General features: G+C 63.1%; 43 protein-coding genes (2 of these 43 only partly in view). 31 read left to right on the top strand and 12 right to left on the bottom strand.

Features of this window, described 5'->3' with window-relative positions; genetic code table 11:
* From ACOYR4_RS03155 to ACOYR4_RS03140, 4 genes are all read left to right on the top strand, one after another.
* On the top strand, positions 1–275 hold the end of the coding sequence (locus ACOYR4_RS03155) for a PhoH family protein (RefSeq protein ID WP_060985313.1). The gene continues 682 nt to the left of window position 1, outside the view; the window shows 275 of its 957 coding nt (coding positions 683–957); its start codon lies off the left edge, out of view; it ends in the stop codon at positions 273–275.
* A 62-nt stretch (positions 276–337) separates the two neighbouring features.
* Positions 338–796, top strand: coding sequence for an rRNA maturation RNase YbeY (ybeY, locus tag ACOYR4_RS03150; RefSeq protein ID WP_209816313.1), 459 nt, complete (start codon positions 338–340; stop codon positions 794–796).
* A 179-nt stretch (positions 797–975) separates the two neighbouring features.
* Positions 976–1,722, top strand: coding sequence for a sulfite exporter TauE/SafE family protein (locus ACOYR4_RS03145; RefSeq protein WP_422848604.1), 747 nt, complete (start codon positions 976–978; stop codon positions 1,720–1,722).
* 26 nt (positions 1,723–1,748) lie between these two features.
* Positions 1,749–3,038, top strand: a complete 1,290-nt coding sequence (locus ACOYR4_RS03140; RefSeq protein ID WP_422848603.1) for an MFS transporter — start codon at positions 1,749–1,751, stop codon at positions 3,036–3,038.
* A 46-nt stretch (positions 3,039–3,084) separates the two neighbouring features.
* Here the strand turns inward: ACOYR4_RS03140 and dtd are convergent, their stop codons facing one another.
* Complete coding sequence (gene dtd / locus ACOYR4_RS03135; RefSeq protein WP_422848602.1) at positions 3,085–3,543, bottom strand: D-aminoacyl-tRNA deacylase; 459 nt, start codon at positions 3,541–3,543, stop codon at positions 3,085–3,087.
* On the bottom strand, positions 3,540–4,490 hold the full coding sequence (locus tag ACOYR4_RS03130; protein ID WP_422848601.1) for a cation diffusion facilitator family transporter: 951 nt from the start codon (positions 4,488–4,490) through the stop codon (positions 3,540–3,542). Before ACOYR4_RS03130 ends, dtd begins: the two co-directional genes overlap by 4 nt.
* A 123-nt stretch (positions 4,491–4,613) precedes the next feature.
* On the opposite strand from ACOYR4_RS03130, the gene ACOYR4_RS03125 reads away from it, so the two are divergent.
* From ACOYR4_RS03125 to ACOYR4_RS03110, 4 genes are all read left to right on the top strand, one after another.
* The gene (locus ACOYR4_RS03125; protein WP_422848600.1) at positions 4,614–6,161 is read left to right on the top strand and encodes a sensor histidine kinase; all 1,548 of its coding nucleotides are present in this window, start codon (positions 4,614–4,616) and stop codon (positions 6,159–6,161) included.
* Positions 6,151–6,783 (top strand): response regulator transcription factor, encoded by a 633-nt coding sequence (locus ACOYR4_RS03120; RefSeq protein ID WP_422848599.1) that lies wholly within the window; start codon positions 6,151–6,153, stop codon positions 6,781–6,783. The genes ACOYR4_RS03125 and ACOYR4_RS03120 overlap by 11 nt, the downstream gene beginning before the upstream one ends.
* Before the next feature lie 138 nt (positions 6,784–6,921).
* Entirely contained in the window at positions 6,922–7,416 is a 495-nt protein-coding gene (locus tag ACOYR4_RS03115; RefSeq protein WP_008907144.1) for a GlcG/HbpS family heme-binding protein, read from the top strand.
* A gap of 43 nt (positions 7,417–7,459) precedes the next feature.
* Complete coding sequence (locus tag ACOYR4_RS03110; RefSeq protein ID WP_422848598.1) at positions 7,460–8,152, top strand: ankyrin repeat domain-containing protein; 693 nt, start codon at positions 7,460–7,462, stop codon at positions 8,150–8,152.
* 78 nt (positions 8,153–8,230) lie between these two features.
* On the opposite strand, the gene dbpA is transcribed toward ACOYR4_RS03110, so the two are convergent.
* The gene (gene dbpA, locus ACOYR4_RS03105; protein ID WP_422848597.1) at positions 8,231–9,649 is read right to left on the bottom strand and encodes an ATP-dependent RNA helicase DbpA; all 1,419 of its coding nucleotides are present in this window, start codon (positions 9,647–9,649) and stop codon (positions 8,231–8,233) included.
* 33 nt (positions 9,650–9,682) lie between these two features.
* Positions 9,683–10,963, bottom strand: a complete 1,281-nt coding sequence (locus tag ACOYR4_RS03100) for a DUF4010 domain-containing protein (protein ID WP_422848596.1) — start codon at positions 10,961–10,963, stop codon at positions 9,683–9,685.
* Positions 10,964–11,121: 158 nt separating this feature from the next.
* On the opposite strand from ACOYR4_RS03100, the gene ACOYR4_RS03095 reads away from it, so the two are divergent.
* Positions 11,122–13,197, top strand: a complete 2,076-nt coding sequence (locus tag ACOYR4_RS03095; RefSeq protein ID WP_422848595.1) for a putative bifunctional diguanylate cyclase/phosphodiesterase — start codon at positions 11,122–11,124, stop codon at positions 13,195–13,197.
* 119 nt (positions 13,198–13,316) lie between these two features.
* Here ACOYR4_RS03095 and ACOYR4_RS03090 read toward each other — a convergent pair whose 3' ends face one another.
* The 5 genes from ACOYR4_RS03090 to ACOYR4_RS03070 all read right to left on the bottom strand — a co-directional run bounded on the left by ACOYR4_RS03090 (position 13,317) and on the right by ACOYR4_RS03070 (position 22,259).
* Positions 13,317–13,730 carry a hypothetical protein gene (locus tag ACOYR4_RS03090; protein ID WP_422848594.1) on the bottom strand — a complete coding sequence of 138 codons (414 nt, stop codon included), beginning with the start codon at positions 13,728–13,730 and terminating at the stop codon, positions 13,317–13,319.
* A 361-nt stretch (positions 13,731–14,091) separates the two neighbouring features.
* Complete coding sequence (locus tag ACOYR4_RS03085; RefSeq protein ID WP_422848593.1) at positions 14,092–14,553, bottom strand: hypothetical protein; 462 nt, start codon at positions 14,551–14,553, stop codon at positions 14,092–14,094.
* Positions 14,550–19,220, bottom strand: coding sequence for an RHS repeat-associated core domain-containing protein (locus ACOYR4_RS03080; RefSeq protein ID WP_422848592.1), 4,671 nt, complete (start codon positions 19,218–19,220; stop codon positions 14,550–14,552). The genes ACOYR4_RS03085 and ACOYR4_RS03080 overlap by 4 nt, the downstream gene beginning before the upstream one ends.
* Positions 19,221–19,325: 105 nt before the next feature.
* The gene (tssI, locus tag ACOYR4_RS03075; RefSeq protein WP_422848591.1) at positions 19,326–21,626 is read right to left on the bottom strand and encodes a type VI secretion system tip protein TssI/VgrG; all 2,301 of its coding nucleotides are present in this window, start codon (positions 21,624–21,626) and stop codon (positions 19,326–19,328) included.
* Between the two features lie 150 nt (positions 21,627–21,776).
* Complete coding sequence (locus tag ACOYR4_RS03070; RefSeq protein ID WP_056059598.1) at positions 21,777–22,259, bottom strand: Hcp family type VI secretion system effector; 483 nt, start codon at positions 22,257–22,259, stop codon at positions 21,777–21,779.
* Between the two features lie 770 nt (positions 22,260–23,029).
* Between ACOYR4_RS03070 and ACOYR4_RS03065 the strand changes: the two genes are divergently transcribed.
* The 22 genes from ACOYR4_RS03065 (at position 23,030) to ACOYR4_RS02960 (ending at position 53,812) form a co-directional block, all read left to right on the top strand.
* The gene (locus tag ACOYR4_RS03065; protein WP_422848590.1) at positions 23,030–24,994 is read left to right on the top strand and encodes a protein kinase domain-containing protein; all 1,965 of its coding nucleotides are present in this window, start codon (positions 23,030–23,032) and stop codon (positions 24,992–24,994) included.
* Positions 24,995–25,028: 34 nt separating this feature from the next.
* Complete coding sequence (locus ACOYR4_RS03060; protein WP_422848589.1) at positions 25,029–25,853, top strand: PEGA domain-containing protein; 825 nt, start codon at positions 25,029–25,031, stop codon at positions 25,851–25,853.
* Positions 25,834–26,334 carry a TssQ family T6SS-associated lipoprotein gene (locus tag ACOYR4_RS03055; RefSeq protein WP_291442206.1) on the top strand — a complete coding sequence of 167 codons (501 nt, stop codon included), beginning with the start codon at positions 25,834–25,836 and terminating at the stop codon, positions 26,332–26,334. The genes ACOYR4_RS03060 and ACOYR4_RS03055 overlap by 20 nt, the downstream gene beginning before the upstream one ends.
* 33 nt (positions 26,335–26,367) lie before the next feature.
* The gene (gene tagH / locus ACOYR4_RS03050) at positions 26,368–28,485 is read left to right on the top strand and encodes a type VI secretion system-associated FHA domain protein TagH (protein ID WP_422848588.1); all 2,118 of its coding nucleotides are present in this window, start codon (positions 26,368–26,370) and stop codon (positions 28,483–28,485) included.
* The gene (locus ACOYR4_RS03045) at positions 28,482–29,270 is read left to right on the top strand and encodes a PP2C family protein-serine/threonine phosphatase (protein WP_422848587.1); all 789 of its coding nucleotides are present in this window, start codon (positions 28,482–28,484) and stop codon (positions 29,268–29,270) included. Before tagH ends, ACOYR4_RS03045 begins: the two co-directional genes overlap by 4 nt.
* 38 nt (positions 29,271–29,308) lie before the next feature.
* Positions 29,309–29,887 (top strand): type VI secretion system lipoprotein TssJ, encoded by a 579-nt coding sequence (gene tssJ, locus ACOYR4_RS03040; RefSeq protein WP_291442201.1) that lies wholly within the window; start codon positions 29,309–29,311, stop codon positions 29,885–29,887.
* Between the two features lie 4 nt (positions 29,888–29,891).
* Positions 29,892–31,226 (top strand): type VI secretion system baseplate subunit TssK, encoded by a 1,335-nt coding sequence (tssK, locus tag ACOYR4_RS03035; RefSeq protein WP_422848586.1) that lies wholly within the window; start codon positions 29,892–29,894, stop codon positions 31,224–31,226.
* A 96-nt stretch (positions 31,227–31,322) separates the two neighbouring features.
* Positions 31,323–32,579 (top strand): DotU family type VI secretion system protein, encoded by a 1,257-nt coding sequence (locus ACOYR4_RS03030; RefSeq protein WP_422849617.1) that lies wholly within the window; start codon positions 31,323–31,325, stop codon positions 32,577–32,579.
* Positions 32,576–36,220, top strand: coding sequence for a type VI secretion system membrane subunit TssM (gene tssM / locus ACOYR4_RS03025; protein WP_422848585.1), 3,645 nt, complete (start codon positions 32,576–32,578; stop codon positions 36,218–36,220). Before ACOYR4_RS03030 ends, tssM begins: the two co-directional genes overlap by 4 nt.
* Positions 36,202–36,942: a type VI secretion system-associated protein TagF gene (gene tagF / locus ACOYR4_RS03020; protein ID WP_422848584.1), complete on the top strand. Its 741-nt coding sequence runs from the start codon at positions 36,202–36,204 to the stop codon at positions 36,940–36,942. Before tssM ends, tagF begins: the two co-directional genes overlap by 19 nt.
* Positions 36,943–36,978: 36 nt before the next feature.
* Positions 36,979–37,977 (top strand): type VI secretion system protein TssA, encoded by a 999-nt coding sequence (gene tssA / locus ACOYR4_RS03015; protein WP_422848583.1) that lies wholly within the window; start codon positions 36,979–36,981, stop codon positions 37,975–37,977.
* 306 nt (positions 37,978–38,283) lie between these two features.
* Entirely contained in the window at positions 38,284–38,832 is a 549-nt protein-coding gene (gene tssB, locus ACOYR4_RS03010) for a type VI secretion system contractile sheath small subunit (RefSeq protein WP_209816332.1), read from the top strand.
* Positions 38,833–38,858: 26 nt separating this feature from the next.
* Complete coding sequence (gene tssC, locus ACOYR4_RS03005; RefSeq protein WP_291442187.1) at positions 38,859–40,358, top strand: type VI secretion system contractile sheath large subunit; 1,500 nt, start codon at positions 38,859–38,861, stop codon at positions 40,356–40,358.
* 275 nt (positions 40,359–40,633) lie between these two features.
* The gene (locus ACOYR4_RS03000; RefSeq protein WP_209816334.1) at positions 40,634–41,419 is read left to right on the top strand and encodes a type VI secretion system accessory protein TagJ; all 786 of its coding nucleotides are present in this window, start codon (positions 40,634–40,636) and stop codon (positions 41,417–41,419) included.
* Positions 41,420–41,431: 12 nt separating this feature from the next.
* A complete protein-coding gene (tssE, locus tag ACOYR4_RS02995; RefSeq protein WP_209816335.1) occupies positions 41,432–41,956 on the top strand; it encodes a type VI secretion system baseplate subunit TssE in 525 nt (174 codons plus the stop codon).
* Positions 41,957–41,972: 16 nt separating this feature from the next.
* On the top strand, positions 41,973–43,847 hold the full coding sequence (gene tssF / locus ACOYR4_RS02990) for a type VI secretion system baseplate subunit TssF (protein ID WP_422848582.1): 1,875 nt from the start codon (positions 41,973–41,975) through the stop codon (positions 43,845–43,847).
* Positions 43,844–44,947, top strand: coding sequence for a type VI secretion system baseplate subunit TssG (tssG, locus tag ACOYR4_RS02985; protein ID WP_310046173.1), 1,104 nt, complete (start codon positions 43,844–43,846; stop codon positions 44,945–44,947). Before tssF ends, tssG begins: the two co-directional genes overlap by 4 nt.
* Positions 44,948–45,004: 57 nt before the next feature.
* Positions 45,005–47,713: a type VI secretion system ATPase TssH gene (gene tssH, locus ACOYR4_RS02980; RefSeq protein WP_422848581.1), complete on the top strand. Its 2,709-nt coding sequence runs from the start codon at positions 45,005–45,007 to the stop codon at positions 47,711–47,713.
* 33 nt (positions 47,714–47,746) lie between these two features.
* Positions 47,747–50,041, top strand: coding sequence for a S41 family peptidase (locus ACOYR4_RS02975; protein ID WP_422848580.1), 2,295 nt, complete (start codon positions 47,747–47,749; stop codon positions 50,039–50,041).
* A 76-nt stretch (positions 50,042–50,117) separates the two neighbouring features.
* Entirely contained in the window at positions 50,118–51,599 is a 1,482-nt protein-coding gene (locus ACOYR4_RS02970) for an AMP nucleosidase (protein ID WP_422848579.1), read from the top strand.
* A 24-nt stretch (positions 51,600–51,623) separates the two neighbouring features.
* The gene (locus tag ACOYR4_RS02965) at positions 51,624–52,760 is read left to right on the top strand and encodes a GGDEF domain-containing protein (RefSeq protein ID WP_422848578.1); all 1,137 of its coding nucleotides are present in this window, start codon (positions 51,624–51,626) and stop codon (positions 52,758–52,760) included.
* Positions 52,761–52,876: 116 nt separating this feature from the next.
* Positions 52,877–53,812 carry an ATP-binding cassette domain-containing protein gene (locus tag ACOYR4_RS02960; protein ID WP_422848577.1) on the top strand — a complete coding sequence of 312 codons (936 nt, stop codon included), beginning with the start codon at positions 52,877–52,879 and terminating at the stop codon, positions 53,810–53,812.
* On the opposite strand, the gene ACOYR4_RS02955 is transcribed toward ACOYR4_RS02960, so the two are convergent.
* The 3 genes from ACOYR4_RS02955 to ACOYR4_RS02945 all read right to left on the bottom strand — a co-directional run.
* Positions 53,787–56,198, bottom strand: a complete 2,412-nt coding sequence (locus ACOYR4_RS02955; protein ID WP_422848576.1) for a putative bifunctional diguanylate cyclase/phosphodiesterase — start codon at positions 56,196–56,198, stop codon at positions 53,787–53,789. The genes ACOYR4_RS02960 and ACOYR4_RS02955 overlap by 26 nt on opposite strands.
* 59 nt (positions 56,199–56,257) lie before the next feature.
* A complete protein-coding gene (gene purT / locus ACOYR4_RS02950) occupies positions 56,258–57,460 on the bottom strand; it encodes a formate-dependent phosphoribosylglycinamide formyltransferase (protein ID WP_343733791.1) in 1,203 nt (400 codons plus the stop codon).
* 166 nt (positions 57,461–57,626) lie between these two features.
* Positions 57,627–57,671 carry the 3' portion of a TetR/AcrR family transcriptional regulator gene (locus tag ACOYR4_RS02945; protein ID WP_343733790.1) on the bottom strand. The gene runs 672 nt beyond the window's last position, so the window shows 45 of its 717 coding nt (coding positions 673–717); the start codon falls outside the window, past its right edge; the stop codon is at positions 57,627–57,629.

Raw genomic sequence — 57,671 nt, 5'->3', positions numbered from 1 at the left:
AAGCGCAGAACACCACGCCCGAGCAGATGAAGATGTTCCTCACCCGGATCGGCTTTGGTGCCAAGGCGGTGGTGACGGGCGACGTGAGCCAGATCGACCTGCCCAAGGGAACGCTGAGCGGCCTGATCGACGCCGAGCGGGTGTTGAAACGCGTGAAGGGTATCTCGGTCACCCACTTCACCAGCGCCGACGTGGTGCGGCACCCGCTGGTGGCCCGCATCGTGGACGCCTATGACGCCCCCCGCCGCGCAGCCGCTGCGCGCACACGCGACTGAACTCCTAATTTGATAGCTGCTTGCGCTCATGCATCAAGCGCTAAGTGCCAAAAACAATCCCAATGTCTTTGAACCAACTCTCCCTGTCGCTGCAGTTCGGCACCTTTGACGGCGTGGCCGCCCACCGCGCCGTACTGCCCCGCCATAAGGTCACACGCTGGATTCGCCACGCGCTGGCCACCGACGCCGAGATCACCGTGCGCATCGTGGGTGCCGAAGAAGGCCAGCAGCTCAACCGCGAATACCGCAAGAAGGACTACGCCACCAACGTGCTCACGTTCGACTACACCCAGGAGCCCGTGGTTACCGCCGACCTGGTGCTCTGCGCCCCCGTGATTGAGCGGGAGGCCAAGGAGCAGAACAAGAGCCTGGAAGAGCACTACGCCCACATGCTGGTGCATGGCACGCTGCATGCCCAGGGCTGGGACCATGAAACGAGCGAGGCCGACGCCGAGGAGATGGAGGCGTACGAGACCGACATCCTGCAAGAGCTGGGCTTTGAAGACCCCTACGCGACCTGATCGGCCGAACGGCTCCCCCGCGACTCGGCGGACAACCCACTTTTAGACGTCGCTTTAAAACGCAGCTGCAGGCAAAGCAGTCGCACCTTTTACAGTCGCAATCCGGACTCAACAGCTCCGAATCTCCACCTAACATCGGTGCAATGCCACGCGCGTTACGCCGTGGCCAAGGAGATACTTTGGATACCGCCCTTCTCGTCGCTGCCGCCTTCGTCGCTGGCGCCCTCAATGCCGTCGCCGGTGGCGGCAGCTTTCTGACGCTGCCCGCCCTCGTCTTCACCGGCGTGCCGCCCGTGGTGGCCAATGCAACGGGCACGGTAGCGCTGCTTCCAGGCTACATGGCGGGGGCCTGGGGGTTTCGGGAAGACATGCAGCCGCCGCCCGGCCTGTCCATGCGGGCGGTGGTGCTGCTGGCCCTCATCGGCGGATCGGCCGGGGCTGCGCTGCTGCTGATCACACCCGACGCCACCTTCCGCAAGGTCGTGCCCTGGCTGCTGCTGGCGGCCACGGCAATGTTTGCGCTGGCCCCCCGGCTGCGCCAGTGGGCCGGTGCATCGGCCCATGGCCCTGCCGCGCCGTGGAAGGCGGCCTTGGGCATGCTGGCCGTGGCGGGGTATGGGGGCTACTTCAACGGCGGGCTGGGCATCCTGCTGCTGGCGCTGTTCGGCCTGCTGGGGCAAACCCAGCTCAACGCCATGAACGGCATGAAGAACCTGGTCTCGGCCCTGCTCACCGCGATTGCGGTAGCCATCTACGCAGCGGGCGGCATCGTGCTGTGGCCCCAGGCGCTGATGATGATGGTGGCCGCCACCGCAGGCGGCTACGGCGGCGCGCGCTTGGCGCGCAAGCTGCCTGCCAACGTGCTGCGCTGGGGCATCGTCGCCACCGGGCTGGTGATGGCGGCGGTGTTCTTCTGGCGGCAGTGAGCAGCAGCCCCTCGGCCCCGCCGCCAATGCCCAGGTCCACACCTGCGGCGGCACCGGCGCCCGCGCCGACACCCACGGCAGATAGCGGCCGCCCGCCCAACCGCGTGCTGTGGGCCATGCTGCTCACGCTGCTCAGCGGGTTTGCGCTGAGCCAGGCGTTTCGCACCACCACAGCCATCCTGGCCCAGGGGCTGACTGCCGAGTTCGGTCTGTCGCCGGGGTCGCTGGGGGCTTTTGCCGGGCTGTTCGGCCTGTCGTTCGGCGTGGCCCAGTTGCTGATGGGTGTGGGGCTGGACCTGTGGGGCCTGCGGCGCACGGTGCTCACCGCCTTCCCGCTGGCGATTGGCGGGGCTGCCCTCTCGGCGGCAGCGCCCGGCTATGCGTGGCTGATGGTGGGCCAGTTGATGATCGGCGTAGGCTGCTCGCCCGCGTTCCTGGCCTGCACGCTCTTCATCGCAAGGCATTTCCCGGCCGACCGGTTTGCCTACCTGTCGGGCGTGGCGATGGGGGTTGGCGGGCTGGGCCTGATGTTCACCGGTACGCCCCTGGCCTGGCTGGTGCAGCACGGCGGCGGCTGGCGCACGGGCTATGCCGTGCTGGCGGTGCTCAGCGCGCTGTCGTGGCTACTGATCTGGTGGCGGGTGCACGAGCCTGCCCCGCTGGTGCCGTCCCCCGCGCAGCGCGAAACCTGGAGCCAGGCGCTTCTGGGCTTCGGCCAGCTGCTCACGGTGCCGCACACCTGGGGCATCCTGCTGCTGGGCATGTCGGGCTACGCTGCGTTTTTGTCGCTGCGGGGCCTGTGGCTGGCGCCGCTGCTGATGGACCGCTACCACCTCTCTCTGGTGGACAGCGGCAACGTGGCGCTGGGGCTGTCTCTGATTGCGCTGTTCGCCCCCGGGTTGGCAGGCCGGCTGGACCCGGGCGTCAAACGACGCCGGCGATGGATTGGCAACGCCTCGCTGCTGATGGCCGGGCTGTTCGCGCTGCTGGCCTTTTTGCGGGTGCACCCTGCCGCCTGCGTGTTGCTGATACTGCTGATGGGGCTGCTGTCGGGCTACGGGGTGCTGCAGTACGCCGACGTGCGCGCCTCGTATCCGCCCGCACTCACCGGCCGCGCCCTGTCGGCCTTCACGATGGCGATGTTCCTGGGTGTGGCGCTGATGCAGTGGTTCACTGGCATGGTGGCCACAGGCGCCCAGCGCCTGGGCTGGGATACCCACACGGCCGTCATGCTGGCCATTGCGGCCTGGCTGGCGCTGGCGTCGGCGGGTTTCAGGCTGCTGCCGGTGTCGCCGCTGGTTGCGCGGCAAGATTAGGCATAAAAACTGCCGAAGGTGCCCGTCTCCCGGTCACCTTCAGCTATCAATTTTGATTAACTGATGGTGCCATGCGCAGCGGTATCGTCACCGGCCCATCGTTGACCAGGTGCACCTGCATGTCGGCGGCAAACTGTCCGGTGGCCACCACGGGGTGGACTTTGCGCGCCTGGGCCACCAGGTAGTCGTACAGCCGCCGCCCTTCATCGGGCGCCGCCGCCTGGGTGAAGCTGGGGCGGTTGCCGCCGGTAGTGTCGGCCGCCAGCGTGAACTGGCTGACCAGCAGCAGGCCGCCACCGATGTCCTGCACGCTCTGGTTCATCTTGCCTGCGGCGTCCGAAAAAATCCGCAGCTTGAGGATCTTGGCCAAAAGCCTGTCGGCTTCGGCCTCGGTGTCGCCACGCTCCGCACACACCAGCACCAGCAGCCCTGCGCCGATGGCGCCCACTGTCTGCCCGTCCACATCCACTCGCGCTTCACGCACACGTTGCAATACGCTGATCACTTCACGGCATCCTTCTCATCATCACGGGGGTCGTCGAAATGCGCCTCCACATCGGTAGGCAGCAGCTCGATGGTGGCACGCAGGCCGGGCACGGCGGTCATCAGTGCGCGCTCGACCTGGCCGCGCAGCTCGGCGGCGTGGCGCAGGGTCCAGTCAGCGGGCATGTGCAGGTGCATGTCCACAAACTGGCGCTGGCCTGCGCGGCGGGTGGAGACATGGTCAAACCGCACCGCACCCGGCGCCTGGGCCGCCACAAACTGCTGCAGCGTGGCGTCGATGGTGGACTGCACCTCGGGCTCCACTGCCGAATCCATGAGGCCCTGGGACGACCGCCACACCAGTTCCACGCCCTCTTTCAGAATGTTCAAAGCCACGGCAATGGCCGCCACCGCATCCAGCCACAACCACCCGGTGAGGGCAGCGCCCGCAATGCCCACCAGCACACCGGCCGAGGTCCACACGTCGGTGACCAGGTGGCGTGCATCGGCCTCCAGCGCGATGGAGCGGTGCTCGCGCGCCGAGCGGAACATCACCCAGGCCAGCAGCCCGTTCAGGGCCGAGCTGAGCACCGACAGCCCCAGGCCCCAGCCCACCTGCTCGATGGGTTGGGGGTCGAACAAGCGGTGCCCGGCCGCCCACAGAATGCCCGCCGACACGCCCATGATGAGGATGCCCTCGAAGCCCGACGAAAAGTATTCGGCCTTGTGGTGGCCGTAGGGGTGGTCGTCATCGGCTGGCCGTGCCGCCACCGTCACCATGGCCAGCGCAAACATGGCGCTGGCCAGGTTCACAAATGACTCCATGGCGTCAGACAACAGACCCACCGAACCCGTGACCACCCAGGCCAGCGTCTTGAGCGCAATGGTGACCACCGCCACGGCCACCGAAGCCCACAGCAGGTTGCGGGGTGAAAGCCAGGGGTGGGATGCGAGAGAAGCAGCGGACATGGTGGGTAGGCGAAGGAGCCGAAAAGCTGAAAAGCTGAAGCAGCGGCCAACAGGCGAATTGGAAATTACACCAGAGCCACCTTAAGCGGCGTTTAACGGAAGGCCCCATGCCAGAATCCGCGCATGCTCCCAGCCTGGCGACGCCTTCTGCCCCGACACACCCTGCACCTGCCCAGCCTGCTGCTGTGGGTGGTGGTGGCCTGCATCGGGTGCGGCTGGCTGGTGGTGGACCGCCTGCAGCAACTGCATGCAGCCTTCGAGACCGACGCACGCATCGTGCATCGGCTGCTGAGCCAGCGCGTGGTGCAGCACGACGCCATCTTGGCCACGCTGGCGCTGCTGCAGCCTGCTACCGCTGCGGCGGATGGCCCGCACAACGCGGCATCGCCCCTGCCCCGCCTCCCGTCGGTGTACCCGCAAATCCTGGCCGTGCTGCAGCGCTCGGCCCACAGCGACTGGCCGCCCGCGCTGCAGGCCGAGCTGGCAGCGGCCGAGACCACATCGCGGCGCACGGGCCACGCCGCGATGGCGGGGCTGGACCTGCCCGCAGGCCGCTTCTACCTGGTGCTGGCCGGTACGCCCGCCAGCTACGCACTGCACATCGACCTGCGCGCCACCATCCCCACCGACGAGTGGCCCATGGACCTGGCCACCAGCCCGGTGCGCGTGACGCTGGAGCATGGCGGCACGGCCTTTGTGGTGCAACCCGGCCCGGCCGACCGGGGCAACGGCATCCGCACCTACGACTTTCACAAACTGCTGGCCGCACCCAGCCAGCCGCTGGACGTGGTGGCCCGCCGCAGCGTGGGCCTGCACGAGCTGCCCTGGTGGCGCATGCTGGGCTGGTGCCTGCTGACCGCCGCGCTGTGGGCCACAGGCCGCGCCCTGTGGCGCCAGCGCGTGGCACGCCAGCGGGCCGAAGAGCTGCTGCGCCTGGGCCAGGTGGCGCGGCTGAACACGCTGGGCGAACTGGCCGCGGGCATGGCGCACGAGCTGAACCAGCCGCTCACGGCACTGCTCTCCAGCACGCAGGCCGCCCAGCGCCTGCTGGCCGATGACCCGCCTGACCTCGACACCGCACAGACCGCCATGGCCCGCGCCGTGGAGCAGGCGCGCCGCGCATCCACCGTGGTGGGCCGCCTGCGCCGTCTGGTGGAGCGGCCCGACCTGGCGGGCCAGGCCCAGCCCCTGGCACTGCCCACTGCGGTGCAGGACGTGCTGCACCTGCTGGAGCCCGAGCTGGCGCAGCGCGGCGTGGTGCCCGAGGTGTTGGCCGCCGCAGACCAGCCCCCGGTGCTGGCCGAACCCGTGGCCCTGCAGCAGATCGTCCACAACCTGCTGATGAACGCCCTGCAGGCGCTGGAGCAGGTGCCGCCCGCAGAACGCCAGCTGCGCCTGAGCATGGCGCGCGCGGAAAGCGGGCGGGTGACCCTGTCGGTGCGCGACCACGGCCCCGGCATACCGCCCGAAGCGCGCCAGCACCTGTTCGAGCCCTTCTACACCACACGCACCGGCGGGCTGGGCCTGGGCCTCACGCTGTGCGAGAGCCTGGCGCAGGCCATGGGAGCGCAGCTCGCCCTGGCGCCCGAGGCCACGCCCCCGTCCGCCGCCCAGCGGGGCGCCGAGTTTGTGCTGACCCTGCAAGCCGCACCACCCACCAATGACCGATAGCGCCCCCTCCCTCTCGCCCCTGATCCAGCTGGTGGACGACGATGCCGCCGTGCGCGAGGGCCTCTCGCTGCTCATCAGCACCGTGGGCCTGCGCGTGCAGACCTGGGCCGATCCGCAGTCCTTCATGGCCGGGTTTGACCGCGCCAGCATCGGTGCCATCGTGCTCGATGTGCGCATGCCGGGCATCAGCGGCCTCACGGTGCTGGAGCAATTGCTCGCGCAGGGCGTGGACCAGCCCGTGATCCTGCTCACCGGCCACGGCACGGTGGAGATGTGCCGCCGCGCGTTCAAGACCGGCGCGGCCGAGTTTCTGGAAAAGCCGGTGGATGACGAAGTGCTGATCGAGGCCCTGCAAAACGCCGTACGCCAGCATGTGCGCTCGCGCGAGCGCCACCAGGCCGACCAGCAGGCACGCGAGCGTTTTGTGCAGCTCTCAGCCCGCGAGCGCGAGGTGCTGGGACTGATCGTGGAGGGGCTGACCAACAAGGAAATCGGCCGTGCTCTCGAACTCTCGCCCCGCACGGTGGAAACACACCGCGCCAACCTTTTTGCCAAGCTGGGGGCGGAATCGCTGGCGCAGCTGATACGGCGGTATGCGGCGCTGGTGGATGCCGCATCCTGAATCGACCGGCATAGACCTTCCGTAGTTCTACGGAGGCCCGCGCGTAGCCGCCCGAATGGCCGAAAACGGCGGCCATTTCTACAGTTCTCCCACGGCGCCACAACGGGTGGCACCGACGCCAAAACACCGGAGAACACCATGCAAAGCACCCTCGTGAAAGCTGCCGCCCTCACCCTGTCCCTGATCGCCACCGCCGCCAGCGCCGAAGGCGTGCGCACCGAAAAGAACATGTCGCTGGACCTGGCCACGCAGATCGCCGCCCAGACCGTGGCCACCTGCACCGCCAACGGCTACGCCGTGACGGCCACCGTGGTGGACCGTGCAGGCACCGTGCGCGCCGTGCACCGCGCCGACAATGCTGGCCCCCACACGCTGGAAGCCAGCCGCCTCAAGGCCTACACATCGGCATCGGCCAAGAACACCACGCTGGCCATGATGGAAGGCGCGCAGAAGAACCCTGCGGCCGCCAACCTGGTCAACATCCCCGGCTATCTGCTGCTGGGCGGCGGGGTGCCCGTGAAGGTGGGCAACGAAGTGATCGGCGCCGTGGGCGTGGGCGGTGCGCCCGGCGGCCACCTGGACGAGCAGTGCGCGGTGGCGGGCATTGCCAAGGTGCAGGACTTGCTGAAGTAAGCCAGCCCAACCAAAGGCAACTGAGCATTCAACGGAGGCCCCCATGAAGCAGTGGAATCTTGTTTTCGCCCTGGCCGCCGCACTGGCCTGCGGCACCCCGGCCCAGGCCCAGGTGCCGCCCACGGCGGCTGAAACGGCCGCCTACCAGGGCCTGCATGCGGCCGCGGCGCGGGGCGATGTGCCCAAGCTCACCCAACTGATCGCGACGCGGGCCGATGTGAACGCCCGCGATGGCTACGCCCGCACGCCGCTGCATGTGGCCACCTTTGCCCGGCAGGCCGAATCAATCCGCGCCCTCGCCCAAGCGGGTGCCGACCTGAACGCGCTGGAGAACGACCGCTACGACGCCGTGACCATCGCCGCCGTGGCCGACGACGAGGCCACGCTGCGCGTGCTGCTACAACTGGGCGCGAGCGCGAAGCAGGTGACCAGCCGCTACGACGGCACGGCCCTGATCGCCGCCGCCCACCTGGGGCACGACGGCGTGGTGCGCCAGCTGATCGCCGCCGGAGCTCCGCTGGACCATGTGAACAACCTGCACTGGACGGCGCTCATCGAGTCCATCGTGCTGGGCAACGGCGGCCCGCGCCACCAGGCCACACTGCAAGCCTTGCTACAGGCGGGGGCCAGCCAGGCACTGACCGACCGGCAGGGCAACACGCCCCAGCAGCTGGCGCGCCAGCGGGGCTTTGGAGAGATGGTGCGGATGCTGGAGGCTGCCGCAGCACGGCGCTGATGCCGCCAGGCCAGGACGCGCTTCCACTATCAAATTGATAGCTATTAGCGCATGATTGACTAGCGCATCCGGCGCTTTTTACTCACAGTCCTGGGTTCCCGTCACCAGGCGGGCCTTCACGCTCTTGCCCTTGACGCGCCCGCTGTTGAGCCGCTGCACGGCCTGGGCGCCAATCGCGCGGTCCACGGCCACGTAGGTCGAGAAGTCGTTCACGTTGATCTTGCCCACCTGCTCGCGGGTGTAGCCCATGTCGCCGGTCAGCGCGCCCAGCACGTCGCCCGCGCGGATCTTCTCCTTGCGGCCGCCGATGATCTGGAGGGTGACCATGGGCGGCACCAGCGGGCCACTGCCCGTGGGCGTCAGGTCCGCCAGCGGGAACCAGCGCGACTCGCGGCCCTGCAGTTGCTCGATCTTGCCCACGCTGCCCATCTCGTCCAGGCTCGCCAGGTTCAGCGCCAGCCCTTCGGCGTCGCCCCGGCCCGTGCGGCCGATGCGGTGGATGTGCACCTCGGGGTCGGGCGTCACGTCCACGTTGATCACGGCAGCCAGGTTGGCAATGTCCAGGCCCCGCGCGGCCACGTCGGTGGCCACCAGCACCGAACAGCTCTTGTTGGCAAACTGCACCAGCACCTGGTCGCGCTCGCGCTGCTCCAGTTCACCAAACAGCGCCAGCGCGCTGAAGCCCTGGGCCTGCAGCACGGCCACGAGGTCGCGGCACTGCTGCTTGGTGTTGCAGAACGCGATGGACGAGTCGGGCCGGAAATGGTTGAGCAACTGCGACACCGCGTGCAAGCGCTCGCTGTTTTTCACCTCGTACCAGCGCTGCTCGATCTTGCCTTCGGCATGCTGCGCCTGCACCGTGATCTGCTCGGGCGACTTCATGAACTGGGCGCTGAGCTTGGCGATGCCATCCGGGTAAGTGGCCGAGAACAGCAGGGTCTGGCGCTCCTTGGGGCACTGGCGCGCCACGGTCACGATGTCGTCGAAGAATCCCATGTCCAGCATGCGATCGGCTTCGTCCAGCACCAGGGTGTTGAGCGCTTCCAGCGTGAGGTGCTGGCGCTCCAGGTGGTCCATCACGCGGCCGGGCGTGCCCACCACGATGTGGGCGCCGTGCTCCAGGCTCAGCATCTGGCCGCGCAGCGGCACGCCGCCGCACAGGGTCACAACCTTGATGTTTTCTTCGGCCCGCGCCAGGCGGCGGATCTCGGTGGTCACCTGGTCGGCCAGCTCGCGCGTGGGGCACAGCACCAGGGCCTGCACGGCAAAGCGGCGGGGGTTGAGGTTGGCCAGCAGGGCCAGCGCAAACGCGGCCGTCTTGCCGCTGCCGGTGCTGGCCTGGGCGATCAGATCCTTGCCCAGCAGGGCGGGCGGCAGGCTGGCCGCCTGGATGGGGGTCATCGTGGTGTAGCCCAGCTGCTGCAGGTTGGCCAGCATGGCGGGGCTGAGGGCCAGCGCACCGAAATCAGTGCGGGCTTGGTTTTCTTTGGAGGTCATGGGCCGATTATCCGGCCCGCCCTCCAAAGGCCGCTAAGCCTGCAGGGCCAGCACCCCCGCAAAGGCCAGGGTGTGTGCCAACACGCCCGGCGCCACCGCCAGGGCATAGCGCCAGCCCCCGCTGGCCAGGGCCACCACACATTTGCTGCCCGCATGCACCAGCAGCGCGGCCATCAGGGCTTGCGCAATGGCGGGTGCAAACGCGCTGTCCGGCCCGCCGCGCACCAGCACAGCGGCGGTGGCGGCGTGCACGTCGGCCAGCGCCGCCAGCAGTGCACCAGCCAGCATGCCTGCATCGCCCTGCCAGGCGGTGAGCGCCTGCACCCCAACCTGGATGCCCGTGAGCAGGGCTGCGATCAGCAAGGCATCGCGCAACTTGAACATGGGGGTATCTGGTGGGACGGCCACAGCCCCGTCCACCCCGGCATCTGCCGCCGTGGCCGTACGGCGCCCCGCGCCCCGCCCACCCCACCAGCCCACGGCCGCCGCCACGCACCCGCCTGCCAGCGCGGGCAGCCACAGCTGCGCCAGCCACTGGGGCTGCACCGTGGCGGCCACCACCAGTATCTGCGCCATGGTGGCCACACACGACAGCACCGCAGCCCCCGCGTTGGCGCGCGCCGTGGCCCCGCCCGCGCGCACCTCCATGCCCAGGCTGCCGATGGTGGCGGTGCTCGACACGAAGCCGGACGCCAGCGCCGACAACGCCCCCGCGTGGCGCGCCTGCATCAGCCGCTTGGCCAGGTGCGCCAGCGACTGGATCACCAGCAGCACGATGACCAGGCGCACCACCACCTGCGGGTTCAGCACGCCTTGCCACAGGGGCGTGTTGGGGGCCAGCGGGTACACCAGCAAGGCCAGCGCGGCCAGAATGAGCCCGCTGCGCACCTCGCCGGGCTGCAGCCACTGGTTGGAGAACTGGTGCAGCGCGTCCCGCAGCGCCAGCAGCCCCGTCACCACCACCGCCAGGGCGGCGGCCAGCAGCTGGTCGCGCGCGCAGGTCACCCCGATCACATAGGCCAGCAGCAGGGCGATCTCGGTGGTCACGCCCGGGTCGCCGGACCGGTCGCGCGCATAAGCCACCACGGCCAGTGCTGCCACCAGGGCAGCCCCCACCGCCACCAGCGCAGGCACGGTCGTGAGCGCCGCCGCCGCGCCCGCCAGGGAGGCCAGCGTGAACGACCGCACCCCGGCCAACGCACGGTCGGGCCCGGCCCCCTTGCGGCGCTCGCGCTCGATGCCCATGAGCAAACCACAGCCCGCCGCGCTCGCCAATACGGCCAGCGCGCTGGAAAACCCGCCAAACTCCTGCATGGGACGCCCACACCTTTCCTGTTGATCGTGATTGCGGCAACGCAGCATGGTGACAGAAAGACAGGCCGCACAGCGCCTTCAGCCAGCGAACATGCGGAATTGCCCCAAGGCTGGGAGTCAGGTGGATCGGCTATAACGAATCCCACCAGCGCCAGCCCATGCAAGACAGCCCCCACGCAGCCCCCGCCCCTGGCCCCAGCGGCTCCAGCGATGCATTGCTGCGCCTGATTGCCGACTCGGTGCCAGCCCTGATGGCCTACTACGACCTGCCGGGCCTGCGCTGCCAGTTTGCCAACCAGGGCTACGCCGCCTACAACGGCCACAGCACCGAATCCATCCTGGGCCTCACGGTGCAGGAGGCGATTGGCGACAAGGCCTGGCAGGCCATTCAGCCGCACGTGGATCGTTGCTCGCACGGTGAGCGCGTGAAATACACCCGCGAGCAGACCCTGCCCAATGGCGAGGTGCGGATGATCGAGGTCAACCTGATTCCACACTTTGACGGCGTGGGGCAGCAGCTGGGCTCCTTCGTGCTGATCACCGACATCACCGAGCGCTGGCGCGCCGAGCGCGAGGTGCGCCAGAGCGAAGAGCGCATGCGCAAGTTCACCGAGGCCACGGACGAGGCCATCGTGTTCCATCGCGACGGCCTCATCACCGACGGCAACGAGGCGCTCACCCGGCTCACAGGCTACAGCCTGCAAGAAGTCACCGGCCTGTCGATCTTCAACTTCATCAGCCCCGAATGGCGCGCCACAGCGCTGGAGTACACCCGCAGCGGACGGGAGGACCCTTACGAGGTCACCATCTGCCACAAGGACGGCCATGCGATCCCCGTCGAGGTCGTCGGCAAGACCATGCCCCTGCACCACGCAGACTACCGCATCGTGGTGGTGCGCGACATCACGGCCCGCAAGCAGGCGCAGGAACGCGAGGCCTTCATCGCCCTGCACGACACCCTCACGCAGCTGCCCAACCGGCACTTCCTGATGGAGCAGCTGTCGCAGGTGCTGTCACTGGCACGCAGGCGCCACGGCCGCGTGGCCGTGCTGTTCATGAACCTGGACCATTTCAAGACCGTGAACGACTCGCTGGGCCACCACGCGGGCGACCAGCTGCTGCGCAACGTGGCCGAGCGACTGCGCAGCGGCGTGCGCGACGCCGACGTGGTGGCCCGGCTGGGTGGCGACGAGTTTGTGGTGGTACTGACCGACATCCAGACGCCCGATGACGCAGCCATGGTGGCCGACAAACTGCTGGACTCGATGCATGGCGTGTTCACGGTCGATCACCTGCCGCTCACCATCTCCCCCTCCATCGGCATCAGCCTGTTTCCGGACCACGGCGCCAGTGCCGACGTGTTGCTGCGCTGTGCCGATGCGGCCATGCAGCACGCCAAAGAAAGTGGGCGTGGCAACCGCCAGTTCTACGCCGCCAGCATGGACGCCAGCGCCCTCGATGTGCTGCACCAGGAGCGCCTGCTGCGCGACGCCATCGCCCGCAACGACTTCGAGCTGCACTACCAACCACAGATACGCCTGGCCGACGGCACCCTGCAAGGACTGGAAGCGCTGGTGCGCTGGCGCCACCCTGAGCGGGGACTGGTCGGGCCGGATGAGTTCATCACCTTCTCTGAATCGCGCGGCCTCATCACGCCGATTGGCCGCTGGGTCATGCGCGAGGCCTGTCGCCAGCTCAAGGCCTGGCAAGACGAGGGCCTGGCTCCGGTGCCTGTGGCCGTCAACCTCTCGGCCCTCGAATTCCGCCAACGGGACGTGGCCGCCGAGATCGCCGCCGTGCTGCTCGAAACCGGCCTCGCCCCGCAGTATCTGGAGATTGAACTGACGGAATCTGTGCTCATGCACCAGACCGGTCAGGTGCTGGACACCCTCAACGCGATCAAGGCCCTGGGCGTGGGCATCTCCATCGACGACTTCGGCACGGGGTATTCATCGCTGGCCTACCTCAAGCGCTATCCCATCGACAAGCTCAAGATCGACCGATCCTTTGTGGCCGACACCCCCGGTAACACCGACGATGTGGCCATCGTCACCGCCATCATCCAGATGGGCCGCAGCTTGCAGCTCCAAACCGTGGCCGAGGGAGTGGAAACGCAGGCGCAAATCGACCTGCTGGCGGGGCTGGGGTGTGATTTGATCCAGGGGTTTGTGGTGGCAATGCCCATGGGTGAGGAATCTACGCGGCGATGGCTGCTGAGGAACAAGACTAAATGATTTACTCACGGATTATTGTGTGTATGTAGTTCTGCGCCATCGCTTTCTCGCTTTTGACAGCGCTCATCGCATAAAAATGAGAATCCTACGCTTTGGACGATAGGCATCTAAATAAATTACTACTTGTAAAAATAGCTGCTAGGAGGTTGGTCAAGAGGGTTATTGGAAAAAAACTCAACGTAACTCGCCGAAGGCTTTGGGCTTGACAAACAATCCTTGAACCAAACGCGCACTGCGATGCCATTTTTCAAGTTAACAAACTTCTCATCACCCCCAAAAGCAGAATATGCCTCGCCGAGCTCAGAAATACCAATACGCTTCACATTTTGGCTTATATAGTCTTTGACAACAATCCACCCCACCCCTGTGCTTTTCAAGTATCCCGTGTAATTAGGAGGGGAAACATCTGCTCCACCCATATCAGGCACAGGCAAGTTGCAGGCGGACAAAGCGAAATTTGGGGCGAGTGCAAGAAGTGTCAGCAGACACCATGCAGAAAGAATTTCACAGATTTTTTTACTGATTTCTGGCATTTGTTTTTCCTCCGCTTTCAAGCTCCCCGTTTCTTATGTAGTCGATGGATCTTTTCGGGTTATCATTTTTGAATTGCTCTGATCAGGGCCTGCGTGCGGTTGCGGTTGGCCCCGTTCGAATTCGCGCGGAGGCTCTCCTGCTTTGGGTTCTCTTCTTTGAGGCGATACGCCTAAACGGGGCAGGGTTTGCACACGTGGCGGTTGTAGCGTTGGCCAAGAGTTCTGGGCAGGAACAGGTTTTTAGAGGTTCCCTGTGGCGTCTCCGATGCCGAAAAACTACTACCGCGCCGTCTTAAATAGGTCGCATCACACATGATGTGACTCTATTGGCAAAAAAAATCGCAATCAATCCCTTAAAAGCTCAGCGCGCACCAGCAAAAACCCTCTTACCCACAAATCTTAAAAATAGATAAACCGGGACAACAAATAACATAACCGGAATTGTCGCTTTAAAAATATCTCGCAACATGACAACCAAAATAGCACCAACCCCAAATACTTCGACGCCTCTTATCTTCTCCGACACATAACTCAAAAACCCACCTCCACCTGCAGCCATCTCAAAAAACCATTCCACCGGAAAAATCACATAAAAAATCGAAAACATCGCCAAGAATGCGGCATTAACCCTCGAAGAAGTAGAAAATAATTTAAAAATAGTCAACAAAATTATCAAACCAAAAACCCAACCAAATATACCCAACCCAAAATAACGAGCAATCCAAGAGCCCCCCACTGCGCCATCCCCTCCGTATAGTAGGGCCACTATGCCACATCCCCATATCAACAGCGAAAGTATAGCAACAGATTTTATTATTTTCATTTTTTGAAAAAATCAAATTGGGACTGACCAGACTGCGGATTTAAAAGCTTCGCGCAATCTTTGGCAGGCGCCGTGGCATAACCGTAGCTCTTTGCAGCATTCTCAATCACTCCTGCTTGAGTTGCCTCGACACCAGCCGATACAGGTCCATCGGCATATATTGAAATCCGTTTTGCCGCCAATGCGCCTCTCGCCGCCTGCGGGGTTAATTCTTCATTATTAACCTTATCCTCAATTTCCTTTTCAGCCTTGCACATTAATAAATCTTGTTTGATTTTGATTTGACGTCCAGTTTCTTTATTCTCATCCCAATTTAGCACATCGGAAATTTTATCCATAATACCCTTTGTTTTTCCAACATCTAAACCTTTCGACGGAACTGCAATTGGATCTAACCCCATGGGATCTACAAAATTTACTGGGCCAACTCGATAATTAGCTGAATTAATCCCCCCAGCAAGTCCAATAGGATCCTGGGTGATGTACTGTCCCACGCTCGGGTCGTAATACCTGAACCGGTTGTAGTGAAGGTTCGTTTCCTCATCGAACTGCTGTCCCTGGAAGCGAATCGGTTGGTGGATTTGATCGGGGTTGTATTCGTCCGCAATTTCGCCCCAAGCTGTGTACCTAGCCACCCAGGCCACTTGCCCTAGTTGTTCTCCGTTCGCATTGACCAACGCGATAGGTGTACCCAGGTGATCCGTGAGCACGTGCCGGATCGTCAGCGGGTGTTCTTCTTGCGTTTGCGCTTGTGCATCCTTGAGCGCCTGGATCGATTCCCGCACATGCGCCTGCAATTCCTGCGGCAGTAGCCCTGAGAGTTGGTAGCCAGGCTGCAGGGCCTCCTTCAAGGCCTGGTGAAGGAGTTCTCGTTCCTCGCGGGGGAGTTCTCGCTCCAGAGCGTTGCTAGCGTCACTGTTTCCCCGCAGCCCCAGCAAGGTCTTGACGGGGTCGGTCTGCCCCACGTTCTCTTTGCTTCTTTGCACCTGCAGCAGCGGCACAAAGCTGCCAGGCTCGTACACCGTGTGATGAATCTGCCCTGCGGTCTCCGTATGAACGAGCCGGTCCCCGTCCCAGCCGAAGTGGGTGATGTGGCCTGGCTCGCCTGTTTTTCGGTACGTCTTGCTCACCCGCCGTCCGAATGCGTCGTAGCGGTAAGTGGTGCGGCTTAGTTCTTGCCCTTGGGGGTTGCGTTGCACGGCTTGCCGCAACTGGTGCAGGCTGTCGTAGTGCAGCTCGGTAATGCTGCCGTCGATGTGCAGGGCCTGCGTGCGGTTGCCCCAGCAGTCGTAGCGGTAGTGGGTTGCGTCTTGGTTGTCTGCGTCCTGGCTCCAGCCGATGCGGTTGTCTCGCCAGCGCTCTATGTTCTGGCCCGCGGGGGTGTCCGGGTTTTGGTCAGGCTGCAGCAGGTTGAACTGCGGGTCGTGCAGGTTTTGCTGGACCTGGGCGCTCCAGTCAGCGCTGGCTGCGGTCTTTGCGCCCAGGTGCTGGAACGCCGCTTTGGCGGGCAGGCGGTTGCCTGCCGGGTCCAGGCGCCATCGGTGCTGGTGCTCCCCCTGGGCGCTGGCGTGCGTCTGGCCGATCAGGCGCTGGCGGTTGTCGTATTGGTAGGCGTTGGCTTCGGTGGGGGTTTGGATGCCGATGAGCTGGCCCAGGCTGTCGTAGGTGTAGCGGCGCTGCTGCAGGCCACCTATGAGCGGGGCTGCACTTTGGGGTGCGCTGGCGTGTCCTGGCAGTCCTTGCCAGCGTTGGTGCAGTAGGCGGCCTAGAGGGTCCACCTGGCGGGTCTGGGTGATGATGGCCGGTGCGTGTTCGTGCGCTGCGCCGTTTTGCAGCAGGTGCAGGCTGCGGCCTACTTCGCGGTGCAGCTTGTCGCGCTCCAGGGCCAGCAGGGGGGTTTGGTTGAGAAGCACGCCGTGCACGTGGCCTGAGCCGTAGGTCAGCCAGTCCAGTTGGCCGATGCCTTGCAATTCACTGGTTTGGCGCTCACCCAGTGCGCCCAGGCGGTGGTGGATGCGGTGTTCGAATTCGGTAGCAAGGGCCAGTTTGTGGGCGCCGCTGGTGTCCGCCTCGGGTACGCAGTAGAGCGTTTGCACTTCGCCGGTGGTGCGGCCCAGAGCGTCACGTTGCAGATCTACGCGGCTGCTGGGCTGCAGGTATCGGACTTGCAGGCTTTGCAGCCAGAGGCTATTGGCAAGGGCTTGCGTGCCGTGCTGCTGGTTGAGCACGGTACGCAGTTGTTCAGTACTCAGTTGCAACCAGTCGTTGACCAGCGCGGTGGTCGCCTCTGTGCTCAGTTCCCAGCCCTCGGTGCTCAGGAGTTCACCACTGTCGCTGTAGCTGAACTGGTGGATTTGAAGGTCGTTGTCTGGGGCCTCGGCGTTGACATGGGAGATGTCCCCCTCGCAGGCCGCACCTGCTTTGGCGGTGATACGGTAGGTCAGGCGCCCGGCGTTGTCGTAGTGGAAGCGGCTGCGCACGGTACCCATGCCTTCGGTCGCAGCGGCCAAGCTGCTGTCTTGGCTGTCGGTCTTTTCGATCAGTTGGCCTGCGGCGTCGTAGCGGTAGGTCTGGCTGCGGCCATCGAAGCCCACTTCCTGGATCAGGCGGTCCTGGCTGTCGTAGGTGAAGCGGGTCGTGGCGTGGTTCTCGTTGAGGAGTTCCGTGACGCGGCCTGCGCTGTCGTAGCGCAGTTGCAGGCTGGCGCCAGCCTGGGTCTGGGCGATGATGCGGCCCCTGAGGTCGTGCTCGTAGGTCACGGTGGTGGTGACCGGTGCCAAGCCGGTGCCGCTGGTTCGGTGGGCTACGGCACCCAGGGTGATGGCTTGGACCTGGCCGTTGTCGGCCCAGCGGTATTGCACCAAGCTACCGTCGGCCTGCTGGGTTTGCAGCAGCCGTCCCACGGTGTCGCGCTGGTGGCGGGTGTGATGGCCCAGAGCATCGGTTTCTTCGATGAGTTCACCCCAGGCGTCGTACTGCCAGCGGGTGGTGTGGCCGCTGCAGTCGGTGTAGCGGATGGGCTGGCCGCAGGCGTTGTAGCTCAGGGTCTTGCGTCCCCCTCGGGGATCGATGACGGCCTGTGGTTGGTCGGCCCAAGCGCGGTTGGCCGGGGGCAGTGTGTGGGGGGCACCTTCCTGGTATTGCAGCCGCGTGGTGCTGGCCAGTTCGCCTGCGAGGACGGTGACCTCGGTCAGGCGGCCCCATTCGTCATAGGCGTAGTGGGTGTGGATGCCGCTGGCACTGGCGCTTTGCAGCAGCAGACCGTCTTGCGCCGTACCCGGCAAACCCCAGCGTTGCTGGCTGCTGCGGCCGTCGGAGCCTTGCACGCCCAGCAGGTTACCTTGGCCGTCGTAACGCCAGTGGATGGTGCGGCCCAGCGGGTCGGTGGCTGCGATGCGCCGGCCTGCGCCGTCGTACTGGAAGTGCTCTTCGCTGCCGTCGGGGTTGATCTGGCGCGTGATGCGCTTGAGACCGCCACGTCCTTCGTGGTGATACGCAGTGGTGCGCCCCAGGCTGTCACGCACTGTGGTGCAGCTGGCGGCCTTGGGGTCTTGGGGCGCCGCATCCTGGTAGCTGAAGTGGTAGCTCAGGCCTTCTTCGTTGTGGTGTTCGATGACGCGGGCGCCGGAGTGGTCGCCTTCATAGACATAGCTGTGTTCCGGGCCGCTGCGTACGCGGTGGGCGACCATGCGGTGCTGGCTGTCGTAGCGGAACTGGCGCGTGCGTTGGCCATCGCGGGCATGCACGGCAATGAGGTCGCCTTGGGGGCTGTAGTGGTAGCGCACCAGGGGCACGGGGTGGGCGGGGCTGCTGTCGTGCGGGTTGTGAACGCAGTCCACGCCCATCAAGCGCAGCCCGGTATCGATGGGACCAGCGCCGGTGGGTTGAACGTTGCTCGCGTGCTCCGCTGGCTCGCTCTCGCGGCTGTACAGCAGGGCGTAGCGGCGGCCTGCGCCGTCGGTGATGGCAGCCAGCCGCCCGTGTTCATCACGGTGGTATTGCTGGGTGCGGCCGAAGGCATCCATCAGGCCAACGAGGTGGCAGTCTCCGTTGGTCTGGGCCTTGAAGAGCCAGGCTGTGCGGCCCGTCTGCGTGGCGGCCAGGACGTAGCTGGCATCCAATCGGGCGAGGGCGGGGATGTGGGCCCAGCGCTGCTGGTGCATCCAGGGCAGGAGTTCCTGGGCCAGGCTTGCAGAGGTCGCGCCGTTGTAAGCCTCAGTGTCACCGCCGCGCAGCAGCAGGAGGGCTTCGCTGTCGCTTTGCAGGGTCTGGCCTGCGCGCAGGGCTTCGTCAAAGGTGATGACCCGGCCACCGGCGTCGTGCAGAAGGGTTTGGGTGGGTTGGAGCTGAAGGCGCAGCTCGTGTGGCAGGTGCCAACCCCATCCCAGAAGACCGCACTGTGGGCCCTGTTCGGAATTGACGTAGCTGCTGTACTGGCGTTGCCAGACCAGGGGCATGGGGCCGGGCAGTGCGAAGTCCAGGTCTTCGGGGCCGAGCAGGACCTTGGCGCCCAGGGTGGGGTTGACGGGGCTGCCAATGGTTTTGCCACCGGGGCAGGTGGAGCACGCTATGCCGCCTTGGGAGCCAATCAGGACCGTATTGGAGCCCTGGATGATCGGGCCTCCAGATTCCGTCAGGTCTCCTCGCCTGGCAGCGTTCTTGCCCATGATGTTTCCCTCGATTGAATATGTTGTTGTTCAGATGCGCGCACCGCCTGAAGCGCCGCAAGGCTGGCAGCGCCTGCAACGCCAAACTCCCCCCAAAGTTCCCACCTAGCAGTTCAGCTTGTCGAGCGGAGAAAGCACTTCGATCTGGCTGGGGGTGAGCTTGATGGTGCTGCTGCCGACAGTGAGCAGGATCTCGTCCTTGGCGTTGAGATGAATCTTCTTGGATTCCATGAAGATCTGGCTGGCGTCGATCTTGATGCAGCTGGGAGCATCACCGCCACCACCATCACCGGAGCCGCCGCCTGAAGGCGCCACGATGTGATCCACCACACCACCTGCAGCTGCAGAGCCACCAGCCCCTCCGCCGCTCCCACCTACCTCCAGCACATAGTCCTTGCCCACCGTAGTCTTCTGGCTTTGGCCGACCTTGGTAGTCTGGGTCATGCCCACGATGGTAGACATCATCATCCCGATGTTCTGGCTGTAGGCAACACCGACATTCATGATGCGGACCAGCCCGACATTGAGCATGGACATGATGCCAATCGTGTGTTGTCTGGTGAGGCCGATCTTGACGGTCTCGTTTTTGCCCACCGTTTCTTCACGGTTGTCACCGATGCTGATTTTTTCGTCATGATCCACCCGCTCCGATCGGTTGCTGTGGATCGTGATGGTTTCGTCTCCATCCACTTCTTCCGTGCGCCAGCCGTGGATGGTGATCTTTTCGTTGCGGTCCACCGTCTCGGTGCGATCGCGGTGAATGGTGTTGGTCTCGTCCCGGTCAATGGTCTTCTCCCGGTCTCTGCCCACCCACTTTGCTTCGTCGTTTTCAACCTCGGTCAGCTGGTCCTTCTGAGCGTGTATCCACAACTGCTCTTCGCCCGCCTTGTCCTCAAACCGGAGGGCATTGGCGTCGCCGGGGCCATTCTTCATACCAGCCCCCGCGGCTCCACCTTTGCTGGACCTGGTGAGGATGCCGCTCTGCGTCGCGTTGGCAGGGAGCGCCCAGGGCGGCATGTTGAGCGCGTTGTAGACGCAACCCGTGAGGATGGGGTAGTCAGGGTCGCCGTTGAGGTGATCAATGATGACTTCCATACCGACCCGGGGAATGAAAACCGCACCAAACTGCGGTCCTGCCCAACTGGTCGAAACACGTACCCAGCAGCTGGAGTTTTCGTCCATCGCGCCGATGCGATCCCAGTGGAACTGAACCTTCACACGCCCAAACTTGTCGGTCCAGATCTCCTCGCCAGTAGGTCCGACGACTACCGCCGTTTGCGGGCCGAGCGCCCGCGGCTTGGGTGTGTCACGTTTGGGACGAAACTCAATGCTGGTGGGCTGCGCCTGAATTTCAAACTGCTGAATGGAGCCCGCCTCGTGCGGATTCTTGGTTGCAGTCGCTCCACCCACCCGGCTGCTGCTGACCTCGGGATTCTCTTCAAAGTGGTAGTGCGTGCTAACGATCAGGTATTGGCGGTTCTGGTCTTCGCGCGGATAGTTTTCCAGGTTGATGGTGTAACCCGTGGCAAGGTTGCGTTTGTTGCCACGGCCTAGCACCCGGCTGTGCTTTGCCAGGTGCTCCTGCAGACGAATCTTGGCGTAAGTCTCGCCATCCGGGAACTCGGTATAGCCGCCCGGCCACTCATAAATTTCGTACTTGTCATGCTCATGCCCCGGTGGGTTCTGACGCATGTTTGAGAGGTCGGCACGCGGCTTTTTGAAATCGTAATCATCGTTGTAGTGCCGTCCCGGCTGCACCTCCTGGACAAGCTCCCAAGCGTAAAAATGCTCCTTGTCCGCGATGGCGGCCTTGCCAGGCGGATGAAAAGGCACGACATGGCCACCAGGCAACGGACCGTGCGAGCCTGTGATGTCGTCAGCCAGCACCAGCGTGTGACTCCCGGAACTGTGGGTGAAGTAAAAGTAGGCGCCTTCGTGCTCCAACAAGCGCGCCACGAAGTTGTAGTCGCTCTCACCGTATTGAGTGCAGTACTCCCAGGTTCGGTACGAGCGAGTGAGCTTTTTTTCAATGGGGAAGCCGTACTTCCCGAGTACTTCCATGATGATGTCCGGCACGGTCATGTGCTGGAAAATCTTGAAATCGGTTTTGCGCGTGGCGACCCAAAGCCAGGGCCGCAGACGCATGCGGTAGGAAGCCCAGCGATGATCCTGCCCCCGCATACCGAAGTGCGTGACGAGTCCGCTGAGATATCGCTTGCCTAACCCCTCCGTCTCCACCACCACCGACGCAGCTTTTCCTAGCAGCGCCTTTGGGTCAATGTTTTTGCTTGGACTGACCAAATCGACTTCTAGCGAAAACAAATCGCTCAGCGCTTCAGTCCCTTCCAGCTTGCGAAATTGCAGTTGCTCGCCCAGAGGAGTTTGGATAGTGACGCGACGGGTCATGAGAGAAGGTGGAACGAACGTCTGAGTGACTGCAATCCGCCCCGGCAAGGTCGCCGGTGAACGACGAAGGGTGGACACAAAAAGGAGCCGCGCCCACGGACGCGGCTCCTGGTTGCGCACGCAGGGTGAGCGCAACCGAAGGCCAGCCAATCAGGCTTCCTTGTTTTCCTTGATGCTGAAGCCCATCTGGCTGGTAGCGCCCTTGCCGCCTTGGTTGGTCTGTTCGGAGTACTCCGTCTTGATCTTGGCAGCCTGGAACGCGTAGTTCACAACCACGGTGTCGCCAGAACTGGTGCCGCTCACGGTCACGTTGGTCACCATTACGTCCGTCAGGGTGATCTTGCCGAATTCAATCTGCGTGCCACCCGCCTTGCACATCGAGATTTCCACCTGTCCCAAGTGTTTACCCGTGGCGCAATGCTTGAGCACAGCGGGGTAGCACTTGTCGATGTTGGCAACGACATTCAGGTTCTGAAAGTCAGCCTTACCGGCACCGGCACCACCGCCAGAGGCCATCGAGTGCGGCTGGGTCACACCCCAAGTAAACGACTCCACGTCCGTCCAATCCTTGTGCGCGGCGTCTTTCGATTCACCGCTCGCACCTTCCACCTTCATAAAAATCGCAACTGTCATTCGGTACCTCTCCTTGGTTCAAAAATGCGTCGCAGGGCTGTTGCATCAACATCAACAGCACCCGCGCGCTCTCAATTTCCGCAAAGGCACTCTTGCGCCCCCACAGAATTCATGACGGAAGGAGAGGTGCGAAGCCTCACAGCCCGCATGCGAAACATGCGGAAACACTGCGCATGCATTGCCACTACGCTCATCTTGTAAACGTGTGTTTGTTTTTGCATAGGGCGCTTCGCTTGCTTGATTTCCCCTCCCTCGCAAGCTCATTGGCGGGCGGATGATACGGACGCCCAACAGCAAAAGGGGTATCAAGTCACAGCAATTCAGCGGCTCTCCGCAACATTGGAAACAGTGTGTTTCGGCGCCTCTGAACTAGTGGTTTTGTGACGTTTTTTGCAATTTGTCCACGTTAGACTCGCCCGCCACAAACGCACTGCAAGCAGCTTGCTGATGAACACTCGTCACCAAGATGAAGGTGACTGCGCAGGGCTTTTTGAATGCTGGACGCGAGAAGCCAGGCTCACAAACATGCCGGTATCTGCGCCCTATTCGATAACGATACAAAGCGTTGAAAGCGCGGTCTAGATCGCCAAGGCGCAGCATGCTGACGAAGTGCCGCGGTCACGATCGATGGCGCAATGGGGTGCGCTGCGAGGTGAAAGAGCACATTGCAGCCGCCGAGCGCAGCAGCTCCGGTTGCAATGGCACTGAAGACCTGCGGATCGCTTGAAGAAAAAGGCCTATGAGGCAATGAATACACAGGGAGCCACGTGATGATTGAGACCGCAGGAGGTTCGGCAAATTGCCTCGCGCCGGGCGTCCATATCGGCGAATACCGTCTGCTGGACGTTGTTGGAGAAGGTGGCTTTGGCATTGTGTATCGCGCCCGTGATGTGAGCCTTGACAGGATTGTTGCCATCAAGGAATACATGCCCGCCACCTTGGCGGGGCGTAAGTCATCCAACGAAATCCACGTCCGTTCGCAGCATCGTGGGGCATTCGACGCAGGGCTGCGAAGCTTCATCAACGAAGCCCGACTGCTGGCCAAGTTTTCACATCCAGCCCTGGTACACGTGTACCGATTCTTCGAACTGAATGGCACAGCCTACATGGTCATGCGTCATTACGAAGGGCAGACGTTCAGAACGTTTTTAAACGCTCAACAAGAACGCATGAACCAACGCATGTTGGCCGCGATAGTAGGCCCCATCCTCGATGTCGTCGAAATGCTGCATGCGGCCGACTGCTATCACCGCGATATCGCCCCCGACAACGTATTCCTTCAAAACTCAGGCATGCCGGTGCTGCTCGATTTTGGGGCCGCACGACGAATCATCGGCGACATGACGCAGGCCCTGACAATGGTATTGAAGCCAGGCTTCGCTCCTATTGAGCAGTACGTAGACGACGGAGCCATGCCGCAGGGAGCCTGGACAGACATCTACCAAATTGGCGCAATGCTCTACCTGGCGATCACAGGCAAGCCTCCGGCGACCTCGGTAGCCAGGATGATCAACGACCCGGTAGTCGCTCTGTCGCCTACTGACTACCCAGGATACTCATCCCAGTTTCTGCGTGGAGTGGGGCAGGCACTGGCGGTGAAGCCTCAGGATCGGCCACAGACGATCGCTGCACTCAAGGAGCTGCTTGGCATCACAACGTTCACCATGCCCATGCATGCGCCCTGGCACGATGCCGTACCAGGTGCGCAGGCGGTTACCTCTTCGCTCTCGCATCCGACGCTGCCAGCCTCTGACACCACGGGACTGCGTGAATCGTTGAAAACCACCGGAGCAGCCACCGAGGCCAACGCATCGTTGCCGTTCAACAATTCGGCGGAACGCGCACAGCACGGGCCGATTGCTGCGATGTCCTCTCTCGCGCATCCAACACCACCGCAAGCAACGGTCGCCACCGACAACAGCCATATTCCACAGCTTGACCCCCAGACCTCGTCTGGCCCATCAACAGGCACTTCCACGGCGGCACCCCAACCGACCGAGGAGCCTAGCGCGCAGAAACGACAAGATGTAGAGATCAGCAATCTCCGGCATACGCGCAAGCGTACTTTGACGCTGCGATGGGCGACCGCGGCTCTCGCGCTTTGCGTAGCTACAGGGTTAGCGTTTTGGCTGACCAAGCACGACGGGGGCGCACGCCACTCCGCAGAAGATATCGCACTGAATCTTGAAGATCAGCATTGGAAAGAAGCACAAGCTGCGGGCTCTGTCGCCATGCTGGACTCGTACCTGAGCGCTTATCCGAAGGGTAAGCATCGCAGCGAAGCTATGGCACTCATCGGTCGTCTGGAGGTTCAAGAGCCCGTTGTTAGCCCACCGCCTGCGGCCGTAGCGTCCGTGCCAACACAGGCTGTCGTTGCTGCCACCCCAGTGCCCGCAGCGTCAGCGCCGCCTGCAACGACGACCCAAAAGGCTGTAACGGCGGCAACGCCAACACCTCCGCCCAAAGCAGATCCTGCCGTTGCTGATTCGGGAGTAGCCGCCAAGTCTTCGCCAAAGACTGTGGCAGAGGTTGGGCGTGTTGTGCTTCGCGTGAGTCCCTGGGGCCGGATCTCGGTGAATGGCAACTCTTTGGGAACCACCCCACCACTGACGTCGATTGAGCTTCCTGAAGGCTTGCATCGCATCGACGTGAGCAATCCAGCCGCAGCATCAGTCTCCAAGACAGTTCAGGTCAAAAAAGGCGAGCCGGTGGTGATCAGTCACCAGTTCGAATAATTCACGTCCACAAGCGGCTGCTGTCGATATGCCAATGAACGCTTTACTGCGATGGGGAGCTTGTTGCCTGTGCCTATGTCTGGGTCTCGGCACTGCAATTGCCTCGGTGGATTGCAACGAACCAAGCACACCTGAAGCGAGGAACTCGGATTCTTCGGCTGGACGTCAATACCTAGGACAGGGCATATCGCTCTACGAGACGCGAAAGCTGGAGCTGGCAGAAAAAGCACTACAGGCTTCACTGTTTGCAGGACTGGCAGATGGGCGGGAGCGATCTACCGCTCACAAATACCTTGCTTTCATTTATTGCACCAATCGGGAATGGACCCGGTGCGACACCGCGTTCAACGCAGCTTTCGACGCGCGCCCTTCGTTCACGCTTGAAGCGTACGAGCTGCAGAACACCCCATGGCGGGATGCCTATGCGAAGGCCTACAGCCAGCGCGGTGCAAAGTGCGGCCGGTCCTTCGCAAGCTTCAGCAACAGTCAAGGATCTTCCCCAGGCAATAGCAACGCTTTCACCTTTTCGCTCAACAGCACTGTGATCACAGCGATCACGCCGCTGCTGGCCGTTGCAGGCTATCCCACACCATCGTTCGACCCGACGTCCCCAATGGCACTGGGTGTGCGGAGGCCAATGCGCTCCGAGAACAACATTCTGCTGCGCGTTTCACCGTGGGCCTATGTGACTCTCAATGGAAAGCGAGTGGGTGTGACGCCACCGCTCACAGAACTCAAGCTTCCCCCAGGCTCACACAACATTGAGTTGAGTAACCCCGGCTTCGATACCGTGCGCAAGACGCTCAAGGTCGAGCCAGATCAACCGATCACCATCACCCATGACTTTGATGCGAGATAAATCCATGCGAAACCGCTACTGGAGCGCCTTGATCGTTGCCTGCGCCAGCTTTTTCCTGACCGCTTGCGAAACGGCACCAAAGCCCCCCGAGCCCCAGGTGGAAGCACCGCCGCCACCGCCCCCAGCTCCCGAGCCCGTCGCACCCGTGGATCCGCGCGCGGAGAAGGAAGCACAACTGACCGAAGCCTTGAACGTCTACGCAGAAGGGCAGTTCGATGAAGCCATCGCCAAGCTCACACCTCTTGCCGATGCCACCGAGCTACCGCTGACATTGCAGATCAAGGCCCGTAAGTTCATGGCCTTCAGCCACTGCGCCGCAGGACGGCCGCGCCCCTGCCGGCAGCAGTTCGAGCTCGCCCTGGAGCAAGACCCCACGTTCCAGCTCACCGAGGCAGAAAAGGGCCACCCCGTCTGGGGCCGTGAATTCATCAATGCCCGCAATGCTGCGCGATCCAAGCGCAACAACCGCAAGACGTCTTGACGCCCTGCCAGACAACACAAGCGCAAATACGCAATGGACAAGATAGAACTGGTGGTCACGCACGACGCGGGTGGCCCGGTGAGCCGCTATTGGTCCGCCATTTTTGGGATGGCTGGCGGGACCGTGGGTCGCGCAGGGCAAAACAAACTGGTATTGCCCGATGACGATGCGATGGTTGCGCGCGTGCATGCGATGGTCCGCTTGGACTCCGACCAAGCCTACATCGCCAATCTGTGCGAACGCCGCTCAGTACACGTGAACGGGCGGGAGGTGCTGTCCGGGCAGGAGGTACCACTGGTGCCCGGAACAAGCGTAGGCATTGGTCCTTATCAATTGCGCGCAGTCATTCCAGGGCAACACTCCAATTTGCAGGCTACACCGGCGAAGGTTTCCTGCACTCGCACAGAAGGCATCTCAGAGTCTGCATCGGCAGTTAGTACCAGCGCGCAGCCGGTGACCTCCATACCGGGCGCCAATGCCTCCGCCTCGGCAATTGATCTCGCCTCCCTGCCCAACCCCTGGGCAGACATACCAGTCATCGAGGGCGAAGACCCGCACCTGTCGGGCATTTTGCTCTCGTCCCTGCCCAAAGCGCCATCGCGGCACGTGGCGGATTCTGGCGCTGCGGAGGACAACCCCTTTGCAATGCTCGGACGGGTGGAAGCCAGCTCTGCGGCGACGCTTGTCCCTGAACAGTGCCCTAGCGAGCGAGGGCCCACCTCTGCAATGACAGTGACGCACTCGGCCTCTTCCCTGTCAGTGGCGGACAAACCGCATGCAGAGATTCCGAAAAAAAACATCACACCTCACCCGTTCGATATTTCTACCGCTACAGACCGGCCCGCTCAGGTACCGCCGACAGCGCATCGAGCGATGGTCATTCCCGACGACTTCAATCCATTCGCAGCGGACCCCAAGGAACAAGCCCTCCAGCGTGACCCCTGGAGCGGGGATCTTGCTGCCAAGAGCTTGGCCGAAGTGGCCCAACTCAAGAACGACGAGTTGCTCCAGGCCCTGCCCAGAACGGGGCAGTTCGCAGGCGACATGGACAATGCCGCACATACTGGGCTGCCCAAACAGCTGGACCCAGCCATCGAACTGAATCCGCTGAAGCTCTTTCGTGAACCCGGTGAGTCGATGTATGCGGAGCCGGAAGACCATAGCATGTCCCGCGGCTCGGATTTGGCCCAGGTGTTCAACATGCCCCGCGATGCCCGACGGCACAATGCGACGGCGCTGCCAGATACGTTTACTCATGAGCTGCCCCCCCCCAACCGTCTCGACGTCACGGCAACTCCAGTGCCTGCGCCACCCATTGAACCTGTTGCGCAGGCAGGTCTTCAAGCAATGCAAGGGCTGGACTTGGCGCTGTTCGACGGCGGTGACGCCGCGCAGGTACCGGCTGAGGAGGACTTGCTGAAGGTCACCGGCATCCAGCCGCCGCATCTAGTGTCGAACTCCACACCCAAACACGCCACCCAGTCCGCATCACCCTCCGCGTCAACATCGACCGCCGCTGACCCCCATGCGCCAGTGCGTACAACGATAGCTTCATCGGAGGCACTTGCCGCTGCTTTTCTCCAAGGGGCAGGGATAGATCCCGGCAAAGCACATGTCACCATCACGCCGGATTTCATGCACGTTTTCGGCGAAGCCCTGCGGGTAGCAGTACAAGGATCCATCGACCTCCTCTCTGCGCGCTCGGAAATCAAACGTGAATTCCGAGCAGACGTCACCATCATTGCCTCAGGAGCCAACAACCCCCTCAAGTTCCTGCCGACGGCAGAGGGCGTCATGCTGCAGCTCATTGGGCAAACGTTTCCGGGATTCATGAAGCCGGTACCCGCAATGAAGGAAGCGTACAAAGACCTGGCGGTGCACCAGATCGCACTGATGGCCGGCATACGCGCCGCCTACGCAGAGGCGGTGGCAAGCCTTAGCCCTGCAGAGCTAGAGAAGAACGCGGCGGTGGCATCCAGCCTACTGACCAAAATATCCAGCGTGCACCGTAAAGCCGCGCTGTGGGACGACTTCCAGCAGCGATACGACTCCGTGCGTCGCCACGCAGAAGACGACCTTATGGCGTTCTCAGGGAAAACCTTCGTGAATGCTTACGAAGCCGCTGCACAGTCCGCCGAGGGGCATCTGTGATCGCACATATCGCGGGCGAGTCGCACCGCTTTCAACTATCGGTGTCGGCCATCACGGACAAAGGCGGCCGGGCATCCAACGAAGACTACCTGGGCATGATCGATCTCGGGTCGAGGGGATTTTGCTGCACCCTGGCGGATGGAGCGGGAGGCCATGGCAACGGTGCGCTGGCCGCACGCCTGACGGTGGACGCCGTGCTGGGAGGCTACCGCGAGAACCCCATGTTTGCGCCAGCCAGCTTGGCATCGCTCATCTTTCGAGCCGAGCACACAGTGTCCGGGGAACAGCCCACCTCCATATCGCGGATGCACATGAGCGCCACCGTGGTCCTGCTGTGCATAGATCCAGTTACCGGCCGCGCGCTCTGGGCCCACTGGGGCGACTCTCGGCTGTACTGGTTCCGGGAGGGCCGGGTTCACCGCATGACCGAAGACCACAGCGTTGTGCAGCAGCTTTTACACGCGGGCTTGTATGCCAACGGCGATCCCAGGTCGCTGCCCAATCGCAGCGTCCTGGCCGGTGCAGTAGGTGCCGAGTCGCAGGTGCCGCCCACCGTGCTGCATGAATCCATGGAGCTGACGGGGGGTGACGCCTTTCTGCTGTGCTCCGACGGACTTTGGGAAAACCTCCACGAGTCCGCGATGGAACAAGCGCTGCAGGCCGCAGAGCGGCCCGACGTCTGGCTGCAGGACATGGCGGAAGCCGTCCGTTCCAAAGGGCGCCCCCATCAGGACAACCTCAGCGCACTGGCCGTGTGGGTATCCACAAACCAGACCGTCAACTGAACTGAATCGAACTGCTCACCGAACGGGAGGATGCCGCCATGCAGATGACCAAGAAAGCCGTATCAAGGCGAACGATCCTGAAGACCGCCCCCTGGCTGTCATTAGCAGCACTGCCTCTGTCTGGATGCGGCGTGGTGAACACACTCAATCGCCCCAGCGAAGCACCCACTGGGGTGCCGCCAGCCGTCATCGAGATCATCGCCGAAAGAAGCCTGAACCCTGACGTGGACGGCATGCCCAAGCCGGTACTGCTGCGCATCTACGAGTTGCGCACCCCCGTCACCTTCGAACGCTCCAGCTTCTTCGACCTGTTGGACAAGGACGAAAGCCAGCTCGGCGGCGACTTCGTGCGGCGAGAAGAGATCCTGATTGCACCGGGTGAGCGCCGCGTCATCGAACGCAAAGGCAACCCCGACGTGCGTGCTTTCGGTTTCTTCGCCAGCTATCGCGATCTCGAACGCAGCACCTGGCGCGCACATGTCGATGCCCCGAACTCGGTGGAAATGCGCCGCCGCTGGTGGGGTCTTGGAGAAACACAGCGGCTCAAACCCGTTCACTACCTGGTCACAGTCTCGCGCGATGCCGTCCGGGTTCAACATCAAATCACTTCAAGGTAGCAGCATGGTTTGGCAACGCAAGGTGGTGTGGGCGGAGGGGATGTTCCTGCGCCCACAGCACTTTCAACAACAAGAGCGACACCTGGACTTTCTGATCCAGGGGCGCAGTCTTTCGGCCCAGCCTTTTTACTGGGGCTTCTCGGAGCTGACGCTAGACACTCAGATGCTGGCGCTCGGCAAGGTTGCCCTGATCTCTGCGCAAGGTGTGTTGCCTGACGGCACACCCTTTCGGATCCCGGAGGTGGACGAGGCTCCCCCTCCGTTTGATGTGGGGAAAAACACCAAGGACACGCTGGTTCATCTGTCACTCCCTCTGCGACGGCGTAGCGGCGCAGAGGTCACCCTGGCCGACGGCGATGCAGGTATGACACGCTACCAGGCACAGGTGCTGGAAGTGGCCGACATCAATGATGTGGGTGCGCAGCCGGCGGAGGTTCAGCTGGGTATCGCCCGGTTCAGCCTGCGCACTTCGCATGACCTGTCCGACGGTTGGGTATCTCTGCCCGTGGCCCACGTGGTGGAACGCAAGGCAGATGGAGCGGCCTTGCTGGACAAAACCTTCATCCCGACCGTCGTCAACAACTCAGAGACCTCCGCACTGTTCGCGTTTTGCCGCGAGCTTCATGGCCTGTTGCGCCAGCGGGGCGCTGCGCTGGAGGAGCGGCTGATCCAGCCAGGACGCGGCGGCGTCGGCGAGGTAGGCGACTTCCTGATGCTGCAATTCATCAACCGATGGGAGCCTGCCGTGGAACATTGGGTCAGGGTCCGCAGCATTCATCCCGAGCGCCTTTTCGATAACCTGCTGAAAATGGCAGGCGAGCTGTCCACCTTCACCCGCGAGCAACGACGCCCCGCGCCACTGCCGGCTTACGACCACGACGACCTGCGCAGCTGCTTTCCTCCCTTGATGCTGGAACTGCGCCGCGGCCTTTCGTCGGTGCTTGAACAAAACGCCATCCAGATCGAACTGCAGGAGCGGCAATATGGCGTTCGTGTGGCCCTCATCCCATCCACAGAGCTGCTGACAACCTGCGATTTCGTGCTGGCAGTACACGCCCAGACCACAGTGGAATTCTTGCGCACCCACTTTCCCACCCAGACGAAGCTGGGGCCCGTCGAGAAGATCCGGGATCTCGTCAACCTCCACCTGCCGGGCGTCATCCTACGATCGCTGTCCGTGGCTCCACGCGAAATCCCCTACCACGCGGGGTACTCCTATTTTGAGGTGGACACCACACATGACCTGTGGCGCCAGCTCAACAGCTCAGGGGGCCTGGCGATGCATGTCTCGGGCGAGTTCCCGGAACTGCAGCTGGAATTCTGGGCGATCCGCAGATAAGAACAACCCATGTCGATCTCAATCACGGACAACGTTTTTGCCTTCAGCGCCAGCGACCATACCGAGCATGGCGCATTCGGCACGCCCGACATACCCATGTCTGGAGCAGACCCCCAGAATATGCCGCTCACGAGCCTGCCCGATGTGGTCAGCGGGGGCAATCCACTGGTGGCATCCGCGAACGTACTGCTCAATCTCGTGCCTCAGATCCGCGCGATGGCCTCGAACGCGGACCCCGAGGGCTTCCAGCGCCTGCTACTTGCAAACATCCGCGAATTCGAACGCAGTGCGGGTGTTGCAGGCGTTCCGATCGAGACTGTGATCGGGGCAAGGTACTGCCTGTGTACCGTGGTAGATGAGGCTGCGGCGCAAACGCCCTGGGGCGGCTCTGGTGTTTGGCCCAAGTTCAGCCTACTCGTTGCCTTGCACAACGAAACCTGGGGGGGCGAAAAGTTTTTCCAGCTGCTGGCCAAGCTTGTTCAGACGCCGCACCAGCACATCGACCTGATCGAGCTGATGTACTTCTGCCTCATGCTCGGATTTGAAGGCCGCTACCGCGTGATCGAGAACGGGCGAAGCCAGCTGGAAACACTCAAGGCCCGTCTGTTGGCCTTGATCGAAAGCACACGCGGCGATCGCAGCGGCGCACTATCACTTCGCTGGAGAGGCGAGGAACGCAAGGCGACGCCCCCGTGGACCATGGTGCCGCTGTGGGTGGCTACAGCACTCGCGCTGCTGCTCGCATTCGCACTCTTCCTCTGGTTCAGCTACCGGCTCGCAGCACAGTCCGACGCACTGTTCGCCTCCATCAACGGCATTCGGTTCCCCAAGGCCATCGCGGCCGTAGCGAGCACGGACAAGCCCCGGCTGCGCCAATTCCTCGAACCTGAAATCCGCGAAGGTCTGGTCGAGGTCATTGACCAAGCTGATCGCAGCACGATCATCCTGCGCGGCGACGGCTTGTTCGACGCGGGCTCCAACGTGGTCAAGCCTCGCTATGTGCAGGTGATCCAGCGCATCGCCACCGCCTTGAACGAAGTACCCGGCAAAGTGGTCGTGAATGGCTACACCGACAACTCGCCCATTCGCACGGCGAGGTACCCCTCCAACTGGCACCTCTCCCAAGACCGGGCTCGGTCCGTCTCAGACATGCTGCTGAGCACCGTCCAAGACAGTCAGCGCGTGCATGCTGAAGGCCGTGGAGAAGCGGACCCTGTGGCACCCAACACCACAAGCGAAGGCAAGGCAAGGAATCGACGCGTGGAAATCGTTCTGCTGGTAGCACCCCAGGTACGTGACAAAGAGCTGCAGCTCAACGGCGATGCCCCGCGGACTGAAAGCGTCAAGAAATGAGCATGCTGAGAAATATGGCAGCGCTGCTGTTCAATCGTTTTACCCTGGCCTTCATCGGCCTGGTTTTGCTGAGCCTGGTGATCTGGTTCATCGGCCCTTTGGTTTACATCAAGCCGTATCAGCCACTGGAAAGCGAGAGCCTGCGCTGGGCCCTCATCGCCGCACTATTCGCCATCTGGGTGATCAAGTTACTCTTTCACTGGTGGCGTGCCAAACGCATGAACGACAGGCTCATGGGGCAGATCGCACGGATGACGGCTGGTCGTGACACCCCTCAAGAACTGGCACCTGGCCAGGAAGAGGTGACTGAACTGGAGGGGCGTTTCAAAGAGGCCGTAGGGATTCTTTCCAAAACCCGCTTTGGCTCCACAGAAAGCGGCCTGTTCGGCCGTTTTACCAAACGCTACGTGTATCAGCTGCCCTGGTACCTGATCATTGGCTCTCCAGGATCGGGCAAGACCACTGCACTGGCCAACTCGGGGCTTGACTTCCCACTGGCCGAACAGTTCGGAAAGGGATCGATCCGAGGCGTGGGCGGTACACGCAACTGCGACTGGTGGTTCACAGACCAAGCAGTGCTGCTGGATACCGCTGGCCGGTACACCACGCACGAGAGCGATGTCGTGCAAGACAAGGCCGCCTGGTCGGGCTTTCTACAGCTTCTGAAGCGCTTTCGCGGACGGCAGCCCATCAATGGCGTCATCGTGACGCTCAGCGTCCAAGAACTCTTGAGCAGTACTGAAGCGGAGCGCGCGCGCCTGGCAAAGACCATCGGCGCGCGGCTCGGGGAGCTGTGCGATGAACTTGCTATCAAGTTCCCCGTGTACGTACTGATCACCAAGGCTGACCTGCTGGCGGGCTTCAATGAGTTTTTCGGCCAGATGACGCGCGATGAGCGCGCCCAGGTCTGGGGCTTCACCCAGCAATACAGAGAAAATGCTTCGTCCAGCGTTGACCCTACGGGCCAGTTCACCGCAGAGTTTGACGCGCTGGTGACACAAATCAATCGCCTGCTTCCCCAGCGCCTGCTGGCTGAGCCGGACCTTGTCCGGCGTGGCCTGATCTACGGGCTACCCCAGCAGTTTGTGGGCCTGCGCGAACTGGTACACCAAACGTTGCAGGAGGCCTTCTCCTCTTCGCGCTTCAAAGAGAAGCCCTTGTTCCGTGGCGTGTATTTCACCAGCGGTACGCAAGAGGGCATGCCCTTTGACCGTGTGCTGTCAGCGCTCAAGCGGCGGTTTGCTATCGCCACCCCACTGAAGCCTGGAGCAGGGCCACAAGGCAAAAGCTTTTTCATCGAGACCCTCTTCAAGGGGGTGATGTTCAACGAAGCAGGGTTGACCGGCCGCAACGCCAAGAAGGAACGGCAGCTCCGACTACTTCAGGCAGGCGGTCTCATCGGCCTGACTCTGGCACTGGGTGGCGCTGCGCTGGCCTGGGGCATCAGTCACCAGAACAACCTGGCCTACCTGGACGAAGTGAAGACCAGTGTGGGCACCCTGCGACAAGCGGTTGAAGATGCCAAAACAAGCGACCCAGAAAATCTGGTGGCGCTCTTGCCGATGCTGGACCATGCAGAATCGCTCGCCGTCAGCGAGCGGTACACGGGCTCGCCACCGCTGAGTTGGCGTTGGGGTCTACTGCAGGTCCCGAAAGTGGAGACAGCAGCCGACACCACCTACCTGCGCCTTCTGGAAGACGCATGGCTGCCCGGCATCGTGCGGCAGTTGCGCCGCTCGTTACAGCAAACCTCGACCAGCAACCCTGAGGCCAGCTACGAAGCGCTGAAGGCCTATCTGATGATCCATGACGCCGACCGCTTCGACGCCCGAACGGTGAAGGCCTGGATCCGACATGAATGGGACGCCAGTCTGACGCCCCAGCTGCTGCAGGCAGGCGTGGGCGATCGCCTTTCTCACCACCTGGACCGGCTCATTGACGATCGTGTGGTGATTTCGCCAACACCGGTCGACACTGTACTGGTGGGTGAGGTACGTCAACGCCTTGCACAGATGTCCCCCGCGCAGCGCGCATACAGCCGCTTGAAGCAATTGTTGATCACGGGCAATAACCTGCCTGCTGACTTCAGTGTTGTGCGCGCCAGCGGCCCCGAAGCACCGCAGGTGTTCAGCCGCCGCAGCGGCCGGCCACTGACTCAGGGAATATCCGGTCTGTTCACCTATGACGGATACCACGGCGTGTTCCTGCACGAACTGCCCAAGGTCACGACACTGCTGTCCAAGGAAGAAGGCTGGGTGCTTGGACAGGCTGATGGCAAGCGCAGCACTGCCCAGGAGGTACTGACCGGTCAGGTCGCCAACGAGGTAAAACGCCTGTACCTGATGGAGTACGCCAAGCTGTGGGAGGACTATCTGGCTGACGTGCGCCCCACCCGCATCGGATCACTGGATCAGGCGGGGGAGCAGGCTCGCCTTTATTCATCCGCCAACTCGAGCCTGGAACAGTTCATCCGCGCCGTCGCCAAAGAAACGACGCTGGCTCGGCGCCCCGATGCAGATGCGGATAGCAGCGGAGCCAGCACCAGCAGTTGGCTGGGAGAGAAGCTGAACCGCATTCGTGAGGAACAGCGGCAACTCAGCAGGCTGACCGGCAAGCAGGTCAACGTGGGGGGCCTCACCCCCAGCGGAACCCTGGAAGCCGACATCGTGGACTTCCGCTTCCGCGAATACCGCCGACTGGCGACCAGCAACGGCTCGGGCCCTTCGCCACTGACACAGAGCCTGCAGGTACTCAATGAGGCGTCTGCAGTGATCGCATCGGCCCGCCAGCAGGTGAAATCGGGAGGCACCATTCCGCCGACGCTTTCATCGACCCTTGAAAGGGTGCGTGCAGAAGCCAAGCGTCTGCCTCCGCCGCTCAACCTGATGTACACCGATCTGGCTGAGGCGACATCCACCATGGTCGGGCGCGACGTGCGCAGCACCATTGGGGGCAATTTGAATGCGACCATCGGTGACTTCTGCCGCCGCGCCGTACTGGGTAGATACCCATTTACACGCAGCGCAGGACGCGACGTCACGGCCGATGATTTCGCCAAACTGTTCGCTATGGGTGGCGTCATGGATGAATTCTTCCGCAGCACGCTACAGCCCATGGTCGACATCTCCGCGTCCACCTGGACGTTCAAGCAAGGTGTGGACGGAACCCCTGTTGGAGGATCGGCCTCGCTGGCATCGTTTCAGAAAGCGGCCACCATCCGCGATGTCTACTTTCGGGCAGGGGGCAAGGCGCCCGGTATCCGCCTGGACATCAAGCCCATCGAAATGGATGCGACCATCTCGCAGATGGTCCTGGATGTGGATGGAGACGTGCTTCGTTACCAGCACGGGCCACAGATCCCCAAATCCATGAATTGGCCGGGCACGCGGGGTACAGGTCAGGTGAGGCTGCAGATCACCAGCACCAACGGTGAAAACTCAGGATTGGTCACGGAAGGTCCATGGGCGCTGCATCGACTATTCGACCGCGCGCAGCTTCTTCCGGGCAATGCGCCGGAGAAGTTCTCCGCAATCTTTAATGTAGATGGGCGCAGGGTACGGTTTGAAGTCACTACCAGCAGCGTATTCAATCCATTTCGCCTCAAGGCCATGGAAGAGTTCGAATGCCCGAGCAACCTCTGAGCAGCGATCTCCGTAGCATGCTGGCGCCTGCTTCCATCGCTTGGTACGGCAAGTTGCCAAGCCTGGGTGACTTCGTGGGCCGGCGTATGCCGCATGCGCTCGCTTCCGAGTGGGATGCTTGGATGCGCGAGGGGATGGAACAACTGCGGCTGGCAGACGAAACCAGTTGGTCTGATACCTTCGTGAACGCCCCGTTGTGGTTCTTCATTACGTCCCTGAGCACACTAGGTTCACCGGTCATCGGCGCGCTCGCGCCCAGCATGGACCGTGTCGGACGCTATTACCCAATCACTGTGATGGCAACGGCGCCGCATGTGGGTTGCCCGTTTGCAGGCGACCTGCAAGTCAAGGAATTCCTCGCGGGTGCACGCTCTGCCATAGTGGATGCACGACGCCGCACGCTTTCCGTGGATGAGCTGGATCGGCGTGTCAGCCTGTTGCCCAGCCCTTTCGACACCACATTGCCCGGTGAGCGTGAGCCATCTCTCATCCAGGACATCTTGTCGGATCTGAACGAAGCCTCACAAGCTCACCAAGCCACAGCAAGCGATTTGACCGAACACATCGCGCTTCCTGCCGGCGAATGGAGAACGCACGCAGCGCACTTTGGCGAGCAAAGCCTGTGGTGGATTTCTCCCACCCATCGCCTGGGATACCGGGAACTGGTGCACCACGGCAAGGCAGACCGCAGGCTTTTCGCCCGGTTGTTCTCCAGACATTGACGTAACCAGCGCTCGCTGGCTCAAGGCCCATTCACCATGAAAAATCTCGAAGAACTCCTGAACGAAGCCCCCTCTGCGCCTCCGTGCGGTCCCGAGATGACCTACGCGGCGGATTTTTTGGCGCTGGAGCAATTGTCCCGCGGCAAGGCCGAACAGCAGTACGGCGACACCATCATTCCGGCCGAGGACCCCGACTGGCAATCCGTGGAAAGCAGTGCCTTGCATCTGCTTGTGCAGAGCAAAGACATGCGCATCGCTGGACTGCTGTGCCGATCCTGGACAAACACCGAAGGGCTCATCGGTCTAGCCCGTGGATTGGAGTTAATAGGCGCCCTGCTGGCAAAGTACTGGGACGACATCCACCCGTTGCCTGAAGACGGCGACTATTTCATGCGCATGAACGCTGTTGCCATGCTCAACGACGTGACCGGCCTACTGCGCGAGCTGAGGCAGACAGAGTTTCTCGCCTCCAATTTCGGTCACTTCACAGTACGCGACGCAGAGGCTCTGGCGCGCGGACAGCGTGCGGAATCCAATCCCCAGCTCACCATGGATCAACTGCGGCTGGGCATGGCCCACGCCATGGAACAGCAGCATCCCCTCCTTGTTGCGGTCTCCAAAGCGAAAGAAGCGCTCGAACAGCTGTTGCGGTTGTGCGATGACAAGCTACCCCATCACCAGCGGCCGGACATGGGCAACATTCAGTCTTTGGTCGCCCTGCTCTATAGCCTTCTGCCCAAGTCAGAACAAGCAGTTGCCGCCTCCACAGGCCCGGACAGCGGACCCGACGCAGTCGCGAACAACGAACCAGCTCTCGGCCTGGAGATCAGGAGCCGGGAGGATGCCATCAAACAGTTGGTCAAGATCGCCGAATTCCTTGAATACACAGAGCCTACCAACCCTGCCTCGCTCCTGATTCGCCGATCCGCAAAACTGATGGGCATGAACTTCATCGACCTCCTTCGCGAGCTCGCACCGCAGAGCCTGCAGCAAATCGAGTTGATCACCGGAGTGCAGCCGGAACAGACCTCTTGAACTACGAACTGTAACAGTCGCTACGCAGGTAGATCGGATACTTAAACACCGAAACAGTCGTCCATCTCAACGCCTCCAGGCTCCATGCAATCGTGGACTTTCTCACCCGCTAGTGGAGATTCTTTGAAGCGTGTGCGTCATGGTTGCACCAAGGGCTGTTTTCGACGCCAAGACCGTTCAGGAACGACCCGTTTCAACCACGACAAACCGTAGCGAATTCACACAACTTTGTAAGCATTTGAACCGGCAACCACGAGGTCTCGGCCAGAGGTTGATCGAACCAGACAACTTGAGAGAGAGGTAAACATGTCAATCACCAAAGTGGGTAAGAGCGGGCAGAAGTTCATCGCACGAAACCGCGCGCCACGCGTGCAAATTGAGTACGACGTGGAAATTTATGGGTCGGAGAAAAAGGTGCACATCCCCTTCGTCATGGGTGTGATGGCCGACTTGTCCGGCAAGCCTCTTGAAAACTTGCCGGAAATTGCCGATCGCAAGTTCCTGGACATCGACATCGACAACTTCGATGCCCGCATGAAGTCCATCAAACCTCGCGCTTCCTTTCTGGTGCCCAACACACTCACTGGCGAAGGCTATCTGAGCGTGGATCTGACATTTGAAAGCATGGACGACTTCTCGCCGGCCGCGGTGGCGCGCAACATCGGCCCGCTCAATACGCTGCTGGAGGCTCGCACCCAACTCCATAACCTGCTTTCGTACATGGACGGCAAGCAGGGAGCAGAAGAACTGATCCGCAAGGTACTCCAGGACCCCGCACTGCTCAAGTCTCTGGCGGCGAATGCCAAGCCCGCTGCAGACACCGCTGAGACGCCAGCGCAAAACGACGCCGCCTGAGACATCCCTGCCAACGGAGATCACCCATGAGTGCAGTAGTAGCCGCCACAGAATCATCCAACGCCCAGTCGCTAGAAGGCCACGACTTCGTGGCCTTGTTGAACAAAGAATTCAAACCTAAAACCGACCAGGCGCGCGACGCAGTAGAAGCTGCCGTACAGACGCTTGCACAGCAGGCGCTTGCATCGGTAACCACCATCTCCAACGATGCTTACCAGACCGTACAAGCCATCATTGCCGAGATCGACCGAAAGCTGTCCGAGCAAGTCAATCTCGTCATTCACCATGCGGAGTTTCAGAAGCTCGAAGGCGCCTGGCGCGGCCTGCAGCATCTGGTGACCAACACCGAGGTGGACGAGATGCTCAAGATCCGCGTGATGAACATCTCCAAGAAGGAGCTTCATCGCAACATGCGGCGCTACAAAGGCGTTGGCTGGGATCAGAGCCCCATTTTCAAAAAGGTTTACGAGGAGGAGTATGGCCAGTTCGGCGGAGAGCCCTTCGGGTGCCTGGTGGGCGACTACCACTTCGACCACAGTCCTCCGGATGTCGAACTGCTGGGAGAAATGGCCAAGGTGGCGGCGGCAGCCCACTGCCCTTTCATCTCCGGTGCATCACCAGCACTGATGCAGATGGATTCTTGGCAAGAACTGGCCAACCCTCGGGACCTGACCAAGATCTTCACCAACACTGAATACGCCGCTTGGCGCAGCCTGCGCGAGTCCGACGACTCCAAATACATCGGCCTCGCCATGCCCCGCTTCCTGGCCCGCCTTCCCTATGGTGCCAAGACGAATCCGGTGGACGAGTTCGACTTTGAAGAAGAAACCGCAAGCGGCAACCACAGCAAGTACTGCTGGGCCAATTCAGCGTATGCCATGGCGGTGAACATCAACCGCTCTTTCAAGTACTACGGCTGGTGCACATCCATCCGCGGTGTGGAATCCGGCGGCGCGGTGGAGAATCTGCCCGCACACACCTTTCCTACCGACGATGGTGGCGTAGACATGAAATGCCCCACCGAAATCGCAATCAGCGACCGCCGGGAGGCGGAGCTTGCGAAGAACGGTTTCATGCCGCTGGTCCACCGCAAGAACTCGGACGTTGCAGCTTTCATCGGCGCGCAGTCGTTGAACAAACCCGCCGAATACTATGACGCCGACGCCACGGCGAACGCCAATCTCTCGGCACGGCTGCCTTACATGTTCGCGTGCTGCCGCTTCGCGCACTACCTCAAGTGCATCGTGCGCGACAAGATCGGCTCGTTCAAGGAGCGCAGCGACATGGAGCGCTGGCTCAACGACTGGATCATGAACTACGTCGATGGGGATCCTTCCAACTCTTCTCAGGAAACCAAGGCACGCAAGCCCCTGGCTGCAGCGGAGGTTGAGGTGAATGAAGTGGAGGGTAATCCGGGGTACTACACCTCCAAGTTCTTCCTGCGCCCCCACTACCAGCTCGAAGGGCTGACGGTATCGCTGCGACTGGTTTCCAAATTGCCTTCTGTCAAGGAAGCTGGCAACTGACTGCCACTGGCCCAGTCAAGAAGAAGGAACGCGCTAGCCTGGGCTAGCGCGTTCCCCTCGCTTTTTTCACAACTTGGCGTCTCCCCCGATTTCTGCTGAATGACCCGCTGTCGTTTGCCGGCAGGTACTTTCACGAGTTTGAGTCCGAGCGCACCGCAACTCGGAATGGCCTTAGTGCACCTTCCTCCTTCGTCGGAGAAACGGCATCGCAATCGGTCATCCGTCAAGACGGCTGCGCAAGCTGACGCCCCAGATGATCACCACCAATTCTCAACGTGACTGCCATTCTCTTTGACTCCCAAAGCCCGTTGGACCTTCAACTCCATCGTGTCAAGGACGCGATCCGGGCCGAGCCCTCCAAGGCCTCGCTGCGCACTTACTATTTCCAGTTGCTTGCGGTGCTTGGCGACTGGGACAGGGCGCTGGCGCAGTTGCAGGTATGTGCGCAACTGGACCCCAAGGCCATTCCGATGGCACATGCCTACCGGGAAGCCATGCGCTGCGAATTGCTGCGCACCGAGGTTTTTGAAGGGCGTCGCACGCCTTACATCCTTGGGGAACCGTCGGCCTGGCTGAGTTACATGGTGGACGCGCTCAAAGCCCAGGCAGAAGGAACTCCCGATGCTGCGCTGCAATTGCGGGCCCAAGCCCTGGATATGGCACCGGCCCGCTCCGGCAAGCTCAACGCCGAACCTTTCGAATGGCTGAGCGACTCCGACTCGCGACTGGGGCCCGTGCTGGAATTTCACACCAATGGCTGCTACTACTGGGTTCCCTTCTCAGCGGTGCGTAGCATCTCCATGGAGAAACCCGCAGACCTTCGAGACCTTGTATGGCAGCCGGCAGAGCTGGTGTTGGTCAACGACAGCACGCTCCGAGGCCTGGTACCCACGCGCTATCCGCTGCAGGCTCACGATGACGACGGCCTGAGGCTGGCACGACGGACGGAATGGTCAGAGATCAGTGACGACCATGTGGCAGGCAGTGGCCAACGAATGTGGGTCTCTGACCAGGGAGACCATGCCTTGCTCGATGTGCGCACTATCTCCTTCGTGGATTGAAGCATTCCTGTCATGCAGTCCAGAAGACTCAGCGGTTTTGGAACCGAAAAGGATCGTCTTCAGCCGGCTCTACTGGATCGACTGACCGACCACGAGCCCACCAGAAGGACGGAACAGGCCGATGCGGTGTATGTCACCGAGTCGCGCCTGCGTGGGGCGCTGTTGCGCGATCTCGGTTGGCTACTCAACGCAAGCAATGCGTCGGGACAGATCGATTTTTCTGGCCTTGCACACGCCGAAAAATCCACGCTGAACTACGGGATGAATCCCCTGGCGGGTCAGCTGCTTTCCGACCTGGACTGGAAAGATGTCGAAGCCAACGTGAGCCGCGCGATCCTGGCGTTCGAGCCGCGGGTCCTGCCCGAATCACTGTCGGTGACTTTGCTGCCCTCGTTCGATTCACTCAACCACCACAACACCTTGCAGTTCGAGATCCGATGCCAGTTCTGGTCCATGCCCTACCCTCTAGAGCTGCTGCTCAAGACAAGTCTGGACCTGGAAACCGGTCAAGTGGTGTTGTCGGACCTCAGAAACTGACACCGAGGACACACCGATGAACCCGCGTCTGGTGGAGTACTACAACCGGGAACTGGCCTACCTGCGTGAATTGGGGGCCGAGTTTGCTGCCGCGTTTCCCAAAGTGGCCGGCCGGCTCGCGCTGCGAGACCTGGACGTGGCGGACCCGTACGTTGAGCGTCTCCTGGAAGGGTTCAGCTTTCTGACCGCGCGGGTGCAGATGAAGATGGACGCCGAATTCCCCCGGCTTTCACAACGCATCCTCGAGATGGTGTGCCCCCACTATCTGGCCCCTACCCCGGCCATGGTGGTCGTCCAGATGTCTCCCAGCAATACCGAGGGCAACGTGGCAGACGGCTATTGCCTGCCTGCTGGCAGCATGCTGCGTTCACGCAAGACCCATGACGACCAGGTACCGTGCGATTTCCGTACCGGGCACGACGTCACGCTCTGGCCTATCGCCCTGCAACGCGCAGTTCTGGGTGGCCCTCCACTGGACCTCCCGCTGTCTCGCTTCGGATTGCAGCAGGAGCCGGCGGGGCATTTGCGCCTGGAAATCGAGACCCAGGGGGCGACCGACTTTGCGCAACTGCCGATGGATCGGCTGGATATGTACATCCACGCCTCGGACGCTGTGGCATCCCATCTGCAGGAGCTGTTGCACGAATCTCTGCTCGGCATCGTAGTGCACGATGCACAAGATCCGAACCGGGTGTACGGATACCTCTCGGCCCAAGCCCTCAGGGCCGAAGGATATGAACAGAGTCAGGCCCTCCTGCCGTATTCGCACCGGGCATTTCAGGGACACCGGTTGCTGCATGAGTATTTCGCCTTTCCGCCGCGCTTCCGGTTCTTCTCCATCCAAGGTCTGGCGAGTTCGCTACAAATGATCCTTGGAAGGCGTCTGGCCATGACGCTGCTGCTGCGCAAGGCAGCCCCAGACCTCGAACCGGTGGTGGACAGACAAAATTTCCTGTTGCACTGCACGCCCGCAATCAACCTGTTTGAACGCATGGCGGACCGCATCCACGTGTCTGCAGGCGTGAACGAGTACCACGTGGTGATGGAGCGCACACGTCCGCGCGACTTCGAGGTGTACAACGTGCTCAGTGTCACCGGCCACCAGGAGGGCCAAGTGAACGACCGGGAGTTCGTCCCCTTGTATGCCTCCGTCCACGGCATACGCTCAGACGACCAAGCGTATTTCGCCGTACGGAGGGAGCCCCGGCTGTTTTCGGAACACGCCGTACGTTACGGTCCCCGCACCCAATACCTTGGCAGCGAAGTGTTCCTGTCGCTGGTGGACCAACGGGCAGCCCCCTTTTCCGACGACCTCAAACAGCTTTCGGTACGCACGCTGTGCACCAACCGGGATCTGCCTCTGCTGATGCCGATCAACCAAGCCGAGGGTGATTTCATCACCCTCGACTCAGCACCCATCGGCGCCATACGCACCGTCGCCGGACCATCGCGTCCGATGGGCAGCGTGGCAGAAAATGAGATCACCTGGAGATTGATCTCGCATCTGTCGCTGAACTACCTCGCGATGACCGACCTGTCAGAGCAGGAAGGCGCAGCCACGCTGCGCGAACTGATGAGCCTTTACCTCGCCCTGGGCAACCATGCCCTGGCTGGCCAGGTTGCCGGGCTGAAAGAAGTCAGCATTCAGCCCATCACCAGGCGCCTTGCCCAACACCGCCAACTGCTATATGGCCGGGGGGTGGGCATCACGCTCACAGTCGATGAATCTTCGTTCGCTGGCGTGAGCGCATGGCCGCTGGCCTGTGTGCTCGAGCGCTTTTTCGCGCGCCATGTCGGCGTCAACAGCTTCACTGAACTGTCTTTGCACTCTCGGCAGCGAGGACCACTCGCCACATGGGAAGCTCGCCCAGGCCAGAGGCCCAATACATGACCGGCGCAGCATCTCCAAACCGGAAATTTCCGTTGCCGCGGCAAGATGGCAGCGCTGACCTGTGGCAGCGCTTGCGCACCGATCCACACGCCTTTGATCTGTTTTTCGCCTTGCGATGGCTGCAGGCCCGCCATCCGGATCTACCGGCTTTGGGCCGTGCTGCGCGCCCTCAAGCGGAGCCGATACGCCTGGGCCAGGACCCTTCTCTCGCCTTTGCCCCGGCCACCATTGCAGAGGTGCTGCCAGCCGTTGCCGGCCAGCCGGAGCGGTTGATGGTTTGGAACTTCGGTCTGTATGGTCCCAATGGACCGCTGCCTACCCACTTGACGGAGTACGTCCGCGAGAGACAGCGCCAATACGACGACCCGACACTGGCCCGGTTTTCCGACATCTTCCATCACAGACTGCTGCTGCTGTTTTTCCGCGCCTGGGCCGATGCCCAGCCCACGGTGTCTCTGGACCGCCCCGGTGACGGGATGTTCGGGCGCCACCTGGCCAGCATCATTGGTATCGGTGAACCATCAGCACGGCAGCGTGATGCGGTGGACGACCACGCCAAGCTCCACATGGCTGGCCACCTCACGCGCATCACCCGCAATCCAGAAGGTCTGCAGCGTGCCATCACCAGCTACTTTGGGGTACCCGTCGCCCTGCACGAATACTGTCCGCACTACCTCGAGCTTGAACCCTCGCAACAAACCCGTCTCTCGCGGCATCCCTGCAACTCTCAGTTGGGCGTCGATACGGTGGTGGGCTCCAGGGTCCCCGATGCGCAAAGCAAGTTCCGACTGCGCATTGGCCCGATGACACTGGCGCAGTACGAGCGCTTTCTTCCAGGCCATTCAGATTTCAAGGCGCTCGTGGACTGGGTGAGGAACTACCTGGGTATCGAGTACGCCTGGGATTTCGAACTCGTGCTGCGGCGTGAGGAAGTCCCCGGCACGCGACTGGGCGGCGGAACCCGCCTGGGCTGGACCAGTTGGATGCTCGATGGCCCTGCAACCTCTGACGCAGATGACTTCCGTCTGGACCCGGAAAGCTGGCTGCAAACCCGTGGCCAACCCGTTAGAGCGCACGCGTCCATGCCTGCGGACGCGTGACGCGGCTTCGCTTTTCCATTTCCCCGAAATTCTTTTTTAACGCCCGTCCCCATAACCATGTCAGAGATCAGTCGCCTTGCCTTGTTCGGAAAACTCAACCCGCTGCTTTTCAAATCGCTGGAGGGCGCTACGGTGTTCTGCAAGCTGCGGGGCAACCCCTATGTCGAACTGGTCCATTGGCTGCACCAGTTGCTGCAGGAGAGCGACTCCGACCTGCTGAGGCTGTTTCGCCATTTCGAGATCGATGCAGAGCAACTTGCTGCCGACGTGCTGCGCAGCCTGGACCGGCTGCCACGGGGAGCCACATCGATCTCCGACTTCTCGGACCAGATTGAGATGTCCATCGAACGCGGCTGGGTCTACGCCACGCTGATGTTCAACGAATCGCAGATCCGCAGCGCCTACTGGCTTTCCGGCATGCTGCGCACCAGGACACTGGCCAATGAGCTCCGATCAATTTCGAAGGAGTTCGAAAAGATCTCCGAGCCATCGCTGAGCGACGCATTCCCCCAACTGCTCCCACTGTCGCCGGAAGCCCGGCTCCAGGCAACTGACGGTTCGGGACTCCAGGGGACGCCAGGTGAAGCCAGCAGTGCGACAACGCCGCTCGGCACGGGTAAGCAGGACGCCCTGCAGCGCTATACCGTTGACCTGACCGAACGCGCCCGCCAAGGCGAACTCGACCCGGTGACAGGCCGCGACGAGGAAGTGCGCCAGATGATCGACATCCTCATGCGCCGTCGGCAAAACAACCCCATCCTCGTGGGCGAAGCTGGGGTCGGCAAGACCGCCGTGGTGGAAGGCTTGGCGCTGCGCATTGCCGCAGACGACGTTCCACCGCCGCTACGCGGCGTCCAGCTGCGCACCATGGACGTTGGCCTGTTGCAGGCAGGCGCGAGCATGAAGGGCGAATTCGAGAACCGGCTTCGCACGCTGCTGGACGAAGTGCAGGCCAGCACCACTCCGATCGTGCTCTTCATCGACGAAGTGCACACCCTGATCGGTGCGGGCGGCCAGGCTGGGACGGGCGATGCGGCCAACCTGCTCAAACCAGCATTGGCCCGTGGAGTGCTGCGCACGATTGGCGCCACCACCTGGGCAGAGTACAAGAAGTACATCGAGAAAGACCCGGCGCTGACGCGCCGCTTCCAGCTGGTACACATCCACGAGCCCGACGAACCCAAGGCTGTGCACATGCTGCGCGGAGTGGCCGCCAAGCTGGAAGCGCATCACAAGGTTCGGATCGCTGACGAGGCCGTGGTGGCCGCGGTAAACCTGTCGCACCGCTACATTCCCGCACGCCAGTTGCCAGACAAGGCGGTGAGTCTCATGGACACCGCCTGTTCCCGCGTCGCCATGGCCCTCACGGCAACCCCTGCGCGCCTGGAGGCCGTGACCCGCCAACAGGAGGCGCTCCAAGTGGAGCTGGAGGTCGTGCAGCGAGAGGCCGACCTGGGCATCGCCGATGCAGGGCGTATGGACGAGCTGGCTGCAGCGCTGGAGCGCCTGCGGCAGGAGAAGGCCACGCTGACCGAACGCCTGGTCCGCGAGAATGACCTCGCCCAACGCATCATCCAGGCAGAAGCAGCGCTTCTTGCGGCACGGCTTGCACGCACCCCGGAAGCGGCCGAAAGCGACGCGGTGGCTGCCTCCGCCGAAGCAACGACATCACCCGTACCAGCCGTCTCGCCCGAGGAGCTGGACACGATGCGCAAGGAGCTGCTTACGCTACAGGGGGACGACCCCCTGCTGCACCCGGTGGTGGATGCAGGCGTCGTGGCTGCTGTGGTGGCCGAATGGACCGGCATTCCGGTGGGCCGCATGGTGCGCGACGAAGTGAAGTCGGTGCTGACGCTGGCACAGACGCTGGAGAAGCGTGTGATCGGCCAGCGCCACGGGCTAGAGGCCATCACGCGACGCATACAAACAGCGCGCGCGCAGCTGGACAACCCCAGCAAACCCATTGGAGTGTTCCTGCTGGCAGGTCCCTCGGGGGTGGGAAAGACCGAAACCGCCCTGTCCCTGGCCGAGGCGCTGTACGGCGGCGAGCAGAACCTCATCACCATCAACATGAGCGAGTTCCAGGAAGCGCACACCGTCTCCACGCTCAAGGGCGCCCCACCGGGCTATGTGGGGTACGGCGAAGGCGGCGTGCTGACGGAAGCGGTGCGCCGCAGACCGTACAGCGTGGTGTTGCTCGATGAGATCGAGAAGGCCCACGCGGACGTGCATGAGATGTTCTTCCAGGTGTTCGACAAGGGCTGGATGGAGGACGGCGAAGGCCGCTACATCGATTTCAAGAACACCGTGATCATCCTGACGTCGAATGTGGGCTCGGAGCTGATCGCGGGCCTTTGTAACGACCCCGACCTCATTCCGTCGCCGGAGGCCCTGGCAAAGGCAGTCCGCGAGCCGCTGCTCGACAAGTTCCCGGCTGCGCTGCTTGGCCGCCTCACGGTGGTGCCGTACTACCCGATTTCCGACGCGATGCTCGAGCAGATCATTGGCCTGCAATTGCGCCGCATCCAGACACGTATCCAGGCCAACCACGGCGCGCAATTCCAGTTCGACGAGAGCGCCGTGCAATTGATCCGAGAGCGCTGCAGTGAAGTGGAGTCTGGCGCCCGCATGATCGACGCGATCCTGACCCAGAACCTCCTGCCGCGCATGGCCATAGAGTTCCTGCAGGCCTCGGTGGACGCAAAGACCATCAGCCGGATCGACGTGAGCGCCGCCGACAACGACTTCGTGATCCGCTACGTCTAAGCCCACAAGCACCCCCTTCGACGCACCGCCACCATGCCCCACGCACGCTTGCTCCGCAACCTGCTCCACCACACCTGCGCCGCAGACCGCCGAGCGGGCACCACGCGACCGACTGCCGCCTTGATCGCTTTGGTTGTCTGCGCAGCCTTCGCGATGCCAGCGCATTCAGGTCTGCTAGATGGCCTGGGCAGGGCCGGCGAAGCCATCAGTCGCAGCGAAGGCGCTGTGTCAGCCGGTCAGCAGATGATGTCCACGGGGCAACAGGTGATGTCGACGGGCCGGCAGGCGATGGACGCGGGCCGCCAGGCCTGGGATAGCCGCAATGGCATTCCGTTCCAGCCGCCCTCCGGGCCCGCCGTGATGGCGCGCGACGAAGGCGGCCCGGTGCGACTCATTGCCGCCCTCGAACGCGGCGTGGGCGACCCCGTCGCTGCGGGTAGCACGCTGGTGGCGCTGCTCGACCAAGGCGCGTACTTCGTGCAGCGCCAGACCGCGCATGTGACAGCACCTCAAGACCAACTGCTGGCCACTCCCCGCGCAGACAGTTCGGCAGTGTCCATCGACCTTCCGGCAACACCACCGGGAACCCTTTTCGACCTGGGCTCTGGCAGGGTGCGGACCTCAGGCGCCGGCGTAAAGATATTTGCACTGTCTGTACACACCAGCCTGCCACGCCGGGCGAGCCGTCGCGCGCTGGACGCGATCGAGCAGCACGCCATGCTCACCACCAGCTCGGTGCAGATGGAATGGCCACTGCAGCCCGACCTGGCCATGGAAGCGGTGGGCGGCAAGCTGCTGGTATGGGCCAGCGAGTCAGGGGCAGCTTTTCCAGCGGGGTTCGGCGCAGACGGTCGCCTCTTCACACCCGACGACCCCATGGTCCGGCTGCCGCGCGGCTACACCGTGGTCACCCTTGACAGCCGCGGCTTCAGCTTCGACCGCAGCCGCGAGATTGCGCTATCCCAGTACGGGGTGCAGTCCACGGCCGACATCGACCTGACCCGGCTGTCGCCCGGCGAGGCCTTCAAGGCATTCACCAGCGTGATGCATGAACGCTACCCGTTCCGCGGCGCGCAGCCCATGGACTGGGCGCGGCTGCAGGCCGAGCTGGCGGACAAGGTGCGGCAGGCCGGTGACCAGCGGGAGCGGCAAGCCATGGCGCAAATCTACGCCGACATTGGCACACGCCTGCAGGACGGCCTGTTCCGCGTCGAACTGCGCGGTACAGGTGGTCCCCAGGGTCTCACGGCAGGACTCGATGTGGGCTTGGCCGGCCAGTGGCTGCCGCGCGGCATCACGCCCCTGCCGATGCAGGGCGTGTGGTGGCTGCCTGATGGCCGGGCCCTGGTAGGCAGCGTCGCTCCACGCTCGGCAGCGGAACTGGCCGGGCTGCGCCCGGGCGCTGAGATTGTGGAAGTCAATGGCGAAAGCATCGGGCGCTACGTGGGCCGTGCCGCCCAATACTCAAACCGACCTACCGAAGTCGGACGCCGCCACGATGCCCTCAAGCTCATGGCCTATGATCGCGAGGCCATGGTGCTGAAGGTGCGCCAAGATGGCAAGGACCAGACCTTCGATCTGCGCCAGCGCGTGGCGGAACGGCCTCAGGCGACAGGATCAGCCCCCAACAACGAATCGCTGTCAGCGTTCCAGTTGCGCAGCCAATCGGGCCGGCAGTACGGCTACATCGCGCTGAATTCGTTCGCCGACGGCGGAGGCAACCTGGACCAGTGGGAACGCAGCCTTGCAGCCGCCACCCAGGCACGGCTCAGCGGCCTGGTGCTGGACCTTCGGGGCGCCAACCATGGTGCCTATCAGTTGGTCCCCCACTACGCAGCGTCTTTCTTCTCTTACGACCGACCACTGAGGCTGCAGGGCTACGCGCAGCGCCAGGTGGACGCTACCGCCAAGGTGTGGCGCACTCGCGGCAGCCTGGGCCTACCTCCACAGCTGCCGCTGTTCACACAAGGCGGCGCTTACTACGGCGCCCCCCTGGTGCTGCTGACGGGACCGGAGTGCACGGGCCCGTGCGAGATGTTCGCAGCCTGGTTGCAAAAAGCCGGTCGGGCCCAGGTCATCGGAACGGAGCCCACGCCGGGCGCCGTAGGCATGACGACACGCGTGCTGCTGCCCGGAGACGTGGTCGTTCACGCGCCCACGGTGGCAGAACTGGGCGCTAAAGGCGATCACTATGTCTTTGGCAAAGGCGTTGAGCCCGATCTGCGCCTGGCGGTGGACGCAGGCTTCGTCCAACGCGTCATGACCGGTGGCGACCCGGTGCTGGATGCCGCCGTGCAGTGGCTGGACGGTAGGCCCCTGGCACGCTGATAGCAGCGTCATGCGCTCATGTGGCCAAAAAGCAAGCAACCCCTGCTTCAGTAACACAGGCAGGCGAAAATAGCGCATGCCCATCATCCCCGACTTCATCGCCCCCACCCGCCACACCGACCCGGCCGATGCCCTGGCCCAGGTGCAGCGTATTTACCAGCAACAAATCGGCCACCTGCGCGACGCCATGCAGCGTTTTGTGGCGGGCGAGACGCCCGAGGGTCCGGTGCGGGCTTTCTACCCGTTTGTGCGGGTACACACCACCACCGTGGCGCGGGCCGAGACCAAGCTGGCCTATGGCTTTGTGGAAGGTCCCGGGCGCTATGAGACGACGCTGACCCGGCCCGACCTGTTTGCCAACTATTACGCCGAGCAGTTCCGTCTGCTGCGTGCTGCGCACAACGTAGAGCTGGAAGTGGGCACCAGCACCCACCCCATCCCTATCCATTTCTCGTTTGCCGAGCACGACCACATTGAGGGCACGCTGACCCAGGCGCGCCGCATGCTGATGCGGGACGTGTTCGACTTGCCCGACCTGGCCGCCATGGACGACGGCATCGCCAACGGCACCTGGCAGGCCGCGCCAGGCGAGGCGCAGCCGCTGTCGCTGTTCACCGCGCCGCGCGTGGACTACTCGCTGCACCGCCTGCGCCACTACACAGGTACGGCGCCCGAGTGGTTCCAGAACTTTGTGCTGTTCACCAACTACCAGTTCTACATCGACGAATTCGTGCGCCTGGGCCACGCCGAGATGGCCAAGCCCGACAGCGAATACATCGCCTTCATCGAACCCGGCAACGTGGTCACGCGCCGCGTGGGCCTTAGTGCCGAGGCAGGCGACGACCTGGGCGCCGCTCCACCCCGCCTGCCGCAGATGCCCGCCTACCACCTGGTGCGCAAGGACGCGAGCGGCATCACCATGGTCAACATCGGCGTGGGCCCGGCCAACGCCAAGACCATCACCGACCACATCGCCGTGCTGCGCCCACATGCCTGGATGATGCTGGGCCACTGCGCAGGCCTGCGCAACAGCCAGCAGCTGGGCGACTACGTGCTGGCCCACGCCTATGTGCGCGAGGACCATGTGCTGGACGAAGACCTGCCGCTGTGGGTGCCCATCCCGGCGCTGGCCGAAATCCAGCTGGCGCTGCAGCAGGCGGTGGCCGATGTCACGCAGATCAGCGGCGCGGACCTGAAACGTGTGATGCGCACCGGCACCGTGGCCAGCACCGACAACCGCAACTGGGAGCTGCTGCCCGACAACACGCCGCAGCGCCGCTTCAGCCAGAGCCGCGCCGTGGCGCTGGACATGGAAAGCGCCACCATCGCCGCCAATGGTTTTCGCTTTCGCGTGCCCTACGGCACCCTGCTGTGCGTGAGCGACAAACCCCTGCATGGCGAGATCAAGCTGCCCGGCATGGCCAACCACTTCTACCGCGAGCGGGTGGACCAGCACCTGCGCATCGGCATGCGCGCCATCGAGATCCTGCGCAACGGCGGCGTGGACCGCCTGCACAGCCGCAAGCTGCGCAGCTTTGCCGAGGTCGCTTTTCAGTAAACGAGGGCCCTGGGGCCGCTGCGTATGCCACTGGATTTCCTCACGCTGATGACGGTCATGGCGGCCAACCTGTTCATGATCTCGGCCGCGCTGCCGCTGATCATGGGCCGGGACGTGAGCCGCGCGGCACGCCATGTGCAGGCCAGCATGCTGCTGCAGGCCGTGGCCTGGGCGGCCATCATTGCCTCATCCACCCTGTGGGACCAGGCCCTTTCTACCGTGTCGATTGCCTGCAACGCGGCCGCACAGTGGATGCTGTACCGGGCGCTGGAGGAATGGCTGGGCCCCCGCCCCTTGCGCCGCGTGCTGCTGGTGTTGGTGATTGCCGTCCCGCTGGGCTACACCCTGGGTTTTGGGCACTACGCCTGGCGCGTGGGCTGGGCCAACTTTTTGATGGCCACTATTTTGTGCATCGTTGCGCGCGCCACCCTGGCGCCCGTGGTGGAGGCCAACCTGCGCTGGCGCAGCCTGCTGATGGGCTGCCTGCTGACGTCGGCCGCTTTCACGCTGGCGCGGGGCATGCTGGGAGCCTTCACCGACCAGTACCCGAGCTTTCGCACGCCCCATCCCGTCAACCTGGCAGCTGCTGTAGCCACCAATGTGAGCCTGGTGCTGGGCACCGTCGCCCTGCTGGTGGCGTGGCGGTCGGAGGCAGAACACAAGCTGCGCACGCTGGCGATGACCGATGGCCTCACCGGCGTACTCAACCGGCGAGGCTTCACCACCCAAGGCAGCAGCCTGCTGGCACACGCCGCACGCCACCAGTTGCCCATGACGGCAATGATGCTGGACCTGGACCACTTCAAGCAGGTCAACGACACCCACGGCCACGAGGCCGGAGACCGCGCCCTGCAACTGTTTGCCCGCCTGCTGGGCGACACCTGTCGCAGCGGCGACCTGGTCGGGCGCCTGGGTGGCGAGGAGTTTGGCGTGCTGCTGTTGCACAACAGCGCACCCGCTGGACTGGCCCTGGACCGGCGGCTTCGTAGGCGTCTGCATGCCGTCAGCGTGGCAGAGCTGGGCTTTGCGCTGGACTACAGCGCCGGGATGGCCGTGCTGCAGCCGGGCGAAGCTGGCTTGGCCAAACTGATGGCCCGTGCCGACGGTGCCCTCTATGCAGCCAAGACGGCGGGCCGGGGGCGGCTGGTCGCGGCGGACTGAGGCAAGCAGTCCTGTTTTGATAGCATCAGGCGCAATACCCACTAGCGCCTGCGGCAGATTCTGGCAAAAATCCGCCCCCAAGCACCACGGACGCACTCGTCGCACACAATCCCTCCATGACCGCACTTTTTGAAGCCCTGCACCTGCGCAAACGTTATGGCGAGACCACGGTGGTGGACGACGTGTCCTTCGCCATTGCTCCCGGCGAATGCCTGGGGGTCATCGGCCCCAACGGCGCGGGCAAGACCACCACCATCCGCATGTGCCTGGGCCTGGCGTCGCCAGACGGGGGCGAAGTGCATTTCACGCCCCAGCCCGGCACGGCCCCGCTCCTGATGCCCCGCGATGCGCTGGCCATCAAGGCGCAGCTGGGTGTGGTCACGCAGTTCGACACGCTCGACCCGGACTTCACCTGCGCCGAAAACCTGCGCGTGTTCGGCCGCTACTTCGGCCTGAAGGGCCCGGTGATGGACGAGCGTGTGCCCCAGTTGCTGGAGTTCGCAGCCCTCACCCACAAGGCCGACGCCAAGCCGGGCGAGCTGTCGGGCGGCATGAAGCGGCGCCTGTCACTGGCGCGCGCGCTGGTCAACAACCCACGCCTGCTGCTGCTGGACGAGCCCACCACCGGCCTGGACCCGCAAGCCCGCCACCTGATGTGGGAGCGGCTGCAACTGCTGCTGCAGCAAGGCAAGTCGATCCTGCTGACCACCCACTTCATGGACGAGGCCGAGCGCCTGTGCTCGCGCCTGCTGGTGCTGGACCATGGCCGCAAGATTGCCGAAGGCCGCCCGCGCGAACTGATCGCCCAGCACCTGGAGCCGGACGTGGTGGAGGTGTTCGGCGTGGGGGCCGTCCAGATGGCCGAAGACGCCGCGCTGCGCGCCCTGGCCGCCCGCGTGGAGATCAGCGGCGAGACCGTGTTTTTCTATACCCAGAACGCCCAGCCGCTGCTGCAGGCCCTGGCCGCACACAGCCACCTGCGCACGCTGCACCGGCCGGCCAATCTGGAAGACCTGTTTCTCAAGCTCACGGGGCGGCAGATCCGGGAGTGAGGCCGGCGGGAGTGCCTGCCACCCGGCCCTGCCACCAGTTTTCAAGGTCTTGGGGCGCGCAAGGCTGGGAAAAGAGGTAACCCTGCAGTTCGTCGCAGCCCAGCCGGGCCAGCCACTGGGCCTGGTAGTCGGTTTCCACGCCCTCGGCCACCGTGCGCAGGCCCAGCTTTTGCGCCAGGGCCACGATGGCGTCCACCAGTGCTTCGCCCCGGTCATTGCTCCCCAGGTCGTTGACGAAAGAGCGGTCGATCTTGAGCTTGCGCACCGGAAACCGCTTGAGCTGGCTGAGTGACGAATAACCGGTGCCGAAGTCGTCGATGGCCAGCTGCACACCCAGAGCGGTGAGGCGCTGCATGGTCTGCAGGGCCTCCTCCACGGGCTCCATGATCGAGCTTTCAGTGATCTCCAATTGCAGCAACCGGGGTGGGCACCCGGTGCTTTGCAAGGCGCGGGCCACCACCTGGTCCAGCTCGGGCTCCTGGAACTGACGGGCCGAGAGATTCACCGCCACCGGGATTTCCCCCCAACCGGCATCCAGCCACCGGCGTGCCTGCGCGCAGGCCTCGTTCAGCACCCATTCGCCCAAGGGCACGATCAGCCCCGTGTCTTCGGCAATGCCGATGAACTGCAGTGGCGACACGAGCCCCCGCTCCGGGTCCGCCCAGCGCACCAGCGCTTCGACCGAAGACACCTGGCCTGTCCGCGCATCCATGATGGGCTGGTAGTGCAGGCGGAGCCCGCCGTGTTCGATGGCGTGGCGCAGGCCGGCTTCCACACGCAAGCGCTCGGTCAGCACCTCGGTCATGTGCGGGCTGAAGAAAGCCAGCCGGTTGCCGCCCAGGTCCTTGGCGTCGTACATGGCTACGTCTGCATTGCGCAGCAACAGGTCGCCGGAGTCTCCATCCTGCGGGAACACGGCGATGCCCAGACTGGTGCCCAGCAACCAGCTGGATGTGCCGGTCTCGACGGGCAGCGTCAGCGCCCGCAAGATGCGCCGCGCCATCGGCTCCACCACTGCTGCGTCCGGCAGGTCGGGCAGCACCACCACAAACTCATCCCCTCCCAGCCGCGCCACCACGTCGCCAGGGCGTACGCAGCCCTGCAGCCGGGCCGCCACCTCCCGGAGCAAGGCATCGCCCCGTGCATGGCCCAGGCTGTCGTTCACCCCTTTGAACCGGTCCAGGTCCATGGCCAGCACCGCCACGCAGTGCGCCTGCTCCCGGGCCCGCTCCAGCGCCGCGTCCAGCCGTTCGGTCAGGCTGTAGCGGTTGGCCAGATGCGTCAGCGGGTCGCGCCGCGCCTGGCGCTCCAGCGTTTCGGTGTGCTGCGCGATGGACTGCTGCTGACGCAGCAGCGACTCCGCCATGCGGTCCAGCGCGCGGGCCACCTGCCCCAGCTCGCCGGGGGGATAAGGTGCGCCGATGGGTTCGGCGTAGTTGCCCGCGTCCAACCGGCCAATGGCGCGAATGGCACGAATGGCGTGGCGGCGGACAGAAAACTCCACCAACAGCCAGGCCGCCACAAAGACCACCGCCGCCAGCGCCAGCACCCCCAGCAGTGCACGGCGGAACTCGCGCTCCACGGGGCCTCGCAAGTCGTCTTCAGGCACGGCCAAGGCCAGGCGCAAGTCCGCGCCTTGCGAGCGCGGCAGCGGGGCGCGCACCCACACACGCCGCACGCCATCGCTGCCCTCCATCAGGGCATGACCGTCGGCAGGCTGCAGCATGAAGGCACGTTCAGCCCCGCCCGCAGCCAAGGACGGCACCTCGGGCCGGTGGAAGTCCATGACCACGGATCCATCGGCATTCCAGACCTGCAGATTCATGCGCTCGTAGCGCTGCGCATGCACCATGGTCTGGCCGTAGTCCTGCATGTCCAGCGAGGCCAGCAGGATGAAGCGCAAAGCCCCCGCAGGGTCGCGCACCGGGTAGGCCACCTGCAGCACGCCTTTGCCCGTCAGGCGGCCAATGGCGGCCTCCAGCACCGGGCCTGTGGCCGTCTGCGCCCGCTGGAAGTAGCTGCGGTCGCGCAAATCCAGCGCCCGGCCGCTGCGCAAGGAATCGCAAAACAGGGAGCCGTCGGGCTGGATGGTGAGGATGCCGGTGTACTGCGGATGCTCCTTGAGGACATCCGCCAGAAAGTCCGAGCAGGCCGCCTTGTCGCCCGCGGCCAGCAGGGGCACGCGCCCCAGGCCAAACAAGAGCTGCCCCGTGCCCGCGATCTTGTCGTCCAGATCGCTCGCGATGATGCTGGCCCGGGCCACCAAACGGTCACGCGCCTGGGTGGTGGTGGCCGACCGGAACTCCAGCAGGAGCCACACAAGGGCCGGCACCGGCAGCAAAGAGGCCGCCAACACCAGCCACAGAATGCGTGCACTCAGGCTCACAGGGTTGCTCCTTCACAAGCGCCATGGCACCGGCCTGCACCTGCTGCAGGCCTGGGTCATCAGGCCGCGCGGGGCCTCACCTTGCCCGCAGCCAGCTTGGCGTTGGCCCGCGCGCTGTCCACATTGTCGGCACGCGCCAGCGCCACGCCCATGCGGCGCTTCACAAAACTCTCGGGCTTGCCAAACAAGCGCAGGTCGGTGCCCGGCACGCGCAGAGCGTCGTCCACACCGTCAAACACGATGCCCTGGGCCTCAACGCCGCCGTAGATGACGGCACTGGCGCCCGGGTTGCGCAGGCTGGTATCCACCGGCAGGCCCAGGATGGCGCGGGCGTGCAGCTCGAACTCGCTCTGGTGCTGGGTGCACAGCGTCACGAGGCCGGTGTCGTGCGGGCGCGGACTCACTTCGCTGAACCACACGTTCTCGCCCTTCACGAACAGCTCTACACCAAACAAACCCTGGCCCCCCAGGTTGTCAGTCACGGCCTTGGCGATCTGGCGCGATTTTTCGAGTGCTGCCGGATGCATGGGGTGGGGCTGCCAGCTTTCCACATAGTCGCCGCTCACCTGCACATGGCCGATGGGGTCGCAAAAGCTGGTGGCGATCTGGCCGTCCGCCCCCACTGAACGCACCGTGAGCTGGGTGATTTCGTAGTCGAAGTCGATGAAGCCCTCGACGATCACGCGGCCGTGGCTCACGCGGCCCCCGGCCATGGCGTAGTCCCAGGCCTTTTGCACGTCGGCCGGGCCGTCGATCTTGCTCTGGCCCTTGCCGGAGCTGCTCATCACGGGCTTGACGATGCAGGGGTAGCCAATACCCGCGTCAATCGCGGCCTGCAGCTCTTCGAGCGAGTTGCAGAACTTGTAAGGGCTGGTGGGCAGGCCCAGCGTCTCGGCAGCCAGCACACGGATGCCTTCGCGGTCCATGGTCAAGCGCGCGGCGCGGGCGGTGGGGATCACCCGCACGGTGCCCGCGGCTTCCAGCTCTTCGAGCATGGGGGTGGCAATGGCTTCGATCTCGGGCACCACCAGGTGCGGGCGCTCGGCTTCGATCAGCGCCTTGAGCTGGGCCGGGTCGCTCATGGTGATGGTGCGCGCGTGGTGGGCCACCTGCTGGCCGGGGGCGTTGTCATAGCGGTCCACGGCGATGGTCTCGACCCCGAGACGCTGCAGCGCAATCAGCACTTCCTTGCCCAGCTCGCCCGAGCCCAGCAGCATGACTTTGGTGGCGTGGGGGGACAAGGGGGTTCCGAGGGTGGTCATGGTGGTAGTGCTTTCGTTGGGGGATGGGGCAGAGCGCCGTGGGAGAGGCGGGCAATCCACGGCGCGAACACAACTTTACGGCATCTGGGCGCTGACAAATCAGGCCGCCCCAGGTTGCCCCATCGCGCCGCTGGCACCATCCACCCGCATCGTTGCGATGGCCTTGCTAGGAGCCTGCGCGGGGTGATTTTCGCCGCGCGGTGACGGCCCC

The organism is Acidovorax sp. M14 (assembly GCF_049331375.1).
GTDB lineage: Bacteria > Pseudomonadota > Gammaproteobacteria > Burkholderiales > Burkholderiaceae_C > Acidovorax.
Note: the sequence above shows the minus strand (reverse complement) of the source record. Positions and strands in the feature narration are given on the sequence as shown.

Bases quoted from the DNA above. Each gene is read 5' to 3' on its own strand.
- ACOYR4_RS03055 (WP_291442206.1), top strand. From the start codon at position 25,834: ATGACTTTGATGCGAGATAAATCCATGCGAAACCGCTACTGGAGCGCC.
- ACOYR4_RS03120 (WP_422848599.1), top strand. From the start codon at position 6,151: ATGACCGATAGCGCCCCCTCCCTCTCGCCCCTGATCCAGCTGGTGGAC.
- ACOYR4_RS02975 (WP_422848580.1), top strand. From the start codon at position 47,747: ATGCCCCACGCACGCTTGCTCCGCAACCTGCTCCACCACACCTGCGCC.
- tssH (WP_422848581.1), top strand. From the start codon at position 45,005: ATGTCAGAGATCAGTCGCCTTGCCTTGTTCGGAAAACTCAACCCGCTG.
- ACOYR4_RS03090 (WP_422848594.1), bottom strand. From the start codon at position 13,730: ATGCCAGAAATCAGTAAAAAAATCTGTGAAATTCTTTCTGCATGGTGT.
- ACOYR4_RS03030 (WP_422849617.1), top strand. From the start codon at position 31,323: ATGTCTGGAGCAGACCCCCAGAATATGCCGCTCACGAGCCTGCCCGAT.
- tssB (WP_209816332.1), top strand. From the start codon at position 38,284: ATGTCAATCACCAAAGTGGGTAAGAGCGGGCAGAAGTTCATCGCACGA.
- tssE (WP_209816335.1), top strand. From the start codon at position 41,432: ATGCAGTCCAGAAGACTCAGCGGTTTTGGAACCGAAAAGGATCGTCTT.
- tssM (WP_422848585.1), top strand. From the start codon at position 32,576: ATGAGCATGCTGAGAAATATGGCAGCGCTGCTGTTCAATCGTTTTACC.
- tssK (WP_422848586.1), top strand. From the start codon at position 29,892: ATGGTTTGGCAACGCAAGGTGGTGTGGGCGGAGGGGATGTTCCTGCGC.
- ACOYR4_RS02965 (WP_422848578.1), top strand. From the start codon at position 51,624: ATGCCACTGGATTTCCTCACGCTGATGACGGTCATGGCGGCCAACCTG.
- ACOYR4_RS03130 (WP_422848601.1), bottom strand. From the start codon at position 4,490: ATGTCCGCTGCTTCTCTCGCATCCCACCCCTGGCTTTCACCCCGCAAC.
- ACOYR4_RS03080 (WP_422848592.1), bottom strand. From the start codon at position 19,220: ATGGGCAAGAACGCTGCCAGGCGAGGAGACCTGACGGAATCTGGAGGC.
- tssG (WP_310046173.1), top strand. From the start codon at position 43,844: ATGACCGGCGCAGCATCTCCAAACCGGAAATTTCCGTTGCCGCGGCAA.
- ACOYR4_RS03065 (WP_422848590.1), top strand. From the start codon at position 23,030: ATGATTGAGACCGCAGGAGGTTCGGCAAATTGCCTCGCGCCGGGCGTC.
- ACOYR4_RS03070 (WP_056059598.1), bottom strand. From the start codon at position 22,259: ATGACAGTTGCGATTTTTATGAAGGTGGAAGGTGCGAGCGGTGAATCG.
- ybeY (WP_209816313.1), top strand. From the start codon at position 338: ATGTCTTTGAACCAACTCTCCCTGTCGCTGCAGTTCGGCACCTTTGAC.
- tssA (WP_422848583.1), top strand. From the start codon at position 36,979: ATGAAAAATCTCGAAGAACTCCTGAACGAAGCCCCCTCTGCGCCTCCG.
- tssI (WP_422848591.1), bottom strand. From the start codon at position 21,626: ATGACCCGTCGCGTCACTATCCAAACTCCTCTGGGCGAGCAACTGCAA.
- tssC (WP_291442187.1), top strand. From the start codon at position 38,859: ATGAGTGCAGTAGTAGCCGCCACAGAATCATCCAACGCCCAGTCGCTA.
- tssF (WP_422848582.1), top strand. From the start codon at position 41,973: ATGAACCCGCGTCTGGTGGAGTACTACAACCGGGAACTGGCCTACCTG.
- tssJ (WP_291442201.1), top strand. From the start codon at position 29,309: ATGCAGATGACCAAGAAAGCCGTATCAAGGCGAACGATCCTGAAGACC.
- dbpA (WP_422848597.1), bottom strand. From the start codon at position 9,649: ATGACCTCCAAAGAAAACCAAGCCCGCACTGATTTCGGTGCGCTGGCC.
- ACOYR4_RS03095 (WP_422848595.1), top strand. From the start codon at position 11,122: ATGCAAGACAGCCCCCACGCAGCCCCCGCCCCTGGCCCCAGCGGCTCC.
- ACOYR4_RS03060 (WP_422848589.1), top strand. From the start codon at position 25,029: ATGAACGCTTTACTGCGATGGGGAGCTTGTTGCCTGTGCCTATGTCTG.
- ACOYR4_RS03140 (WP_422848603.1), top strand. From the start codon at position 1,749: ATGCCCAGGTCCACACCTGCGGCGGCACCGGCGCCCGCGCCGACACCC.
- tagF (WP_422848584.1), top strand. From the start codon at position 36,202: ATGCCCGAGCAACCTCTGAGCAGCGATCTCCGTAGCATGCTGGCGCCT.
- ACOYR4_RS03085 (WP_422848593.1), bottom strand. From the start codon at position 14,553: ATGAAAATAATAAAATCTGTTGCTATACTTTCGCTGTTGATATGGGGA.
- ACOYR4_RS02960 (WP_422848577.1), top strand. From the start codon at position 52,877: ATGACCGCACTTTTTGAAGCCCTGCACCTGCGCAAACGTTATGGCGAG.
- tagH (WP_422848588.1), top strand. From the start codon at position 26,368: ATGGACAAGATAGAACTGGTGGTCACGCACGACGCGGGTGGCCCGGTG.
- ACOYR4_RS03100 (WP_422848596.1), bottom strand. From the start codon at position 10,963: ATGCAGGAGTTTGGCGGGTTTTCCAGCGCGCTGGCCGTATTGGCGAGC.
- ACOYR4_RS02970 (WP_422848579.1), top strand. From the start codon at position 50,118: ATGCCCATCATCCCCGACTTCATCGCCCCCACCCGCCACACCGACCCG.
- ACOYR4_RS03125 (WP_422848600.1), top strand. From the start codon at position 4,614: ATGCTCCCAGCCTGGCGACGCCTTCTGCCCCGACACACCCTGCACCTG.
- ACOYR4_RS03110 (WP_422848598.1), top strand. From the start codon at position 7,460: ATGAAGCAGTGGAATCTTGTTTTCGCCCTGGCCGCCGCACTGGCCTGC.
- ACOYR4_RS03115 (WP_008907144.1), top strand. From the start codon at position 6,922: ATGCAAAGCACCCTCGTGAAAGCTGCCGCCCTCACCCTGTCCCTGATC.
- purT (WP_343733791.1), bottom strand. From the start codon at position 57,460: ATGACCACCCTCGGAACCCCCTTGTCCCCCCACGCCACCAAAGTCATG.